Here is a 57671-nt window from a genome sequence, read left to right as displayed (position 1 = left end):
CATCGATCTCGCGCCGCATACGCTGGAATATCTGCGTGACGAGCATGCACATATGCGCCTCGGCTTTTCGCGCCAGACGATGGCAGACTGGCTGGAGAAGGCTGGCCTGACCGTCGAAGAGACCGTCGATCTGACGCCTGACACGGATCGTGACCGGCAACTGACGGTGACCATCTGGCTTGCCCGTGACCAGCGGCAGGCCGCCACCGCCGATACACCAGAGGGCAAGCGCGCTCTCACCTATGCCGGGAGGACATGACATGCCGATACACACTCTTTACCCGGCCGAGCGCGGAAACCTGCGGCTCTCGTTTGAGTATTTCCCGCCGAAGAACGACGAGATGGAAACGCAGCTGTTCCAGACCGTTGCGGACCTGTCAGCCTTCGACCCTGCTTTCGTGACGATGACCTATGGCGCGGGCGGCTCCACCAAGGCGCGTTCGCTGACCGCCGTGCGGCGGATGATCCATGACGAGCATATCGCCAATACGGCTGCGCACCTGACCTGCGTTGGCGCCACCAGGGCCGAGGTCGATGCAATCGTCGCCGAATTCATCGACAATGGCGTACACCATTTCGTGGCTCTGCGCGGCGATCCGCAGGGCGGCATCGGTGCGCGCTACGAGCCGTTTCCGGACGGGTATGAAAATGCGGCAGCGCTTGTCGCGGCAATCCGGGCCAAAGGCGATTTCGAGATTTCCGTGTCCGCCTATCCGGAAAAACACCCGGAAAGCCCGGATGTCGACGCCGATATCGACATGCTGAAGCGCAAGGTCGACAATGGCGCGACGCGGGCGCTGACCCAGTTCTTTTTCGACAACAATGATTTCGAGCGCTATCTTGAGCGTGTCCGCCGCGCGGGCATCAATATTCCTGTCGTTCCCGGAATCATGCCGATCAACAATCTGGCGTCGGTCAGCAGGTTCGCCGGGCTCTGCGGCGCAAAGGTTCCAGAGGCGATCGTCACGCGGCTGGTGCATCTCGACGAAAGTCCGGAAGAGCGCTTCAAGGAGGCGACGCATATCGCCGCCGAGCAGATCGTAGATCTGGCAAGGCGCGGTCTGCGCGATTTTCATATCTATACGATGAACCGGTCGCCACTGGTCGCGGCTGTCTGCGATCTGGTCGGCTTTGAACGGGCGGTGCCGGCTGCCGCTCAGTCCCTGTCGGCGGGTGCTGCGGCCTGAGCCGGGCCTGACGAGCGATTTCCAATAGAAAAGGCCCTTGAGACCGGATGGTTTCAAGGGCCTTTTATCTGGCAGCTTCAAGTTTTCGATGCTCTTCGGAGCGCTTCAACTTGGCTGGATTCGGCTGCAATTGGCTTGCGGTATTAAAGTCCTTCTTTCACCGACTGGACTGTTTGCCTAATGCTTTCAGATGAAAAGCATGGTGGCTACGAATACGAACGCTGCACTTATCATGAGGACATTCAACGAATGTGTAATTCCCATAACCGGCCCTCCTTGCGTTGACCTCGCAAAGATAGGGTGAAAATGTCACGCATGAAAGGAAAAGTTATGCTGCGGTGCGATAGACCGAGCCCGGAAAAGGGTTATACACAGGCTTAAGTCTATGAATAAAAACATCTTTGCCGGCTGCCACAATTTTTTCACAATGTCTTCTATCTGGTTAATGTAACGCACTGAAATGCACTGTGAGTGACCGATCGGACACAGCTGTGATGGTCAAAAGGCGTACGTGATTCCTCCCGTCAACCCTGCTTGTGCCGCGTCGGTAGCAATCGGCCATCAAGTACGACCAGGCCAGCGGCAATCAGCAGCATGCCGGCGATGTCCGTTGGCTCCAGAGTTTCGCCAAGAAACAGGAAGCCGAGGAGAATGGCGCTGGGCGGCACCAGCAGGGTGACCAGCGAGGTGTTGGTGGCGCCGGCGCGGCTCATGATGCGGAAGAACAGAATATAGCCGTAGGCGGTCGAAAGCAGTGCCAATGCTAGGATGGCAAGGACGGAGGTCATCGGCGGTACCGGCAATTCCCAGGGTGTGTCGACGGCGAGGGAAAGGGGCAGCATGATCAGCGTCGAGGCGGTCATCTGTCCGGCCGCGGTCACCGGCGCTGCCAGTCCCCGAAAGCGCTTGCCGTAGGTCGCGGCGAAACCGTAGCTGATTGCTGCGGCGACCGGAAGGAGCAGTGCCCAGAGCGGAATATTGCCGCCCGAATGTGTCAGTCCGGGCAGGGCGCTTGGGCCGATCAGCACGGCGGTCCCGGCAAGGCCGAGCAGGCAGCCGGCAATCTTGGGAAGGCTGAGCTTCTCGTCCTGCGTCAATGCATTGGCGATCAAAACGGTCCAGACCGGCGTTGTCGCGTTGAGAATGGCGGCGAGTCCCGCGCCGATCTGCGTCTGGCCGAGGAAGATGAAGGCGTGTGGTATGGCGTTGTTGATCAGGCCGAGCAACAGGAACTGCGGCCAGCGGGCCTTGAGTTCGCGGTAGATGTCGTAGCGGCCGAAGACATAGATATGCAGCGCGAGAGCTGCCAGCGCCACCCGAAGCAGAACGAGGGTAAAGGCCGGCACATGCTGGATGGCGATGCGCGCGAAAAAGAAAGAGCCGCCCCAGATCAGCCCGAGCAACACCAGAAGCCCCCAGGTGGCAAGCGTCATGCGGTTCTGCGAACCGTCCGTTTTTGCGTGCATGCGACTTGACCTTCCCCTGCCTCATTCGGAACATATCGAGGGTTAAGGCTTGAGGTGGAATTTATCCACCCGATTCTTGAGCACGCCACAGACATGAAGGATGAATTCCTGGAGCCTCTGACGACACAATCCATTGCCGCCGCGCATGAAGGTCAGGGGCTTATCCCCATCGCGATCGTCGTGGCGGTCGCAGCTCTTCTGGGGCTGGGGTTCCTGCGCTTGCGCCAGCCGCCGCTGGTCGGGTTCATTCTGGCGGGCGTTGCCCTGGGGCCAACGGGCTTCGGCTTCATTTCCTCAAGCGGCAATGTCACCCTGCTTGCCGAAATGGGTGTCGTCGTCCTGCTGTTCTTCATCGGCATGGAGCTGTCGATCAAGGCCTTTGTGCTCAGCCTGCGCCAGGCGCTGACGGTTGCGAGCGGCCAGGTGGTCGCGGCAATCGCAGCCGCCGGCCTGATCGCGCTGATCACCGGGGCAAGTCTGGCGGAAGGGCTGATCCTCGGCTTCGTCATCGCCATGTCGTCGACCGTCGTCGCCATGAAGATGCTCGAGGACATGGGGGAGCTGCGCAGCGAAACCGGACGGATCGCCGTCGGCGTGCTGATCGCCCAGGATATCGCCGTCGTGCCGATGCTGATCCTGGTTTCGAGCCTTGGCGGGCAGCAGGCGCATATCGCCATGATCGCGGTCAAGATGATCATCGCCATCACGATTCTCGCCGCACTGCTGTGGTGGTTCGGTCGTCACGGCAAGCTGAGAATTCCCTACAGCGAAGCGGTCGAGGACAAGGTCGAGATCCTGGCGCTGGGCGCGCTTGCCGTCTGTTTCGGCGCTGCTGCGATTTCCGGTCTCGCCGGCATGTCGCCCGCCTATGGGGCGTTTCTCTCCGGTATCGTGATCGGCAACTCCACCCTGCGCAGCCGCGTCATCCCGGTGATCGAACCGATCCAGAGCGTGCTGCTCGTCGTCTTCTTCCTGTCGATCGGACTTTTGATCGATCTCACTTTCATCGGCGAGAATTTCTGGTCGGTGCTGAGTGCGGCGCTGATTGTCATTGCCGCGAAGACGGTGCTGAACATCTTCCTGCTGCGCAGGACCGGCTCATCGCCGCAGATCGCGCTGATCGCCGGCCTGTCGATGGCGCAGATCGGCGAGTTTTCCTTCGTGCTGGCGGCAGCCGGGCTTAGTGCCGGCGTGCTGCAGTTCGATACCTACAAGGTGGCGATCGCCGTGACGGCCGTCTCGCTGCTGGTCTCGCCGCTCTGGGTCAGCATGATGCACAGGCTCGAAAATATCGCTTCCGAGCACCTCTCGACCTACCGCACGGCATTCGCGGTCGCCTATGCGCGCGAATTGAGCGAGCTCTCGAAGCGGGGAGCAGCTCTTGCCGGCGCGCGCTGGTCGCTGAAACTGCGCTACCGCGCCTTCCGGCTTGCCCGTCACCACCGGCGGCGGGCAAAGATGCGCGACAGGCGGGGGCCGGGCGGTTAAAGCGCGTCGAGAACCGCCTGGGTAGCCCAGCCGTCGGCGGGCAGGCCAAGCCGCTGCTGTTCCTTCTGCAGAGCCGCGCGGGTGCCTGAGCCGAGAATGCCGTCAATCTTGCCGACATCGTGGCCCATGCCTTGCAGCTTGATCTGCAGGGCCTTCATGCCTTCGTCGTTCAATCCCGGTTCCGGATGATGGGTGTCGTAAGGCGGAGCGCCTGCAAGCCGGGTGGCGAAGTAGGCGGCAGAGGTCGTGTAGATGAACGACTGGTTCCATTCGAGATAGACGTTGAAATTCGGATAGGTCAGGAAAGCCACGCCGTGGCGCCCCTGCGGAATGACGACCGAGGCAGCCAGCTGCGGAAAGGCGGTATTGCCATCGCGCGGCTTGACGCCGAGCGCGAACCAGTCACCGGCGGTCATGCCGGATTGCAGCCCGGTCTTCTCCCATGGCAGGTTTTCCGGCAGGCTCACTTCCTGGATCCAGGGCTGACCGGCGACAAAGCCGAGGCTCTTGATGAACTTGGCGGCCGTCAGGATGGCATCCGGCGCACTCTGCTTGAGGTTCACATGGCCGTCGCCGTCGCCATCCATGCCCTGTGCGATAATGTCTTCCGGCAGCATCTGCACCTGACCGATTTCTCCGGCCCAGGCACCGGTCGTCGTCGCCGGGTCGAGATCGCCGTGCTGGACCATCTCGATCGCCGAAATGAGCTGGGGGCGGAACATTTCCGGGCGGCGGCAATCATGGGCCAGCGTCACCAGGGCGTTGAGGGTGTTGAAATCGCCCTGGACCGCGCCGAAATCCGTTTCCATCGCCCAGAAGGCGGTGATCACCGGGGCGGGAACGCCGAACTCCTTCTCGGCACGCTCGAAGACCGCTGCGTATTCCTTCATCTTCTTGGCGCCGATATCCAGTCGCGCCTTGCTGACGGTGCGCTGCGAGAATTCGGTAAAGCTTTGCTTGAAGACGCCCTGGGCGCGGTCGCGGCTCAGCACCTTCTCTGAAATTGCGGCACCGGCCAGCGCGCGATCGGCGACCTCAGCCGGTATGCCCTTGGCGATTGCTTCGGCCTTGACGCCTTGCAGGAATGTCGCAAGGTCGCCTCCGCAAGGGGCTGCGGGCACCGCGGTTTGCTGCGCGAGGGCAGACGAGGTCAAAAGAGTGAGAATGCCAACCGAAAGAATGGAGCGCAGGGTGCCGCGTGTCATCGCAAGTCCTTGTTGTCAGGCCGGAACCGGCCGAATGCAGCCCGAGAAACCGGCCGCTGTTGTTTGCTGAAAATATGGCAGGGGCTGTCGCACGGCAATGGGGCAGAATGAAGAATTGCCGCCGCTGCGCCTCAGTTTTGCGGCGGTGTGCGCGGCTTTGAAACAGCCGCCACCCATTGCTTCCAGTTCTTCGGCGAGCCTGCAAAGACGTTGATGTCGGCATCGCCGTTGATGCCGGGGATGACGCCTGTGCTGGTATATTGCCAGAAGGCCCAGCGGCGCTCGGCATAGATTTCCGTCGGGTGCTTGGCCACCGAGCGGACCCAGAAGTGATAGTCCTTGAACTGGCCGACGAGGTTGTCGCGGTGGAAATCGACCGAGGTGTAGATGATCGGCCGCTTGCCATAATAGGCTTCCAGCCGGTCCATGAAGCGCTTCATCTCGGATTGTACGGTCAAGGGCGACGGCCGGTAGGTGCAGGTCTTGGATTCGCCGTTCCATTCGACGTCGAGAACCGGCGGCAGGTAGACCGCGCTCTTCGGCACATTGGCGATGAACCAGTCTGCCTGCTGGTCAGCCGTCGAGCAGAAATAGTAGAAATGGTAGGGTGCATAGGGCAAGCCGGCGGCGCGGGCCCGCTGCCAGTATTCGTTGAATTTCGTGTCGACCCTGTCCTTGCCTTCCGTCGCCTTGATGAAGGCGAAGGAGACACCGGAGGCCTTTACTTTGACCCAGTCGATGTCGCCCTGCCATTTCGAGACGTCGACACCATGGATATTGTGAAGTTGCGGCGTGCGCGCACCAAAATCCTGCGGATCCTTGTCCTGGAATTTTGGCGGAATGGATGCAGTGGAAACCAGATCGTAGTCTGTCGATGTACAGGCGGAAAGAAGCGTCACAATAGGCAGAAGAGCCAGGAATAGCCGGCGCATGAGGTTTCCGTTCTGAAGCGATCGACGATGCTGCCTCACACGATGATATCCGCTGATGTGAATCCCCCGGGAGGCGTGAACCTCATTTTCATCATATCATCGTAAAAATTGGGTTAGTTTCAAGCAGCAATTGCTGAAACTGCGCCGCAGGCCCGAAAAGTAGCGGTTCTACAGTCGATTGAGCTATAGCTCGGGATCGTTGTGCGGGGCTTGCCCGGCTTATCTCGCCAATCGGCGATAGGTGAAGAGCCAGGCATAACCACGGCCGATGGGCTGGAAATCGACTATGTCGCCACTTTTCGCGGCTTTTCCCTTGAGCGCGGCGACCAATGCCTTGCGCGGCGTGACATGGAACCGCTTCAACCAGGCCTGAAGCCCCCGTCGGAAAAGGCCGGGCAGGCGCTCCTGCTGACCGAAGTCTGCAATGTGCAGCGAACCGCCGGGATTGAGCGCCGCGATCGCCGCTTCGATCGCCTTTTCCCATTCCGGGATCATCGACAGGGCATAGGAGATGACGATGCGGTCGAAGCCGGTTTCGCCAAATTCAGAAGGCTGGAAATCGGTCGCATCGGCGACCCGCAGGACTGTGCTGGTTTGTCCGGGTCTACTCAGCTTGGCTTCCGCCGAGACAAGCATTTCCGCCGAAATATCGAGCCCGAACAGTCGCGCCTGCGGAAAACGCCGGCCGATCAGGGCCAGGTTGCGGCCGGTGCCACAGCCGACTTCCAACAGGCTGGCGCCGGCTGGAACATCCAATTCCCGGATCAGCGTATCGCGCCCGAACAGGTAATATTTGCGGGTCAGGTCGTAGAAATGCCGCTGGGTGCGGTACATCCGGTCCATACGATCCGCATGGCTGCCCGCAGCATTGGTCTCGACGGCCGTCATGCTGCCTTCCTGTAGATATGGAAACCGCCGTAGATGGCCGAACGATCCTTCAGGTTCAGGGCCTGTGACTGGTCGGCATCATACTGCCACTGGCCGAGCAAATTCTGCGAGACGCGGCCTTCCAGGATGCTGTCTTCGGCGGCGGTGCGGAAGATGACGACAGCGCCTTCGGCGGATGTCCGGGTGATTTCGCTCCACAGGTCGTTGAGCTGCCGGTCGTTCATCCAGTCCTGCGCGTCGAGCAGAACGTAGCGATCGACGGAGCCTGCCGGCTTCTTTGCCAGAAGTTCGGTGAAGCTGGCATGATGCACATGCACGCGCTCGGCGTTGTTCCGGATCGTCTCGTGGCGGCCGGCCTGCAGGTAGACCGGCAGTTCGCCCTCGTGCGGCAGCGGATAGCGACGGGCGAAGGCCTGCCAGGCGAAATAGTTTTCCTTCAGCGGGAAATGGCAGCAGAGTTTTTCGAGCCGCTGGCGCAGTACGCCGGCCAGCGACTTTTCTGCGCTGAGGCTTGCCAGTTCGTCGAACTGCTGCGGCGGAATGCCGAGGCCGAACAGCGAACTCTTGCGGCTGGTGATCCAGCGGATGACCGGGCGGTCGAACAGCGGGGCCAGTCGTTCGTCGAAGAACTGGCGCTGCTCGCGCATAGAGCGCGCATTGGCCAGTTCGCTTGGATCGACGCCGTGCAGCCGTGCCAGCAGATGGCCAAGGCCGATGAAGCGGCCGAGCAGGCCGGTGCGATAGATGTTCTTGCCGAATACCCGGATGCGGCGCTGGCCGGTCAGCCCGCGCCGGTTCCAGTATTTGCGTGTGTCGCTGTCGAGCTTCGGCGCGATGAAGAGATCATAGGCCTGGACGTTGCTGACCAGATCGTGCCGGGCGAGGAAGCGGACGATGTCGGCGTGACCGGGCAGGTGACGGAATGCGGCGAGCTTCAGCCGGTTGAGCGCCACGTGATGCGGATTGAGATCGACCACATCGATGCGCTCGGGCGCGGCGGACAGATAGGCAAGCATGTTACAGCCGCCGGAGCCGATGGTAACGATATGATGCTCGGGCCGGATCTGCATGGCCGCCATGTCGACGGCCGGATCTTCCCAGATCTGCGGATAGACGAGGCCGGTGAAGAGAAGTCCGAAAAGTCGCTCCGACAGACCTTCCAGGGTCAGCGCCTTGTGCTGGATCAGAGCGGTTTTCAGCTTGCGGTTTCTTTTGCCGTAGCCTGCATCGGGTGCGAGATCGGTCATGTCAGCCTGCCATCCGTTGAAGTTGGAGGAGCTTCTAAGACGAGTCCGCTACACTTTGATGACGGATGGCTTATACAAATTCTCATCCATAAGAATTGATTAAGTTTGTACATGTTAGATGAAGCTATTCTTTTTCGGGGCACTAACATGATGTTAAAGGCTTTTCTGCCGAAGTCGGAGCAGCGGTATGCTGCGGCCGGCGCGGTGATCGGGGCACTGTTCCCGGTCGTTTGCATTTTTTATGACAGATTGCATGACGGCGTTCATGGGCTTTGGGGCAGCAGCACGCCGACGTCCGCGTCCCTTTCCGTCATCCTGATGCCGCTGATCTGCGGCGCGCTTTTCTATCAGGGGGGACGTGCGCGAAGCCAGCTGATGCGGGAACTCGAATTGCGTCGGAAGACTGAGGAAGACCTGTCGCGCGCCTTGCATACCGACCAGTTGACCGGCATTGCCAATCGTTTTGCTCTCGAGTGCGATCTGCGCGAGCGGGTGTCCGCCGGATCGCCGCCGGCGGGTCGCACAGCACTTTTGATGCTCGATCTCGATCGCTTCAAGTTCGTCAACGATTCGATGGGGCATGATACCGGCGACGAATTGCTCGTCGCGCTGGGCCGAAGGCTGATCGAGGCCATGTCGGGCATTGCAACGGTCTATCGGCTGGGCGGCGACGAGTTCGTCATCGTGATTGCCGGTACGCCATCGGACGGCAAGATCGACGATATCTGCACCACCATCAAGAGCCTGCTTGCAGAACCCTTTCAACTGTCCGCCGCGCAATTCTGGACCGGCGGCAGCATCGGTGTTGCCTATATCGAGCCGGACGACCAGTCGATGTCGCCCGTACTCAAGCGTGCCGACCTCGCGCTCTACAAGGCCAAGGAAATTGCCGGTAATAGCCATGTAGTCTACGCGCCTGACATGGCCGCGGAGGCAACGCTGAAGGGTGAGATCGAGTATGACCTTTCCCGCGCTCTTGCTGCCGGCGAATTCTTTCTGGAATACCAGCCGATCGTCGGAATCGAAAGCCGGGCGATCCGTTCCTTCGAGGCGCTGATCCGCTGGCGTCATCCCGAAAAGGGGATCATTCCGCCGGACAGCTTCATCGGTGCCGCCGAAAAGACGGGCCTGATCCTGCCGATCGGCAATTGGGTTCTGAAAACCGCCTGCCTGGAGGCCGCGCGCTGGCCGGCGCCGACCGGTATCGCGGTCAATGTCGCGGGCGACCAGTTCAAGGACCGGGCTTTCGTTCCGCATGTGAAGGCGTGCCTGGCCGAAGCCGGGCTTGCCCCGGGCCGTCTGACCATCGAGGTAACCGAATCGATCTTCTACCTCGATGCGGCCATCATCAGGGACAGCCTGACGGAGCTTCGCGCCCATGGCGTGCGCATCGCGCTCGATGATTTCGGCATCGGCTTTTCGTCGATCAACAATCTGAGGCGATTTCCGCTGGACCAGCTCAAGGTCGATCGTTCCTTTACCAAGGCGATGCTCGGCAACCAGCGTGATGCGGAAATCGTCGACATTATTCTCCAGCTCGGAAACACCTTCCAGGTTTCGACCACCATCGAGGGCATCGAAACAGAGGGGCAGATGGAGTTCGTGCGGGCGCTGGGGGCTTCAGAAGCGCAAGGGTTCCTGATATCCAGGCCGGTCTCGGCGGAGGACGCATTGGCGATCCTTCAGCGAGAGCCGGAAAAGTTCGCAGTGCGATCAGCAGGCTAGAGCATCGTACGCCAAATGAGGCGCATTCTGTTGGCTCAAATCGGCCGATCCCACAAGGAGGATGGCGCGGAGCGATGCCTCACCATCGGTCAAGCCATCCGACGCAGTGGGCGGCCGATTTCAGTCAACCCGGAGGGCCGGATGCTTTTTTGCCAGGAAACGGGCTTTTGTCTCGAACGTACCGGTCTGGTATGCCCTTCGACAAAAGCCCGTTTCCTGACAAAAAATCCTTCCGGCAGAATGCGTCTCATTTGGCGTACGATGCTCTAGAAACATGTCTCGCACCAAAGTGATTGCCACAAAGCCTTCCTAAATGCGTGGAATCCTGTTTTTGTGGCGATAGCGAAGCAGGGGCGATGCGCATGCGCGGAAAATGGTTATGGCTTGCAGGCTCCGTGTCGGCCGCCGTAGCGGCTGTCGTCGGCTGGCTTGTCATTTTGCCGCCCGAATTGCTGCGGGTCGGCGACGGTTATGCTGCCAAGATCGTCTGCTCCAACGTCTTCATCGCCGGCAGGGATGCCAATGCGGTACTCGCCGATGACGTCCAGGCGCCCGGGCATCCGCTTTTGCGCCTCGTGCGCATATCGGTCGACGAATCCCGCAAGACGGTGACTGCCCGCATGTTCGGCTTTGCAGCCCCCGGTCGCGCCATCTACCGCGAAGGTCTCGGATGCACCAACGTCACCCAGGGCGAGTTCGCGGCCTTTCCCGGCAACCAGCAGCTTCGCCGCAGGCTGCCACAATCGGACGACGGCAAACCCTGGCCCGACGGCAGCGGCACCGCCGTCAATCCCGCCGTCCAGACACTGTTGACTGACCCGCAGCTTGCCGGTCCCGGCATGCGCGCAATCGTCGTCGTCAAGGATGGCAGGATCGTTGCAGAGAGCTATGGCGACGGGTTCAACAGCGCGACGCCGCTGCTCGGCTGGTCGATGACCAAATCGGTGACGGCCGCATTGATCGGTATACGCATCAGGGACGGGCAGATGGCGCTTGACCGCGCCGAGCTTCTGCCGCAATGGCGAAACGATCCGCGCAGCCAGATCAAGCTCGCCGACCTCATGGCGATGCAGAGCGGGCTTCAGTTCAACGAGGACTATGGCGACGTGACCGACGTCACCCGCATGCTCTTCCTCGAAGGCGACATGGCCGATTTCTCGGCCGCCAAGCCTCTCGAGGCAAAGCCCGGTGAACGCTTCAGCTATTCCAGCGGCACATCGACGATCCTGTCGCGGTTGTGGATGGACACGTTCGGCAGCGTGCGCGAGGCGTTGACTTTTCCGCGCGCTGCCTTGTTCCGGCCGCTTGGCATGACAAGCGCCGTACTGGAGCCGGATGCGCATGGCACGTTTGTCGGCTCGTCCTACATGTATGCGACGGCGCGGGACTGGGCCCGGTTCGGCCTTTTTCTGCTGCAGAACGGCAGCTGGAACGGCGAGCAGTTGCTGCCGGAGGATTTCGTCGGCTTCATGCGTACGCCGACCAAGGCCTCAAACGGCCGTTACGGGGCAGGGCAGGTCTGGACGAAGTTCGGCAATGATGGAGGTCCGCCGCTACCCGAAGATGCCTACTGGCTGCAGGGCCATGATGGACAGACCGTGATGCTCGTTCCGTCGCTGGGTCTTGCCGTCGTGCGCCTCGGGTTGACCCCGTCACGTATCGGTTACGACGTGCGTGTGCTGGAGGCCAAAATAATAGAGGCGGTCCACTGACCGCCTCGAAAATGGAACCGCGATGGAGAGGGCTGTCAGGCCTTATTTCATGCCCAGCGTTTCGAGCAGGCCTTTGCGCTTGGCGTGGTAATAGTAGCCGCTGGCATAGAGCTTGACGGCGCCGTCGTTCTGGTTGTCAGCCACCATCCAGGCGCCGGCCAGATATTTCGTCGCATATTTCAGATTGGTTTCGGCATCGAACAGGCCTTCGGCCGGGCCTTCGTAGCCAAGACCCTTGGCCGTGTTGTAGCGGATCTGCATCAGGCCGTAATTGCCGGCGTGATAGGCGCGCGGATTGTAGGTGCTCTCGCGCTTGACGACGCGATGGACCAGTTCTTCCGGAATATTGTTGAGCTTTGCATAGTAGGCAATCAGCCGGTCGAGTTCGGGACGCGAGCTGGTCGGCTTTTCGGTAATCCCCAAAGATGCCGGTATGGCTTTTGCCATGGCATAGGCCGTGGCGCCAATCGAGGGTTTCGGCATCGGCACGATCATATGATTGGCAACGAGCGTTTCGAGGCCGACGGGTTCGCCGGTGTCAAAATCCGATTCCATCGCGGCCATCACCATGCCTTCGGGAATCTCCGGAGAGCGGCTGGTCTTGGTCGATGCCAGCGCATCTGCCGTTTCCGGCAAGGCGATGGGCGCTGCTGCCTGAGCGGTCGTGGAGGCCTGGGGCGTTACAAGTGCATTGGCTGCAGAGACTGCCGCCGTCGCTGCCGTTCCGCCCTGATTGACAAAGGCGACCTGCGTCGCGGCGGTTTCGCCAGGCTTCATCATCGCTGTTTCAGTTGCAAGCGCCGATGCCGTGGCGGTTGCTGCGCCATCGGGAGTTGGCAGAGCGTAAGCCGTCATTTCCGTTCCGGGCTTGGGCAGCGGCGTCACCGTCTGCACCGCCATCAACTGTTCCATCGGCGTCCGCTCGACGCTCGAACAACCGCCAACAAGCGATGCCGAGATCAGAGCGCAGGCCGTAACAGTCGGTTTTGAAACGGAAAAACGGTAATTAGCCATGCTGTCGCTTTCGTGCTGTCAGGCCCCGTAGCCCCTGCAAATCAGCAGCCAGAAGCCGCCATATGCGAAACTTCATTAACCTATGGGGCAGGGAACCGCAAGCACGGGACGCCTTTTCAGGCGCCGGCGCGTCGCAGGCCCGCTGTCAGAAGGCCTGCGCCTATGAGCAAAGACCCACCGGTGCGGTTGACGATAGTCTGAACCTTCGGTTTTCGAATCGTCTTGCGCGCGGCCGATGCCATCAGCGCGTAGCTCGTCGCATTGAGGGTGGCGAGCACCAGGAACGTCGTTTCGAAGATCAGCATCTGGTTGAACAGCGGGCGGCTGAGATCAAGGAACTGCGGCAGGAAGGCAACGAAGAAGACGATGCTTTTCGGGTTCAGCGCCGTGACGATGTAGGTGTGCAGAAAAATCCGCAGCGGCCGCTCGGCCGGGACATCCATTGTACCTTCGGCCGTTTCCTTTGCGATCGGCGTGCGCCAAAGCTTGATGCCGAGCCAGATCAGATAGGCGGCACCCACCCATTTCAGAACGGTGAAGATCGCAGCCGAGGTCGCCAACAGCGCGCCGAGGCCGAGCATCGAGGCGGTCATCGCGGTGAAATCGCCCAGCGCCACGCCGGCGACTGTGGCGCTGGCAACCTTGCGTCCGTGCCCGAGCGCGTAGGAGATGACCAAAAGGATGGTCGGGCCGGGGATGGCAAGCAGGACGGTTGAAGCGGCGACGAAGGCCAGCCAGTGTTCGATCGACATAAAGAAGGCTCCGTTTGACGTGGCGTTCCATCGAGGAAGCCATGCGCAAACGGAGCCGTCAATAGGCTTCTATGAGCTCGAATCAGTTTGCCGGCGACCACTTCTGGCCGATCGCGTCCATCACGTCGCCGAACCATTTGACCGAGGTGTCGAAGTGCTTGCCGCCGCGGATGCGCGGGAACTCGATCGTCCTGAGCCGGCCGCCCTGATCCTCATCGTGACCGGTGACGCCGGAAACCTTGTTAAGCGCGCTTTCGACGGCGAGATCGACCATGCCCTGGATGAGACGCAGATCGTCGATGTTGGCCGGTGCAGAGCGGGCATAGTAGCCGGACTTCTGCACCATCGAGCGTTCGGCGCCGAGAAGGGCGGCGAACTGCTTGGAAAACCAGCCGCCGACATTGATCGTGTCGATCTTGACGTGGCCGAAGGCATCACGCTTGACGGCTTCGCCGGCCGCTTCGCGTTCGGCAACGACCGCATCGAGGCAGGCGCCTTCGCTGACGAACAGCGTGACGAAACCGGTCTTGTCCATCGTGGCGCGCAGCCGCTCGGCTTCGGCTTCGAGGTTGAAGGCGGTTTCGGGAAGGTAGAGGCCGTCAATGTTCTTCATCTGCCGGTTCATCATGAAACCGTCGACGAACTCCCTGTCGTCGATATGCTGGATGTAGGCGCGGGCAGTCGCGGCGGTAAGCCAGCCGCAGTGGCGGCCCATCACTTCGTGGACGACCAGCGTGCGCGGGGCGGCACTCTGCTCGTTGCTGACGTTGTCGAAGAACTTGGCGCCGTATTCGGCAGCCGTCCAGGCGCCGAGCGACTGGCGGATCGGTACGACGTCGTTGTCGACGGTCTTCGGCAGGCCGACCACGGTCAGGTCATAGCCATTGGCACCGAGATAGGCGGCAAGATCGGCCGCCGTCGTATTGGTATCGTCGCCGCCGATGGTGTGCAGGATAGTGATTCCATCCGAGGCGAGGCGCTCGGCTGCGACCCTGAGCGGGTTCTGGCCTTCCTTGACCAGGCCACGCTTGACGCAATCGGCGGTATTGGTGAGCTTGACGCGGCTGTTGCCGATCGGCGAGCCGCCATGACGGTGGAGGATATGGGCTTTCTCGCGCATATCGCGGGTGATTTCGATGCGGTCGGCGAGTAGAAGCCCCTGATAGCCCGAGCGATACGCAACCAGTTCGATATCCGGCGCGATATCGGTATAGCGTTCGATCAGGCCGCCGACAGCGGAAGACAGGCAGGGCGCAAGCCCGCCCGCGGTCAGCATTGCAACTTTCTGTTTGGCCATGGATTCCTCCTCGGGGATTTCGGCAAGATCGTTCGAGGTCTCTCTAGCGCAATTCCCATGGAAGTTAAATGACATGCTGCGCGCAAGGCACGGGATTGCTTAGGCGATGCGCGCCTTGCGTCCGCGCCAGACGATGAGTGCGACTGCGACCGCAAAGCCAAGGGTTAAAGGACTGAGGATTTCGTCGGGAAGCGCCGCTATGTCGTGCCGAAAAGGATGGCGCCGATCAGGCCAATGACCATGTCCATGGCCTGCGGAATGGGTTGAAATACGCATGAGAATTCCAGCAGACCGATATTTACCCGCTGTCAGTGGCAACCGTTTCAAGTCAAATTCATTTGCCTTATTGGGCAATCACTGGCATGAATGCAGTGATACTGAGGGGCCATCACAAATTCGTCATTGGCCCCGAATGTTTCGGATTGTTGCCTTGCAATAAATCCGGAACTCTGGTCATGCTGAAGGCGAACAGGTACATTCAGATGACGACGGGCTCCTGTCGGGGCCATACTGGCATACCGCGTGGACATCCGGCCCCTGCGGTTCACCCCAACGCTTTAGTTTGTGAAGAGACCATGGGAAAGCATGTAGCCATATCGTTCTGGGATAGCATTCTCAGCATGGTCAACGCGACGGGCAATGCGCTTGCCGGCGTCGTCGAGGCGATCCGGACGTTGTTCGAAGGTGATCCGGAGACACGCCGCAAGGTGGCTTTTTCCGTCGCTATGATTGCGCTGTCCGCCAAAATGGCCAAAGCCGACGGTGTCGTCACCGAAGCCGAGGTCTCCGCTTTCCGCGATATCTTCAAGTTTCCCGATGACCAGGCGCAGAACGTCGCCCGGCTCTACAATCTCGCCCGCCAGGATGTCGCGGGTTACGAGGCCTATGCCGAAAGGCTGGCGTCGCTGTGCATTTCCTGCGAGCAGAATTGCCCGGTGCTGGAAGACATCATCGACGGCCTCTTCCATATCGCCAAGTCGGACGGCGCCATCCATGAGAAGGAACTGAATTTTTTGGCGCGCGTCGCCGAAATCTTCCGCATGAAGGAAGGGCGGTTCCAGGAAATCATGGCGCGTCACGTGCGCACCGAAGCCGATCCGTACAAGGTGCTTGGCGTTTCGCCGAAAGACGATTTCTCGATCATCCGCAAGCGCTACCGTGTGCTGGTGTCGGAGAATCATCCTGACCTGCTTGTCGCCCGGGGCGTGCCGCAGGAACTTCAGGCCAGCGCCAATGATCGTATGGCGGCGCTCAATGCTGCCTACGAGGCGATCGAGAAAGAACGCCGCGCCGCATGACGGACTTCGCCTGCGACTATCCGGCCGCGCGTGCCGTGCCATCCCCGAACCATGGGGAGCGGGCAGGCGGGCAGAAGCCGGACATGATCATCCTGCATTATACCGGCATGGAAACAGCCGCCGCTGCCCTCGACTGGCTCTGTCGCGAAGAGAGTCAGGTTTCCAGCCATTATTTCGTCCATGAGGACGGCAGGGTCGATCAACTCGTCAATGAAGACCGCCGTGCCTGGCATGCGGGCAAGAGCATCTGGAAGGGCGAGACGGACATCAATTCCCGCTCGATCGGCATAGAAATCGCCAATGCGGGCCACCCCGGCGGACTGCCGGATTTCCCGTCCGAACAGATCGAAGCAGTCGTCCAACTGTGTCGAAACTGTGGCGAACGGTGGTCTATCGCTCCTGAAAGAGTGTTGGCGCATAGCGATGTGGCCCCCATTCGCAAGGTCGATCCGGGAGAAAAGTTTCCTTGGGAACGGCTGCATTCCGCAGGCATCGGGCATTGGGTTCCGGCAGCCCCGATCGGCGGCGGACGATTTTTCCAGCGGGGCGATCAGGGGCAGCCTGTCGAGGCGGTGCAGACGATGCTGTCGCTCTATGGCTACGGAATTGAAGTGACAGGCATTTTCTGCGAGAAGACCGAAGGTGTGGTTGCCGCATTCCAGCGTCACTTTCGCCAGTCCCAGGTCGATGGTATCGCCGATATTTCGACCCTCGATACGCTCCACAGGCTGCTGTCCGGACTGCCCAATTTCAGTCGCTGATCGATCGTCGCCGAGGCGCTTGTGGACTGTCGTTTCCGGCCTTCATCTCATTAATTTTGTGCACTGCCACATCATCACCATGATGCCGGGGTCTTTTGCGGCGGTACCGAACCGCAGGTAATCCAGGCCTCCAGCCCTTCCTGTTGATGACGAAAATCGGGATGCGAGACGGCAGGGCGGGGTGCGCCCTCAAGGCCGCGGCACCCGAAAGTGGAGACTTCAAGCTACATGAGAATATCGCATCTTGCTGCGGCCGCGGCATGCTTCTGCATGCTGATTTCCGGGGTTGAAACGTCGTATGCCGGGGGCATTGACAAGACCATTACATCCTCCATCAAGCCTGTTTCGAGAACGACGGGTTATCCGACACCCGGCGCTTCCTTCCAATCCTCCGCGTATAGCGGTTTGATCCAGACCTATGCCAAACAGTACGGTGTGCCCGTCGATCTGGCGCATGCCGTGATCAAGGTCGAAAGCAACTTCAATCCCAAGGCACGCGGCAGCGCCGGCGAAGTCGGGTTGATGCAGATCAAGCCGGCCACGGCCCGGATGATGGGCTATTCCGGCGGCAAGCGCGGCCTGTTCGATCCCGAAACCAACATCAAGTTCGGCATGAAATATCTCGCCATGGCGCATGAACTGTCCGGCGGTTTCACCTGCGGCACGATCCTGCGCTACAACGCCGGGCACGGCGCCACGAAGATGAACCCGGTGTCGCGTCGTTATTGCGGCAAGGTGCAGGCGATCATCGACTGAGAGATAAAAGTCGCCGGATAGGTTCCGAGTTCCGGCATTTTTCAAGTTCGCAGATGCCAGCTGGCAAATGTCATGCTATCTCCGCCAGGATCGTTTCTTGAGGGCGCAGCATGGCAGGCACATTCGATTTCATCATTGTTGGCAAGGGCATGATGGGAGCGGCGGCGGCCCGGTACCTGGCACTGAGCGGTGCAAAAATCGCGCTGATCGGCCCGGACGAGCCGGAAGACTGGGCCAGCCACGGCGGCGTCTTCAGCAGCCATTACGACAACGGCCGCATTACCCGCACGATCGATCCGGACCCCGTCTGGGCACTGCTCGCCCGGCGCTCCATCGAACGTTACGATGATATTGCGACATCGAGCGGCATCGACTTCTATAGCGAAGCCGGTTGCCTGATCGCCGCGCCCTTGCCGGGTGGCGAGGACGGCTATCTCGAAAACGTTATCGCCGCGCGTGACCGTCTCGGCGTCGAAGCTCCCTTCATCAACAATGAGGAGCTCGCAGATCAATTTCCTTGGTTCCGTTTTGCGGCCGGCTATGGCGGCGTGTTCGAACCGCGCGACGCGGGCCACATCAACCCGCGTGCGCTGGTCGCGGCGCAGGTCATCCTGGCGGAAAGAGCCGGTGTCACGGTCATTCGCTCGGAAGTCTCGGCGGTCGTGCGCGTCGGAAGCGTGGTGAATGTCAAAACGGTGGATGGGGCCTCCTTTGCCTGTGGCCGCGTCCTCATTGCCGCCGGCGGGTTTTCCATCGCCAAACAATTGCTGGCTCGGCCGCTGGATCTCGTCGTCAAGGCACGGACCGTGCTTTTCGCCGAGGTGGCGGAAGACGATCTTCCACGTTTTGCGGAGATGCCGTCGCTGATCGGGGCTGCGCCAGAGCAGGATGAGAGCTATTATCTGCTGCCGCCGATCCGATATCCCGACGGCAAATGCTATATCAAGATCGGCGGCGATCCGAGCGACATCAATATCGGGACCGAGAGCGATGTCCGCGCCTGGTTCCGTGGTGACGCCAACCGGGCCGCGGCCGATCACATGGCTGGACTGTTGTCCCGGGCCATGCCGTCTTTCGTCCCCGTAGCGCTCAAATGGAGCCCCTGCGTCACGACGTTCACCCGTCACGGCTATCCCTATATCGGCTTTGCCGATTCGGATCGCGTCGCCGTGCTGACGGGCGGCAATGGTGCGGCTGCCAAGAGTTCGGACGAAATCGGGCGGCTTGGCGCGCTGCTGCTTCAGAACGGCCGGCTGGATGCGCCCGAGTATGACACCGATTTTGCGGTGTGCTTCCAGTAGAAGCGTCCTCTAAGCCAACTTTTTGTTTTTGCCGCTGGCAATTGACGGGTGGCTCGGTTATGCACCGCCTGCCAGTTGGCCGGGCAGCCGCGCTCCGCTAGGACCGAAAGGTTGCGGGGGGAGGAAAGTCCGGGCTCCACGGAAAAACGGTGCCGGATAACGTCCGGCGGGGGCGACCCCAGGGAAAGTGCCACAGAGAGAATACCGCCTGCTTTGGCAGGTAAGGGTGAAAGGGTGGGGTAAGAGCCCACCGCGCGCATGGCAACATGGGTGGCAAGGCAAACCCCACCGGGAGCAAGACCGAATAGGGATGACGTGGTTCGCGCAAGCGTTCCGGCCTTTTCCGGGCCAGTCATCCGGGTGGGTTGCAGGAGGCAGCGCGCAAGCGTTGTCCCAGATGAATGGCTGCCACGTTCCGGCTTTCGGGCCGGAGCCATACAGAACCCGGCTTACAGGCCAACTGGCACATTCCCTCTTTTCCGATCGAGACGAAACGGGTTTCAAAAATCGTCTATCCGTTTGAATGTCCGTCGTTTTTCGTCTCTTTTAAATATTTGATGCGGCCACTTTATGGGGGAGGATTCCGCTGTGAATCCAAAGTCTTGAGGGTAGGTTCGTAACCATTTGTTAAACTTAACGGACTATCAATATTTGCTGACGAAGCGTGCTGAAACAGAGCAAATCCCATTGACGCCCATATGGTCCCATGTTATCCCATTCATGCACTGCAAACGGGCTGAATAAGGCCTATTCATCGCAAGCTTCGGGGCCGCCCTGCGAAGGGTTTTCGAACGGGCATGTCGCCCGGCGGCTGGGTGCTGTGCGTCTTTTTGATGGTGCGCGCGGGCTGTTGGGGCTGGCATGTCCACCAGGAACGGCTGTATCGTGTCATGAACCGCTTCCTATCGCATGCGACAAACCGGATCGATTCCAAGGGGCGGGTTTCTGTTCCTTCGATGTTTCGTACCGTTTTGACGGCGCTCGATATTCGGGAGCTTTATTGCTTTCAGGATTTCGTTTTTCCGGCTATCAGCGCCGGCGGTCCGGAGTTGCTGGATCGCTTCGAGAGGCAAATCGGCGGCGAAGACCCGTTTTCGCCGCAGGCCAATCAGATGTCGCTCCTCATTCATGGGGGCGGGGTCTTCATGAAGCTCGACCAGGAAGGCCGGTTGATGGTCACGGATTTCATCCGGGATTTCACTGGCATCACCACGGAGGTCACCTTCGTGGGGCGGGCGGATCATTTTCAGTTGTGGGCGCCGCATGTGTTTATCGAACGCCAGGCGGCGGCACGGGAAGAGCGCAGGTTGCGAGGTCTGCGTTCGGACTAGAGTGGAGAAGCGGAATGATGGCGGATCAAGGCGAGGGTTTATCCGATGCCGATGGCGGACCGGTCCGCCACATTCCGGTTCTTCTCCCCGAGGTTCTTGCGAGCCTCGATCTTCAGCCCGGCAAAATCATCCTTGACGGCACGTTTGGCGCCGGCGGCTACACATCGGCCATTCTGGCCGCTGGTGCCGACGTCATCGCGCTCGACCGCGATCCGGCGGCCATCCTCGGCGGCCAGTCGATGGTGGCTGCGAGCGGCGGCCATCTCACCCTTGTCCATTCGCGGTTTTCCGACCTTGCGACACATGCCCCGGACGATGGCCTGGATGGTGTCGTGCTCGATATCGGCGTTTCCTCCATGCAGATCGACGAGGCCGATCGCGGCTTTTCCTTTCAGCGCAGGGGACCGCTCGACATGCGCATGTCGTCGGACGGTGTTTCCGCCGCGGATGTCGTCAATCGCGCCAAGGTCACGGATCTGACGCGAATCTTCGGTTTTCTCGGCGAGGAACCGCAGTCCGGCCGCATTGCGCGCGCGATTGAAAAACGTCGCCTCGAAGAGCCCTTCGTTACGACCCGCGACCTTGCAGGCCTCATCGAGATCGTCACGCCGCGCAAGGCCAAGGACAAGATCCATCCAGCCACCCGCGTCTTCCAGGCGCTGCGCATCTTCGTCAATGACGAACTCGGCGAGCTTGCCCGGGCGCTGTTTGCCGCCGAGCGCGTGCTGAAACCCGGTGGCAGGCTCACTGTCGTCACCTTTCACTCGCTGGAAGACCGGATCGTCAAGAAATTCTTCCAGGATCGCGCCGGCAAGGCGTCCGGCTCCCGGCACCTGCCAATCGCGCACGAACGCGCGGCAACTTTCGCACCAGTTGGGAAGTCTATGGTGGCGGCAAGCGAAGAAGAAGCGTCCCGCAATCCGCGCGCCCGATCTGCAAAAATGCGGGTTGGTGCGCGCACCGATGCCCCGCCCGAGGCAGATGATCTGTCCATTTTCGATTTGCCGAACCTTGCAAGCCTTGGAAAGATTGGGGGCTGAGACATGTTGCGTAGTTTTGACATCGTCCTGATCGTCGTCATGACGGCGGCCGCCACGGTCACCTACACGATCAAGCATCAAGCCGAGAACAAGCTTGAGGAAGTCCGCAAGCTGGACGCTGAAATCAAGCTCGAGGAAGACACGATCGATCTCCTGCGTGCCGACTGGGCGCTGCTGACGCAGCCGAACCGGCTGGAAAAGCTTGTTGGCGTCTATCAGCAGGATTTGCAGCTTGTGCCGACAGCCTCGACCCAGATTGCCCGCCCGGAAGAATTGCCGATGCTGAAAGCCGATCTGCCGCCGCCGGCGGATGTTCTGGAGGCCATGGGAATGGCCAAGGGCAAGGCAAAGAAGCCAACGGCCAAGGCCGATGATATCACAACGGGTTCGGTGGCGCGCTGATGTCCTTTCTGTCCCGCATCATGGTCGTCAAGAGCAAGGCGCATTTCTCTGCCGGCGGCAACAACCACCCCGGCGACCTCGGCATGCCGTTCGAAGGCACGCGCAAGAGGAGCAGCAATCAGGCGAAGAGTCGCGTTGCCATCGTCATTGCCAGCTTCACGGCGGTCTATTGCATCATCGGCGGTCGCCTGGTTCAGTATGGCCTGGCCCAGCCCGAAACGGTCTCCAGCATCGGTCGTGCTGACAACCTGATGGCGTCGCGCCCGGATATTCTCGACCGCAACGGCGAAATTCTGGCAACGGACATCCGCACGGTCTCGCTCTACGCCGAGCCGCACAAGATCGTCGATGCCGACGAGGCGGTCGAGCAACTTTCAACAGTGTTGCCCAATCTCAATGTTGCTGACATCTACAACAAGCTGAAGTCCCAATCGCGATTCCAATGGCTGCGCCGTCAGCTTACTCCCAAGCAGCAGAGCGAAATCCTGGCTCTTGGTATTCCGGGTATAGGCTTTCGCCCGGAAAAGCGGCGGTTCTATCCAGGCGGCGCCACCGCGTCGCATATCGTCGGTCACGTCAACGTCGACAACCGCGGCATTGCCGGTATGGAGCGCTGGATCGACAATCAGGGACTGGCCGACCTTGCTGCCATCGGCATGACGAGCGATGCGAAACTGGAGCCGGTCAAGCTCTCGATCGACCTGCGTGTACAGAATATCCTGCGCGATGTCGTCGTCGACGCCATGGGGAAGTTCCGGTCCCTTGCCGCAGGCGGTGTGGTGATGGACGTCAAGACCGGCGAAATTCTCGCCATGGTGTCCTATCCAGACTATGATCCAAACAAGCCCGCCGATGGCGCCAAGGAAGGGTGGATGAACCGCATGTCGAACGGCACGTTCGAGATGGGGTCGACCTTCAAGTCGTTCACGACGGCGATGGCGATCGATTCGGGCAAGGTGAAGCTCACCGACAGCTTCGACGCGCGCTTTCCGATCCGCATTGGCGGCTTCACCATCAAGGATTTCCACGGAAAGAACAGGGTTCTGACCGTTCCGGAAATCTTCCAATATTCCTCCAACATCGGCACGGCCAAGATGGCCGATCTCGTCGGTATTGCAGGGCATAAGGAATTTCTGACCCGCATGGGCCTTCTGACCAAGATGCAGACGGAATTGCCGGAAGTGAAGATGCCGAGCCAGCCGCGCGAGTGGAAGAAGATCAACTCGATCACCATCTCTTTCGGTCACGGTGTTTCCACGACACCTTTGCAGACAGCGGTAGCGGGTGCGGCCCTGTTGAATGGCGGGCATCTGATCGAGCCGACCTTTCTGCCGCGCACAGTGGACGAGGCAGCGGCTGCCTCGACGACGGTCATCAAGAAATCGACCAGCGATGACATGCGTTTCCTGTTCCGCTGGAATGCCATCAATGGCTCCGGTAAAAATGCCCGTGTTCCGGGCTACAATGTCGGCGGCAAGACCGGGACCGCGGATAAGGTCGTGAACGGCCGTTATTCGAGTGACGCCAATTTCAACGCCTTTCTGGCCGGCTTCCCGATCGATGATCCGCGCTATGTCGTCCTGACCTTCATAGACGAGCCGAAAACCGACAAGGGCAATGGTGCAGCACTTGCCGGCAATACGGCAGCGCCGATGGTGCGCGATATCATCAGCCGCTCGGCGCCGTTACTCGGTGTGGAGCCGAAGTTTGGTGAAGACGGTTCTGCCTTGCTTGTGTCTTATTGACCGTGGAATGACAATCAGGAGGATTCGCCGCCCGGCGCATCGGTTCGTTTTTGAAAAGTGCATCCATGAAGATCAAAGACCTGATCGGGAAGGATTTCCCGGAAATTGCCTCGCAACTGAGCCCGGCCGCTGGCGAGACGGAGATCGCCGCGATCACCGCCGATAGCCGGCAGGTCGTTCCCGGCTCGTTGTTCGTGGCGCTTTCTGGAAGCAAAACCGATGGCAAGGTCTTCATCGACGATGCCATTGCGCGTGGCGCTTCCGTGGTGATTACAGGCTCAAAGCCGGAGGGCGTGGTCTCCGTTCCCATTCTTTCTGCCGCAGCCCCCCGCAGGGTACTCGCCATCGCGGCGGCTCATTTTTACGGACGCCAGCCGCAGACGATGGTGGCTGTGACCGGCACGGCCGGCAAGACCTCGGTTGCCTCCTTTGCCCGGCAGATCTGGGCCCATGCGGGTTTTGCAGCAGCGATGATCGGCACGACGGGCGTTATTGCTCCCGGCCGCAACGACTATGGTTCGCTGACGACGCCGGATCCGGTGTCGTTGCACAAGCTTCTTGCCGAACTGGCCGATGCCGGCGTCACCCATGCGGCCATGGAAGCCTCAAGCCACGGGCTGGATCAGAACCGGCTTGACGGCGTCCGCCTTGCCGCCGCCGGTTTCACCAATCTCGGCCGCGACCATATGGACTACCATCCGACAGTCGAGGACTACATGGCCGCCAAGATGCGGCTGTTCGACGGTGTCTTGCCGAAGGGCTCGCCGGCGGTGATCTTTTCCGATGACGCCTGGTCGGCGCAGGCGATTGCTGCCGCCAAGGCCGGGGGGCAGGAGGTTCTGACTGTCGGGCGCAAGGGCGATTACCTGAGCCTGAAGCGCGTCGAGCATTTTCGCCACAAGCAGATCGCCGAAATTCATGTCGGTGACGAGATTTTCGAGGTGCATGTGCCGCTGGCAGGAGACTTCCAGATTTCCAATGCGCTGGTTGCGGCCGGTCTTGCCATATCGACCGGCGTCAGCGCCAAGGCGACGATGGCAGCGCTCGAAAAGCTCCAGGGCGCCTCCGGCCGTCTCGAACTGGTCGGGCATACGAAAGATGGCGCTCTCGCCTATGTCGACTACGCCCACAAGCCGGATGCGCTGGAAAATGTGTTGGCTTCCGTTCGGCCTTTCACCACCGGCCGCATCATCGTGGTCTTTGGCTGTGGCGGTGATCGCGACAAGGGCAAGCGTCCGATCATGGGCGAAATCGCCACACGGCTCGCCGATATCGTGATTGTGACCGACGACAATCCGCGCTCGGAAGTGCCTGACGTCATTCGCAGCGAGATCATGGCCGCCGCCAAGGGTGCCACCGAGATCGGCGATCGCGCCGAGGCGATCAAGGCCGCCGTCGATATGCTGAAATCGGGCGATACGCTGATCGTCGCCGGCAAGGGACACGAGGAAGGCCAGACCGTTGGCTCCGTCACCCTGCCGTTTTCCGATCATGCCGAGCTGCGCAAAGCATTGGGAGGTCAATGATTTGAGCTTTCTATGGACCACCAGCGACCTGATCGCGGCCATGCACGGCCGGCCGATGGGAAATCTGCCCGAGGGTATTACGGGCATTTCCATCGACAGCCGCTCTCTTGACAAGGGCGAGGCGTTTTTTGCCATCAAGGGCGACCGCGTTGATGGTCATGACTATGCCGGCATTGCGGTTGCCAACGGCGCGGCATTGCTTGTCGTCAGCGAGACGAAGCTGCCGGCACTCGGGCGGGTGATCGCCCCAATGATCGTCGTCGATGATGTGCTGGAGGCGATGGTGCGGCTCGGCTGTGCCGCGCGCGACCGGAGCGCGGCGAAGATCATCGCTGTGACCGGGTCTGTCGGCAAGACCACCACCAAGGAGATGTTGCGGCACGTGCTTGAGCCGTCCGGCCGGGTGCACGCCTCCGTCGCCTCGTTCAACAATCACTGGGGCGTGCCTCTGACGTTGTCGCGCATGCCGGAAAATACCGATTTCGGCATCTTCGAGATCGGCATGAATCATGCCGATGAAATCCGGCCGCTGGTCAGGATGGTGCGCCCGCACGTGGCGATCATCACCACGATCGCCGCCGCTCATCTCGGCAACTTCAAGGACCTCGAGGAAATCGCGGCTGCCAAGGCGGAGATCATGGAAGGCCTCGTCGACGACGGTCACGTGATCCTCAACCGCGACAACGAGCAGTTCGAGACACTGGAAAAAACCGCCAACGCGCTGGCCGTCGCGCATATCCACAGCTTCGGCAGCAGCGCCAAGGCCGATTTCCGCATGGTCGAATTCACGGGCGGGTCTGAAGGCGCCGTCCTCTGGGCTGCACTCGACGGCAAGACGCTGGAAATCCAGATGGGAGCGCCCGGGCGGCATATCGCCGAGAATGCACTGGCCGTAATCGGTGCTGCCAGCCTGGTTGGCGCCGACATGGATGCGGCCCTTGCCGCGCTTGCAACGCTACAGCCCGAGAAGGGGCGCGGCGCACGGCATCGTCTGGCGATCGGTTCTGCGTCCTTCGTGCTGATCGATGAGAGCTACAATGCCAATCCGGCCTCTATGCGGGCCGCGATCTCGCTCCTGAAGGATACGGAACTGCCGGAAGGCGGGCGCCGGATCGCCATTCTCGGCGATATGCTTGAGATGGGCGAATTCGCAGGCAAGGTCCATGCGGAGCTTGCCGCGCCTCTGGTCGAGGCCGGCATCAACGAAGTCTGGCTTGCCGGACCGGAGATGGCGCATCTGCGCGATGCTCTGCCCGAGGATGCCCACGTCGAATATCGCCAGACGGTCGATGAGCTGAAGGAATTTGCGCTTGGATCCATCGCCGCCGGGGATGGGGTGATGATCAAATCGTCGAAGGGAACCGGTTGCGGCAGGATCGTTTCGGCGTTGCTTGATACATATCCGCCCTATTCGGGCACGGAGCGCGTTGAATAAAGGCGGGACAAGGCACTCTTGGCCGATGTTCGATGCTGACACTTTTGATACCACGCAGTTATTCTTCCATTCGGTGATTCTGATGGATGACGCCTGCAACGAACCTTTGGGGAAAGGTCCCTCATGCTTATCTGGCTTGTCGAACTGGCGGACCATTTTCAATTCTTCAACCTCTTTCGGTACATCACCTTCCGTACCGGCGCCGCCTTGTTCACATCGGCATTAATCGTTTTCCTGTTCGGACCGCGGATGATTTCATCCCTGCGGGTACGGCAGGGTCGCGGCCAGCCGATCCGTGCCGACGGGCCGCAGACCCATTTCAAGAAGGCGGGTACGCCGACCATGGGCGGCCTGATGATCCTGGCCGGCATTGTCGGCAGTTCGCTGCTCTGGGCCGATCTTTCCAGCGTCTATGTCGTCTCCACGCTGCTGGTGACGCTGGGTTTCGGCGCCATCGGTTTCTACGACGACTATCTCAAGGTGACGAAGCAGTCGGACAAGGGCTTTTCCGGCAAGGCCCGTCTCGGGATCGAATTTCTCGTCGCCGGCATCGCCGTGTTCTTCATGATGCGGACGGCTCTGTCCGCGGGTGTGGCCGGCTCGACCTTCGGGTCGTCGTTGACCTTCCCGTTCCTCAAGGATTTCACCCTCAATCTCGGCTATTTCTTCATCCTGTTCGGCGGCTTCGTCATCGTCGGCGCCGGCAATGCGGTCAACCTGACCGACGGTCTCGACGGACTTGCCATCGTGCCGGTGATGATCGCGGCCGCATCCTTCGGTGTCATCGCATACCTTGCCGGTAACGCCGTTTTTGCGAACTACCTGCAGATCCATTTCGTGCCCGGCACCGGCGAGCTTGCCGTCATTCTCGGCGCGGTGATTGGAGCCGGGCTCGGCTTTCTCTGGTTCAACGCTCCACCAGCGGCGATCTTCATGGGCGACACCGGGTCGCTGGCGCTCGGCGGCCTTATCGGCACGGTGGCCGTTGCCACCAAGCACGAGATCGTCATGGTGATCATCGGCGGCCTGTTCGTCATGGAAACCCTGTCGGTGATCATCCAGGTCTTCTGGTTCAAGCGCACCGGCAAGCGCGTCTTCCTGATGGCACCGATCCATCACCATTTCGAAAAGCTGGGCTGGACCGAAAGCCAGGTCGTTATCCGCTTCTGGATCATCGCCGTCATCCTCGCCATGGTCGGCCTCTCGACCCTGAAGCTGCGGTAAACCGATGATTCCCGTCTCCACATTCAGCGGCAAGCAGGTCGCGCTCTTCGGTCTCGGCGGTTCCGGGCTGGCGACCGCGCAGGCGCTGGTCGCCGGTGGTGCCAAGGTGACGGCCTGGGACGACAATCCCGATAGTGTCGCCAAGGCCGCCGCCGCGGGCATCGGCACCGGCGATCTCCATCAAGCCGACTGGATGTCCTTTTCCGCCTTCGTGCTGTCGCCCGGCGTGCCGCTGACGCATCCGAAACCCCATTGGACCGTCGATCTCGCCCACGCCGCCGGCGTCGAGATCATCGGCGATGTCGAGCTGTTCGTGCGCGAGCGGCGCGCGCACGCGCCGGATTGCCCGTTCATTGCCATCACCGGCACCAACGGCAAATCGACGACTACGGCACTGATCGCCCACATCCTGACCGCAAGCGGCCGGGACACACAGCTTGGCGGCAATATCGGCACGGCCGTGATGACGCTCGATCCGCCGGCGCCCGGCCGGTTTTATGTCGTCGAATGCTCGTCCTACCAGATCGACCTGGCCCCGACGATCAATCCGTCCGCCGGCATCCTGCTCAACCTGACGCCCGATCATCTCGACCGGCACGGCAGCATGGACCATTATGCCGCTATCAAGGAACGGCTCATTGCCGGAAGCGATATGGCCATCGTCGGCGTCGATGACATCTACACCGAAGCGATTGCCGACCGCGCAACCCTGGCCGGGCACCGCGTCATCCGCATCGCCCGCCATCGCCCGCTCGGCGAGGGGCTTTTTGCAGACGGCACACGCGTCATGCGCGCCGAAGGTGGAATAGCCTCGGTCCTTGCCGATCTGGATGGCATCGCGACGTTGCGCGGCAACCACAATGCCCAGAACGCAGCAGCGGCGATTGCCGCCTGCCTCTCGGTCGGCGTTTCGGAAAGCGACATCCTTGCCGGCCTTTCGTCCTTTCCGGGCCTGAAGCACCGCATGCAGCCGGTCGGCCGTAAGGGCAACGTGATCTTCGTCAACGACAGCAAGGCGACCAATGCCGATGCGGCGGCGCCCGCCTTGTCGAGTTATGACCGGATCTACTGGATCGCCGGGGGGCTGCCCAAGGAGGGCGGCATCACTAGCTTGGCACCGTTTTTCCCGAAGATCGCCAAGGCCTATCTGATCGGCGAGGCAGCGCCGGCCTTTGCCGCGACCCTTGGAGAGATGGTTCCGTTCGAGATTTCCGGAACGCTGGAGCGGGCAGTGGTCCATGCGGCGGCGGATGCTGCGAAAGACAAAGCGGCACAATCCGCCGTCATGCTCTCACCGGCTTGCGCAAGCTTCGACCAGTACAAGAATTTTGAGGTTCGCGGCGATGCCTTCGTCAACCATGTCGGCGCGATCGACGGCGTGACGATGCTGATATGAGGGCCGATGGCTCTGATGACTAAGAGATCGGCGCCGGACGCGCCGTTGAAGGGGACGAAGAAATGGTAAGCCGTGCCGAACGTGGCCCCGTGGCCGACTGGTTCTGGACGATCGACAGGTTCTTCCTGGCGACCTTCATTCTGTTGATGGGCATCGGCTTCATGCTGTCCTTCGCCGCAAGCCCGGCTGTCGCCGAGCGCCTCAACCTCGACAGCTTCCATTTCGTCAAGCGGCATGCGGCTTTCCTGCTGCCGTCGCTGGCGGTGATGATCGGCATTTCCTTCCTGACGCCGCGGCAGGTGCGCCGCACCGCGATAATCCTGCTCATCGTCTCACTCGCCATGATGGTCCTGGCACTGTTCTTCGGCGCGGAGGTCAAGGGATCGCGGCGCTGGATTTCGCTTGCCGGATTGTCGATTCAGCCGTCCGAATTCATGAAGCCGGCCTTTGTGGTTGTCTGCGCCTGGCTGTTTTCCGAGCATGCCCGCCAGCCTGAAATTCCCGGCAACCTGTTTGCAATCCTTCTTTTCGGCATCGTCATTACGCTGCTGATCGCCCAGCCCGATCTTGGCCAGACCATCCTGACGACCGCCGTCTGGGGTGGCATGTTCTTCATGGCCGGCATGCCGTGGCTGTGGATCATCGTGCTCGGCGGCTCCGCTGTCGGCGGCCTCGTGGTCGCCTATACGCTGTTGCCGCACGTGGCAGGCCGTATCGACCGGTTCATGACCGGCGAGGGCGATACGTTCCAGGTGGATACGGCGCTTCAGGCAATCATCCGCGGCGACTGGTTCGGGCAGGGGCCGGGCGAAGGCGTCATCAAGCGGATTATCCCAGACAGTCACACCGACTTCATCTTTTCGGTGGCAGCTGAAGAATTCGGCATCGTCTTCTGCATGGTCATCGTGCTGATTTTTGCCTTCCTCGTCATGCGGGGTTTGAGCCACGCCTTCCGGGAGCGCAACGATTTCACGCGCTTTGCTGTCGCAGGCCTGGTGCTGCAGATCGGCATCCAGTCGATGATCAATATCGGGGTCAATCTGCAACTGTTGCCGGCCAAGGGCATGACACTGCCGTTGATCTCCTACGGCGGTTCGTCCATGCTGGCGATCTGCGTGACGGCCGGCTTCATCCTGGCGCTGACGCGCCATCGTCCGGAAAAGCGCGCCGTCGAGCGCAGCCTGTTCCGCTCAGGCATGGGCGTACCAGCGGAGTAAGGCTGGCCGAGTAAGGACCTATCATGACCAAAGGCATCATCATGCTTGCCGCCGGCGGTACCGGCGGTCATCTGTTTCCGGCGGAAGCGTTGGCGCACGAATTGAAGGCGCTCGGCTATTCCATCCATCTGGTGACGGACAGCCGGGCGGAGCGCTTCGCCGGCAAGTTTCCGGCCGACGAGATCCATGTTGTGCCTTCGGCGACGATCGGCTCGAAAAACCCGTTGAAGGTCGCATCATCGTTGTGGACGCTCTGGTCGGGCATCCGCATAGCCCGCCGCCTGATGGCAAAGGTTCGGCCGAAGGTCGTCGTCGGCTTCGGCGGTTATCCGACCATTCCGCCGTTGCTGGCTGCAACCGGCATGGGCATTCCATCGATGATCCATGAGCAGAACGCCGTCATGGGCCGCGCCAACAAGGCGCTGGCCAAGCGCGTCAAGGCGATCGCCGGTGGCTTCCTGCCCGAGGCGGACGGGCCTTATGCCGCAAAGACGGTGACCACCGGCAATCCCGTCCGGCCTGCGGTGCTGGAGGCTGCCAAGGTTCCCTACCAGCCGTCGGGCGAGGGTGAGGAATTCCGGCTCGTGGTGTTCGGCGGCAGCCAGGGCGCCCAGTATTTTTCGAAAAGCGTGCCGACGGCGATCAGCCTGCTTGACGACGGTTTGAGGCGGCGTTTGAAGGTGACGCAGCAGGCGCGCGCCGAAGACATGCCCATGGTCGAGGGTTGCGTCGCCAAGCTCGAGATGAATGCGGACATCGCGCCGTTCTTCACCGACATGGCCGACCGGATCGCCAAGGCGCATCTGGTCATCTGCCGTTCCGGCGCCTCAACGGTATCGGAGATCGCGGTGATCGGCCGCCCGGCCATCCTGGTGCCTTATCCTTACGCGCTTGATCACGATCAGGCGGCGAATGCCGCGGCGCTGGCTGCGACCGGCGGCGCCAAGGTGATCGCCCAGGCGGAGCTTTCCTCCGAGAAGCTGAGCAAGATCCTGACCGGCGCCATGACCAATCCCGGTAAGCTGGCTGACATGGCGGCAAGTGCCAAACAGGCGGGCAAACCCGATGCGGCCCGCTTGCTTGCCGCGATGGTTGAAGCTATTGCCAGCGGTTCGACGATTGCACAGTTCAAGGAAACACGCTCATGAAAATGCCGCAGACGATCGGCCTGGTTCATTTCATCGGTATCGGTGGTATCGGCATGAGCGGTATTGCCGAGGTGCTGCACAATCTTGGCCACAAGGTCCAGGGCTCCGACCAGTCCGACAGCGCCAATGTCCAGCGCCTGCGTGACAAGGGCATCGAGGTTTTCGTCGGCCACAAGGCCGAGAATATCGGCGAGGCCGAAGTCGTCGTCGTCTCGACCGCCATCAAGAAGAGCAACCCGGAACTGATCGCCGCGCGTGAAAAACTGCTGCCGGTGGTACGCCGCGCCGAAATGCTCGCTGAACTCATGCGCTTCCGCAATGCGATTGCTATCGGCGGTACGCACGGCAAGACCACGACGACCTCGATGGTGGCGACATTGCTTGAAGCCGGCGGGCTGGACCCGACCGTCATCAACGGCGGCATCATCAACGCCTACGGCACCAATGCCCGCATGGGTGAGGGCGAGTGGATGGTGGTCGAGGCCGACGAATCGGACGGCACCTTCCTCAGACTGCCCGCCGACGTGGCCGTCGTCACCAATATCGACCCGGAACATCTCGACCACTACGGCAATTTTGATGCCGTGCGGGCTGCCTTCCGCCAGTTCGTCGAGAACGTGCCGTTCTACGGCTTCGGCGTCATGTGCCTCGATCATCCCGAAGTGCAGACCATGGTCTCGAAGATCGAGGACCGCAAGGTCATCACCTACGGCGAAAACCCGCAGGCCGACGTGCGCTATTCCAATATCCGCATGGACGGCGCCACTTCGGTGTTCGACGTCGAGATCCGCCGCCGCCGCACGGGGCAGGTGATCCAGATGCAGGATCTGCGCCTGCCAATGCCCGGCCGTCACAATGTTTCCAACGCCACCGCGGCGATTGCCGTCGCCCAGCGTCTTGGCATTTCGCCCGAGGACATCGCCAAGGGGCTGGCATCCTTTGCCGGCGTCAAGCGCCGCTTCACCTTCACCGGCGAATGGAACAATGTCCGCGTCTATGACGATTACGGCCACCACCCGGTCGAGATCAAGGCTGTACTCAGAGCCGCACGCGAAGCCTGCCAGGGCCGCGTCATCGCCGTGCACCAGCCGCACCGCTTTTCCCGCCTGCACAGCCTGTTCGAAGATTTTTCCGCCTGCTTCAACGATGCCGATACGATCCTTCTGGCGCCGGTCTATTCGGCCGGCGAGGATCCGATCGAGGGCATCAGTTCGCAGGAGCTGGTCTTGCGCATCAAGGCTGGCGGCCACCGGGATGCACGCTTTATCGAAGGCCCGGAAGCGATTGCGCCGATCGTCTCCGCCATTGCGCAACCGGGTGACTTTGTGGTTCTCTTGGGGGCTGGCAGCATCACATACTGGGCCGCCGCACTCCCGAAGGAACTCGCTGGCATTTCAGGAAATTCCGCATGAAACAGGTACACGGAGAAAAATTGCTGGCCTCTCTCGGGGATGGCGTCAAGGAGTTGCGTGGACGTCTGACGCCGGATGCGCCGATGGACCGCGTCACCTGGTTCCGCGCCGGCGGCCTTGCCGAGCTGATGTTCCAGCCGCATGACGCCGACGATCTCGTCGCGTTCCTGAAGATGCTGCCGGGCGAAGTGCCCGTCATGGTCGCGGGTGTCGGTTCGAACCTGCTCGTGCGCGACGGCGGTATTCCCGGTGTCGTCATCCGGCTGTCCGCCAAGGGATTTGGCGATGTCGAGCTTGTCTCCGAGACCCGGGTCAAGGCCGGTGCGATCTGCCCGGACAAGAACCTGGCTGCTATGACGCTCGATCACGGCATCGGCGGTTTCGCGTTCTATTACGGCATTCCCGGCACGATCGGCGGAGCGCTGCGCATGAACGCCGGCGCCAATGGCGGCGAGACGCGCGAGCGCGTGGTCGAGGTTCACGCGGTCGATCGCAAGGGCAATACGCACGTGCTCTCCAATGCCGACATGGGCTACAGTTACCGCCATTCATCGGCATCGAAGGACCTGATCTTCACCCATGCCGTTTTCGAAGGCTATCCGGAAGACAAGGCGAAAATCCGCGCCGACATGGATGCCGTGCGCCAGCATCGCGAGACGGTACAGCCGATTCGCGAAAAGACCGGCGGCTCGACCTTCAAGAATCCGGAAGGTCATTCCGCCTGGAAACTCATCGATGAGGCAGGTTGCCGTGGTATGATGATCGGCGGCGCGCAGATGTCGCCTATGCACTGCAATTTCATGATCAATACCGGACAGGCGAGCGGCTACGAACTGGAATATCTCGGCGAGACCGTTCGCCAGCGCGTGTTTGAAACCTCGGGCATTTCGCTCGAATGGGAAATCAAGCGTATCGGCACCTTCATGCCGGGCTACGAGGTCAAGGAATTCCTGGGCGAACTAACGGCCTGAGTGATCGATCCGTGATTGAGGGGCATGATCATGCAGCAAGTGGCTGCACGATCAGCGGGATTTCAGTTGCCGGCGTTTGCTGACAACATTGTGATGAGGCTATGAGCGTAACAGCTGCACACACCGCGAGATTCTTTGATGAAACCATCGCACATGGCACGGTTTGGTCCATACGAGACGACGGTGGTTTCCCGACCTCGACAAGTCCGTTTGGCGAGACGGCAATGCCATTCTGGTCTTCGGATAGCCGGGCTCAGAAGGTCATCGACAACGTTTCCGCATATGGTGGCTTTCAAACCTCTCGGCTTGAGTTGTCGGAGTTCGTGGACCGCTGGCTTCCGGGACTTGAAAGAGATGGTCTTTTCGTTGGTATCAATTGGTCGGGCGATCGCGCGACGGGATACGATATGACGCCGGAGACTGTCAGAAACCGTATTGCAATGAAGCAGAAAGCCGCCGCTGCCGAACACTAATCGCCATCGTCTCTTTGCTATGATGCCATCGAGCATTGAAAAAGCCGCCGCAGAGTGATCCGCGGCGGCTTTTTGGTGCTTGACGCCTGCTGAAGCTCAGACTTCGTCCTTGCCCGAAAGCAGGATGCAGGCCAGCGTGATCAGGGCGGCGACGCCGAGATAGTAGCCGACATAGGTCATGCCGTAGTTCGCCTGCAGCCATGTCGCGATATAGGGCGCCAGCGAGGCGCCGAAGATGCCTGCGAAGTTGAAGGTGATCGACGAGCCTGTATAGCGCACGTTGGTCGGGAAGGGAGCGGCGAGCGCCGTGCCGATCAGCCCGTAGGTCATGCCCATCAGTGCCATCGCGAAGATCACGAAGATGAAGATCGAGCCTTCACCCGATGTCATCAGGCCGGGCAGGAAGAACGAGAAGATGCCGATCAGTACGGTCGTGGCAATCAGTACCTCGCGGCGGCCGAAGCGTTCGGCAAGCTTGCCGGCGATCGGGATGAAGAGGCCGAACAGAACGGAGCCGACGATCTGGATTTCCAGCGCGTCGATGAAGGGGATCTTCAGCACCTTGACGTTGTAGGAGAGCAGGTAGGCCGAGCCGATGTAGAACAGCACGAAGGTCGCCAACGCCACAAAGGTGCCGAGCACCAGGCTGCGCTTGTGGTTGCGGAACAGTTCCATGACAGGCACTTCGACGCGTTCTTGGCTGTCGATGGCCTTCTGGAAGGCGGGTGTTTCGGTGATCGAGAGACGGACCCAGAGACCGACGGCGATCAGGATGATCGAGGCGATGAAGGGCACGCGCCAGCCCCAGGAGAGCAGGGCTTCCTGCGAGATGACATGCAGCAGCAGCCAGAAGACGCCGGAGGACAGGAACAGGCCGACGGGCGCGCCGAGCTGCGGGAACATGCCGTACCAGCTGCGCTTGCCTTCCGGCGCGTTTTCCGTGGCGAGCAGGACGGCACCGCCCCATTCGCCGCCGAGACCAAAACCCTGGCCGAAGCGGCACAGCGCCAGCAGAAGCGGCGCGATCACGCCGATCTGCTCATACGTGGGGAGCAGGCCGATGATGACTGTCGAGATTCCCATGGTGAGCAGTGCCGCCACCAGCGTCGTCTTGCGCCCGACCCGGTCGCCGAAATGGCCGAAGACCACCGCACCCAAAGGGCGAGCGAAAAAGGCGATCGAGAAGGTCGCGAAGGAAGCAAGCAGTGCCGTGGTCGGATCGGTGTTCGGGAAGAACAGAGCCGGAAAGACCAGCACGGCGGCTGTGGCGTAAACATAGAAGTCGAAGAATTCGATGGTTGTGCCGACCAGGCTCGCGAGCAGAACGCGGGCAGGCGAATTGAGCAGGCCCTTGTTCAACGGCTTTGCCGTCGGCGACAACGTGGATACTGTGTCACTCATTGTCATTATGTCCGTATTGGGAATGTGAATGCCGTCTTGGGAGGCAGCTGCCCGGCTCTTAACGCAGACGCACCGGCAGTAAAACCCTTCAAACGCAACTATTGGCAAGATTTCGGGACGCATTCGTCGCAAAAGTATCGTCGAAGCCACTGTCGGGCCGCCTTGCTTTTCACCGGACTGATCAAAAATGCCTCTCTGGCGGTGCTCTTCGTGCACAATCCTTGACCAGAATCGAATTGTCGCAAATCTTAGGTTGTGCGTTCGGGAGCGTACCGTCGCAAAACTGGCCTAAGTGTGCACGCGCTCGATTCAGGGGGCCTGAAAAACGAGTGCGTCCAGTGCGCATCGAGGCCCTTTGGAGCATTTTGCTCCGGTTGAAGGGGAAATCATGTTCAAGAAGCTTTCTGCGGAATTTTTGGGAACATTCTGGCTCGTTTTCGGCGGCTGCGGCAGCGCGGTGCTGGCAGCGGCCTTTCCGGAGGTCGGTATCGGCCTGCTCGGTGTATCGTTTGCCTTCGGTCTGACCGTGCTGACGATGGCCTATGCGGTCGGCGGCATCTCGGGTGGACACTTCAATCCGGCTGTGTCGGTCGGCCTCACGGTTGCAGGCAAGTTTCCGGCCTCCTCGCTTGTCGGCTATATCATTGCGCAGGTGGCGGGCGCGATCGTCGCCGCGGCGGCGCTCTATCTGGTCGCCAGCGGCAAGGCTGATTTCCAGCTCGGCGGCTTTGCCGCCAACGGCTATGGTGAACATTCGCCGGGCGGCTATTCGCTGACCTCGGCACTGGTCATCGAGGTGCTTTTGACCGGGTTCTTCATCTTCATCATCCTCGGCGCGACAAGCGGGCGCGTGCCGGCCGGCTTTGCCCCGATCGCGATCGGCCTCGCCCTGACGCTGATCCATCTGATCTCGATCCCGGTGACCAATACGTCGGTCAATCCGGCCCGTTCGACAGGTCAGGCGCTGTTTGTCGGCGGCTGGGCCTTGCAGCAGCTGTGGCTGTTCTGGCTGGCACCGATCGTTGGTGCCGTGCTTGGCGGCATTGTCTGGAAGGTTGTCGGCGAAGACGACTGAGACATCTTCATTCGACGGCAACCCGATTGAAGAAAGGCCCCGCGCGAAAGCTGCGGGGCCTTTCCATTTCATCCGCAGCGGTCCTCGGCTTTTCTCTTGCGCTACGATTAACACTCTGATTCTAAGCGATGAATCAAAGCTCTTGCTTGATTCTCCATGAAATATTTCATCGATGTCTTGGGTAGGGTTAACCAAAGTAAACCGTTCGTTAACCATAATGCCGTTCTAGTGGGCCTGTGCCTGATGGTTGCGACTCGTGTGGGTGAACAAGCTAGGCGCAAGCGGAAATTTGTAAGACTGGCGTAATGTCGGGGGTTTTTATGAGCGGTAAGCATGTGGCTGTCCTGATGGGCGGATTTTCCTCGGAGCGGCCTGTCAGCCTGTCGTCCGGGACTGCGTGCGCCGATACCCTCGAAGGCGAGGGCTACCGCGTCACCCGTATCGACGTCGATCGCAACGTCGCGTCCGTGCTGGCGGAACTGCGCCCCGACGTCGTCTTCAATGCTCTGCACGGCCCGTTCGGCGAAGACGGCACCATCCAGGGTATCCTCGAGTATCTCGAAATTCCCTACACCCATTCCGGTGTACTGGCCTCGGCGCTCGCCATGGACAAGGCGCAGGCAAAGCTTGTCGCGAGTGCTGCCGGCGTTCCCGTTGCCGAGGCGCGCGTCATGGATCGTCACGATTTCGGTTCCGATCACCCGATGAAGCCGCCCTATGTGGTCAAGCCGGTGCGTGAAGGCTCCAGTTTCGGCGTGGTGATGGTCAAGGAAGATCAATCGCATCCGCCGCAGATCGTCACCTCCAGCGAATGGCGCTACGGTGATCGGGTGATGGTCGAGCGCTACGTCTATGGGCGCGAATTCACCTGCGGGGTGATGGGCGACACGGCGCTTGGCGTCACCGAAGTGATACCCCAGGGACACGCCTTCTACGATTACGATTCAAAGTATGTAAAAGGCGGCTCAAAACACGTCATTCCGGCGGATATTTTACCGAATATTTACCAAAAAATACAAACACTCTCAGTCATGGCGCATCAGGCGATTGGATGCCGCGGCGTAAGCCGCTCCGACTTCCGCTTTGACGACCGTTTCTCTGAAGACGGAGAGCTCATCTGGCTGGAGGTCAACACTCAGCCCGGAATGACTCCAACCTCTCTGGTGCCCGAAATGGCCGTACATGCCGGCCATACGTTTGGTGAATTCCTCAAGTGGATCGTGGAGGACGCGTCGTGTTTGCGTTGAGAGGCAGGAAGGCAGGAAGGTCGCGTGCTCCGCTGGAGGCGGCTGATCTCGATGGTCAGCGCGTTTTGCCGCGGCCGTTGCGCCGTGCCGTGCGGTTCCTTGTCAGTCTCGGAACCGGCCGTTTCCACTTTGCGCCGCATACCGGTACCGTGTCGGCAGTCGCCTTTTTCGCGGCCACCGGCTTTTACGGCATGTCGCTCGGCGGGCACAGCCAGGACTTTGCGCAGACGACAACAACGGCGGTCGGTTTCGCGATCGAAGACGTCAAGGTCTCGGGCAACGATCAGACCTCCGAAATCGATATCCTGCAGCAACTGGGCCTTGATGGTGCCACCTCGCTCGTCGCCCTCGATATTGGTGTGGCGCGCAAGCTGATCAGCGAAATGCCCTGGGTCGAGGACGTTGCGGTGCGCAAGGTCTATCCCGGCACGATCGAGGTGAACCTCAAGGAGCGCAAGGCGTTCGGCATCTGGCAGCATGGTACAGATCTCTCGCTGATCGAGGCAAGCGGCAGCGTGATTGCGCCGTTGCGCGACAACAAGTTCTCGGAACTGCCGCTGTTCGTCGGTCGCGACGCGGAAACGGCTGCCGCCGCATTCTACGAGCGGTTCTCCCAGTGGCCGGAAATCAGCAAGCGCGTGAAGGCCTATGTGCGCGTTGCCGGCCGTCGCTGGGACCTGATGCTCGACAATGGCATCACCATCAAGCTGCCTGAGCACGATCTGGATCGCGCCATGCAGGTGCTCTCGACGATGGAAGAGGGGCAGCAGCTTTTGGAGCGCGACATTGCCGCGGTCGACCTGCGGCTCGAGGACCGCACAACGATCCAGCTGACCCCGGAAGCCGCCGCCCGGCGCCAGGTCGTGGTGGATGCCCGCTCGAAGCAATTGAAGAAGCAGGAACAGGATAGCCAGATATGAGCATTTTCGGTTCCTCGCATTTTGGCCTGCCGCGTTTGAAGCCGCTTTCTTCCAAGCGGTCTCATGTCGTTTCGGTACTCGACATCGGCTCGACCAAGGTGGTCTGCATGATCGGCCGGCTGACGCCGAAGGCCGAAAGCCAGATCCTGCCGGGCCGCACCCATTCGATCGAGATCATCGGTATCGGCCATCACAAGTCGCGCGGCATGAAGAATGGCGTGATCGCCGATCTGGATGCCGCCGAAAGCGTTGTCCGTCTCGCGGTCGATGCTGCCGAGCGCATGGCGGGGCTGACGATCGACAGCCTGATCGTCAACATCTCCGCCGGCCGGTTGCAGAGCGATATCTACACTGCCTCCATTGATCTCGGCGGCCAGGAAGTGGACGCTGCGGATCTCAAGAAGGTTCTCGCCGCTGCCGGCCAGCAGTCGCTGCGCCAGGACCGCGTCATCCTGCATTCGCTGCCGACGGGCTTCTCGCTCGACGGCGAGCGCGGCATCCGCGATCCCTTGGCGATGTTCGGCGATTCGCTTGGTGTCGACATGCACGTGCTGACGGCCGAGCGCGCCGCGCTGAAGAACCTCGAACTCTGCATCAACCGCGCCCATCTGTCGGTCGAAGGCATTGTCGCTACGCCCTATGCAAGCGGTCTCGCGGCTCTGGTCGATGACGAAGTCGAACTTGGCTGCGCGGCCATCGACATGGGCGGCGGCACCACGACGATCTCGGTCTTTGCCGAAGGCAAGCTGGTTCATGCCGATGCGATCAGCCTTGGCGGCCATCACGTCACCACCGATCTGGCGCGCGGCCTCTCGACGCGCATCGAGGATGCGGAGCGCCTGAAGGTGGTTCACGGCTCGGCTCTGCCCAACAGCGCCGACGAGCGCGACATCGTCTCCGTCCCACCGATCGGCGAGGACGACCGCGACCAGCCGACGCATGTGCCACGTGCTCTTGTCTCGCGCATCGTGCGGGCTCGCATCGAGGAAACGCTCGAACTCATTCGCGACCGGATCCAGCGCTCGGGCTTTTCGCCGATCGTCGGCAAGCGGGTCGTCTTGACCGGCGGTGCCGCCCAGCTGACCGGTCTGCCGGAATCGGCACGGCGGATTCTCGCCCGCAATGTCCGCATCGGCCGTCCGCTCGGCGTCTCCGGACTGCCGGCAGCGGCCAAGGGCCCGGCCTTTTCGACGGCCGTCGGCCTGATGATCTATCCGCAGGTCGCGGACATGGAAACACACGCGGCGCAGGGCGGTCTGCTCTCGTCGCTTGCAGGAAACAACAGCCGTATCGTCCGCATGGGCCAATGGCTGAAGGAAAGCTTTTGAGCCTTTCGGCCGCGGCCGACGGGATGCATACGGAATTTAGTGATTTGGCCGGCTCGGCAAGGCGGCCAGAAACCAGGAAGGAACGGGTACAATGACGATCAACTTGCAAAAGCCGGATATCACCGAGCTGAAGCCCCGCATCACCGTGTTCGGTGTCGGCGGCGGCGGCGGCAACGCTGTCAACAACATGATCACCGCGGGTCTCGAAGGCGTCGATTTCGTCGTCGCCAACACCGATGCCCAGGCGCTGACCATGACCAAGGCCGACCGCATCATCCAGATGGGTGTTGCTGTGACCGAAGGCCTCGGTGCCGGCTCGCAACCGGAAGTCGGCCGCGCGGCTGCCGAAGAATGCATCGATGAGATCATCGATCACCTGAACGGCACGCATATGTGCTTCGTGACCGCCGGCATGGGTGGCGGTACCGGTACCGGTGCTGCTCCGGTCGTCGCACAGGCTGCCCGCAACAAGGGCATCCTGACGGTCGGCGTAGTCACCAAGCCGTTCCACTTCGAAGGCCAGCGCCGCATGCGTCTCGCCGACATGGGCATCCAGGAACTGCAGAAGTCGGTCGACACCCTTATCGTCATTCCGAACCAGAACCTGTTCCGGATCGCCAATGACAAAACCACGTTTGCCGATGCGTTTGCGATGGCCGACCAGGTTCTCTATTCCGGTGTTGCCTGCATTACCGACCTGATGGTCAAGGAAGGCCTGATCAACCTCGACTTCGCGGACGTTCGCTCCGTGATGCGCGAAATGGGCCGCGCCATGATGGGCACCGGCGAAGCATCCGGCGAAGGCCGCGCAATGGCCGCAGCCGAAGCCGCGATTGCCAACCCGCTGCTCGACGAAACCTCGATGAAGGGCGCCCAAGGCCTGCTGATCTCGATCACCGGCGGCCGTGACCTCACCCTGTTCGAAGTCGACGAAGCGGCAACCCGCATCCGCGAAGAAGTGGATCCGGACGCCAACATCATCCTCGGCGCAACGTTCGACGAAGAACTCGAAGGCCTCATCCGCGTTTCGGTCGTGGCAACGGGTATCGATCGGACGGCCGCGGAGGTGGCCGGTCGTTCCGCTGACTTTCGTTCGGTAGCAGCCAGGCCGATCATCCGCCCATCGATCGCCATCCCGGCCGCTCCGGTCCAGCAGACGGTTGCCGTTCAGCAGCAGCCGGCACCTGTTGCGGCCCAGCAGCCTGTCGTTCAGCAGCAGCCTGCCGCCCAGCCGGTCCAGCAGACCAGCGATTCGATTGCCGAAGCCATTCGTGCAGCCGAACTGGAACGCGAACTGTTCCTGTCCATGCCGCGTGGCGGTGCAACGGCTCCGGTCCAGCAGGCCCAGGACGAGTTTCGCCCGCAGAGCAAGCTTTTCGCCGGCGCAGCACCGATCGAGCAACCTGTCGCCCAGGCTGCCGCCCCCGTTCAGCGAACCGTCGAAACGGTGGCCTACCAGCCGCAGCCGGCAGCCCAGGCCCCGGTTCGCCATGAGCCGGTTGCTCCGGTGATCCGCCAGCAGGCCGAGCAGGTCCGCATGCCGAGAGTGGAAGATTTTCCGCCGATGGTGAAGGCCGAAGCAGAGCATCGGTCGCAGCCGGTGCCGCAGGAAGAACGCGGCCCGATGGGTCTGTTGAAGCGGATCACCAATTCGCTCGGCCGCCGCGACGAGGAGGATCACAGCGTGTCCGCGGACATGACCGCCGGCGCGCCGGCCGCCGCCTCGCAGCAGCGTCGCCCCCTGTCTCCCGAGGCCAGCGTTTACGCGCCGCGCCGGGCGGCCCTTGACGATCGTGCCCGCGCTGCATCGCAGCCGCGTGCGCATGAAGACGATCAGCTCGAAATCCCGGCTTTCCTGCGCCGTCAGTCGAACTGATTTTCTACCCACCTTCCTCCTTGCCGAAATGCCCGGGTTCACACCCGGGCATTTTTTATGGATTGTTTTTTGTTTTCAATATCTAATCGTCCTTATGCTGCAGCGTAACAAAGCGAAAGAAACAGTGATTTGGAATGACGGCCCACTGCAATTATCTTCACGATCAGGACTGATGGGGCTGAATTGCGATTCGATACTTCGCTGGCTTGCATGTTGGACCGGTTGGCGATGCTTGGCATTGCTTTCCGATGGAGTGTCTTGCGGCGTTTTAAAACGTGCGGCTTCGGTCCCAGAATGAATTCGGCGGCAACGCCACGTAGCACTTGAAGGCGAGAAGCATGAGACTGGGAATTGGACTGCTAGGGTTTCAGACAACGATTGCACATTCTGTAACCCTGAGCGGCACCGGCGTACATTCTGGCGCCGAGGTATCAATCACGTTCCATCCGGCGGAAGCCGATAGCGGCATCGTTTTCCAGCGTGTTGTCGGCGAACAGACCATCAGCGAATTCAAGGCGGTTTCGTCACAGGTCGGCAATACCGATCTCTGCACCATTCTCGGCTTTTCGCCTGCCACCTCGATTGCCACGATCGAGCATGTGATGGCGGCGATCTACGCGCTTGGTCTCGACAATCTTCTGGTTGAAGTGCACGGCGCCGAAATGCCGATCATGGATGGCAGCTCGGCTCCGTTCATCGACGCCATCGAGCAGACGGGCATCAAGGCGCTTGCCGTCAAGCGCCGCTACATCCGCATCCTCAAGCCTGTTCGCATCGAATCGGGTGCCTCCTGGTCGGAATTCACACCTTATGACGGCATGCGTTTCGAAGTGGAGATCGATTTCGATTGCCCGCTGATCGGCCGTCAGGCCTGGAAGGGCGACATCACGCCTTCGGTTTTCAAGACGGAACTGTCGCGGGCCCGCACCTTCGGCTTCATGCGCGATGTCGAACGCATGTGGGCTGCCGGCCGCGGACTTGGCTCCTCGCTCGAAAACTCGGTCGTCATTTCCGACGACAACACGGTCATCAACATGGAAGGCCTGCGCTACAAGGACGAATTCGTTCGTCACAAGACGCTGGACGCCGTTGGCGACCTGGCTCTGGCCGGCGCGCCGTTCATCGGCTGCTACCGTTCCTATCGCGGTGGCCACAAGATGAACGCCAACGCGCTGAAGGCGCTGATGAGCGATCCGACGGCCTACGAAATTGTCGAGACCGCAACGCAGCGGCAGCGTTCGGCGCCGCGCGAAGTGATTGCCGTCAATGCGCCGTAATGCGCAGCCAGTTGTTCCCAGATGGGAAAATCTGGTCCGATCTTTGATAAGAGCCGGTCTTTTGACCGGCTTTTTCATGATAAGGCCGCCACAAAATTGCGTTAATCAATCATCATGACATTGCGGTCTTGTTGCATCTTGATCTAAAACGCGGTTCATAGGCGGCGGTATTCTTACTGCCGCGCGAGTTGGGATTTACGAATGGTATTTGCAGGCCAGTTTGATTTGAAGAAGATGGCACGTGTTGCTGTCATTGCGCTTGCGGCTTCCGCGACCAGCGTGCTGGTAACCGCCTGCCAGAACGATCCCGACATCGACATCACCAAGCTGGCCGCCGAAACGGATCCGCCGGAAGTGCTCTACAATCAGGGCCTTGCCAACCTGAATGCAGGCAAGACCACGGAAGCGGCGCGCAAGTTCGACGCCATCGACCAGCAGCATCCGTTCTCCGAATATGCCCGCAAGGCGCTGGTCATGCGGTCGTTCATCAATTACCGCAACGGCCAGTATCAGGACGCCATCAACGGTGCGAGCCGTTATCTGAACCTTTATCCTGAATCCGAAGACGCGGCCTATGCGCAGTACATCGTCGGCCTGGCCTATTCCAAGCAGATCCCCTCGGTGACGCAGGACCAGAAACCCGCCTTCAAGACGATCGAGGCGATGCAGGCGGTCGTGACCAAATATCCCGATTCGGACTATGTCGAGGACGCGCAGGCCAAGATCCGCTATGCCAAGGACCAGTTGGCCGGCAAGGAAATGCAGGTCGGCCGCTATTATCTCGAGCGCAAGGAATACCTGGCCGCGATCACCCGCTTCCGCACAGTGGTCGAATCCTATCCGAATACAAATCAGGTCGAGGAGGCGTTGTCGCGTCTGGTCGAGACCTATTTCGCCATGGGCATCACCACCGAAGCGCAGACGGCGGCGGCAGTTCTCGGACACAACTATCCGGACAGCCAGTGGTATGCCGACAGCTACAAGCTCCTGCAGACCGGTGGTCTGGAACCGCGCGAAAACGGCAATTCGTGGATTTCGCGCGCAGGCAAGCAGCTTTTGGGCGCCTAGGGCAGGACCCACGACGAAGAGATTTGAACCGGGATGCTCTCACAGATTTCGATCCGCGATATCGTCCTGATCGAACGGCTTGATCTGTCCTTCGATGCCGGTCTTTCCGTGTTGACCGGGGAAACCGGGGCTGGAAAATCCATCCTTCTCGATAGCCTGTCGCTGGCGCTTGGCGGGCGAGGGGACGGATCGCTCGTTCGCCATGGCGGCGACAAGGGGCAGGTGACGGCGGTCTTCGATGTCGGCATGGACCATCCGGCCCGGCTTATCATCCGCGAAAACGGCATTGACGACGATGGCGATCTGATCTTCCGCCGGGTGCAATCGGCCGACGGGCGGACCAAGGCCTATGTCAACGACCAGCCGGTTTCCGTGCAGCTGATGCGCCAGGCGGGACAGCTTCTCGTCGAGATCCACGGCCAGCACGACGACCGCGCCCTGGTCGACACCGACGCTCATCGCACGCTTCTCGATGCCTTCGGCGGCCTGGCCGAGGAGGCGCAGGCTGTCGCCGGCCTCTACCGCGTCTGGAAGGATGCGGAGCGCACGCTGAAGAAACACCGCGACAAGGTCGAGGCCGCTGCCCGCGAGGCCGATTATCTGCGCTCGTCCGTGGAGGAACTGGAAGCCTTGTCGCCGCAGGACGGCGAGGAGGACGATCTCGCCGAGCGCCGCTCGCGGATGATGAAGGCCGAGCGCATCGCCGTCGATATCAACGAGGCGAGCGAGTTTCTCAACGGCAATGCTTCGCCCGTGCCGCTGATCGCCTCGCTGGTGCGCCGGCTGGAGCGCAAGAGCCATGAGGCGCCGGGGCTTCTCGAAGAGACGGTGGAGCTTCTCGATGCCGCGCTCAACCAGCTTTCCGACGCGCAAATGTCGATCGAGGCGGCGTTGCGCAAGACCGAATATGACCCGAAGGAACTGGAGCGGGTCGAGGAACGCTTGTTTGCGCTGAGGGCCGCCGCCCGCAAATATTCGGTGCCGGTCACGTCGCTGCCAGCCCTTGCGGTCCGTATGATTTCCGATCTCGCCGATCTCGATGCCGGCGAGGAGAAGCTGAAGCAGCTGGAGCTGCAACTGGGCCTGACCAAGGGCGCGTTCGACGTTGCCGCTACCGCGCTTTCGACCAAGCGCCACAACACGGCGACGGCCCTGTCCGAGGCTGTTATGGCCGAACTGCCGGCGCTGAAGCTCGAGCGGGCCCGGTTCATGGCCGAAGTGACCTCAAACCCGGATGCCGCCGCTGCCGAGGGCATCGACGTGGTCGAATTCCACGTCCAGACCAATCCGGGCACGCGGCCCGGCCCGATCATGAAGGTAGCATCCGGCGGCGAACTCTCGCGCTTCCTGCTGGCGCTGAAGGTGGCGCTTGCCGATCGCGGCTCGGCGCCGACCCTTGTCTTCGACGAGATCGATACCGGCGTCGGCGGCGCCGTGGCGGATGCCATCGGCCAGCGGCTGAAGCGGCTGTCGAAGACCGTCCAGGTTCTCTCCGTCACCCACGCCCCGCAGGTGGCGGCGCGCGCTGCAACGCATCTGCTGATTTCCAAGGGGCCTTCGGCGGAAAAATCCGAAACCATCGCCACCCGCGTCGCCCGCATGGACGACAGAGCCCGCACCGAGGAAATCGCCCGCATGCTCGCCGGCGCTTCGGTGACCGACGAGGCGAGGGCGGCGGCGGTGCGGTTGCTGGCGGGCAACGTGTAGCCTTTACCCTCCCCTTGAGGGGGAGGGTCGGCGCAAAGCGCCGGGGTGGGGTTACTTTTCGCGAAATCCAATGGATCATCCCACACGCGCGTTCCGCGCGACCTCACCCTCAAGGGGAGGTGTGGCAGCGTCTTCCCATTCTTCGAAATTTCTCTAAAACGACTCCCGAAACGTGGAGTCTCCCAGCATGTCGATCGAAACCGTCGCCGTTGAAACCCTCACCCTCGAAGAGGCCGCCGCCGAGCTCGAACGGCTGGCCGGTGAACTCGCGCATCACGACGCGCTCTACCACGGCAAGGATGCGCCGGAGATTTCGGATGCGGACTATGACGCGCTGAAGCGGCGCAATGAGGAGATCGAGGCGCGGTTTCCCGAGCTTGTCCGCGCCGACAGTCCGTCGCGCAAGGTCGGCGCGGCGCCGTCGGGCATCTTCCAGCAGATCACTCATGCCCGGCCGATGCTGTCGCTCGACAACGTCTTTTCGGACGGGGACGTCAGCGATTTCATTTCCAGCGTCTACCGCTTCCTCGGCCTGCTTCCGGACAACTCCATCGCCTTTACCGCCGAGCCGAAGATCGACGGGCTCTCCATGTCCCTGCGCTATGAAAATGGCAAGCTCGTCAGCGCCGCGACGCGCGGCGACGGCACGACGGGCGAAAACGTCACGGCCAATATCCGTACCATCAGGGAAATCCCGCAGACCCTCCCGCCGGACGCCCCGGCCGTCGTCGAGGTGCGTGGCGAGGTCTATATGGCCAAGAGCGATTTCCTGGCGCTGAACGAGCAGATGGTAGCCGAGGGCAAGCAGACCTATGTCAATCCGCGCAATACGGCGGCCGGATCGCTGCGCCAGCTCGATCCGGCGATTACGGCGAGCCGCAAGCTGAAATTCTTCGCCTATGCCTGGGGCGAGATTTCGCAGATGCCCGATGATACCCAGTTCGGCATGGTCGAGGTGTTCAAGCGCTGGGGTTTTCCGGTCAACCCGCTGATGCAGCGCCTGTCGTCGATTGAGGCCATCCTCGATCATTACAATGACATCGGCCTCAAACGCCCCGACCTCGACTACGATATTGACGGCGTCGTCTACAAGGTCGACCGATTGGACCTGCAGCAACGCCTCGGCTTCCGCTCACGCTCGCCGCGCTGGGCGACGGCGCACAAGTTTCCGGCCGAACAGGCGTTCACAATCGTCGAGAAAATCGAAATCCAGGTCGGCCGTACCGGGGCGCTGACGCCCGTCGCGCGGCTGACGCCGGTCACTGTCGGCGGCGTCGTCGTCACCAATGCGACACTGCACAATGCCGACTATATCGAGGGCATCGGCAATGGAGGTGAACGCATCCGCGAGGAAGAGCACGACATCCGCGTTGGCGATACCGTCATTGTCCAGCGGGCAGGGGATGTCATCCCGCAGGTTCTTGATGTGGTGATGGAAAAGCGTCCCGAAAATTCGGAGCGCTATCAGTTTCCGAGGGTCTGCCCGGTCTGCGGCAGCCATGCCGTGCGCGAGCGCAATGAGAAGACCGGCAAGCTCGATTCGGTCACGCGCTGCACCGGCGGTTTCGTCTGCCGGGCGCAGGCGGTCGAGCATCTCAAGCATTTCGTCTCGCGCAACGCTTTCGATATCGAGGGACTGGGTGCCAAGCAGATCGATTTCTTCTTCGAGGCAGAAGATCCCGCGTTGTCGATCAAGACCGCCCCCGATATTTTCACGCTCGAAAAGCGCCAGAGCGAATCTGTCCTGACCAAGCTCGAAAATATCGACGGCTTCGGCAAGGTCAGTGTCCGCAAGCTCTATGATGCGATCAACGATCGCCGGCAGATCGCGCTGCATCGGCTGATTTATGCGCTGGGCATTCGCCATGTCGGCGAAACGACGGCAAAGCTTCTGGCGCGCTCCTACGGCAGCTATGCCGCCTTTGCGGACGCCATGAAGGCTGCCAGCGACGTCACGTCCGAGGCCTGGAGCGATCTCAACGTGATCGATGGTATCGGCGAAGTCGTCGCCCGGGCAATCGTCGAGTTTTACAAGGAGCCGCGCAACATGGATGTCGTGTCGCGCCTCCTCGATCAGGTGACGCCGCAGGATGCCGAAGCGCCGGTGGCAAGCTCAAGCCCGGTCGCCGGCAAGACCGTCGTCTTCACCGGCTCCCTTGAAAAGATGACCCGCGACGAGGCCAAGGCGATGGCCGAACGGCTGGGGGCGAAGGTCGCCGGTTCCGTGTCGAAGAAGACCGATCTGCTCGTTGCCGGTCCGGGCGCCGGCTCAAAACTCGAAAAAGCCCGCGAACTCGGCGTCGAAACCACCGACGAGGACGGCTGGTTTACCATGATCGGTGGGTAGACGCCGCCGGTTGCCGAGGCAGTCGCCTCGTCGCTATGCGGATCGCTTTGCCCGTTGATCGTCGGCCGCGGTGGCCAAAAGCGCCGCGGCTTGCTCTGCGGGCAGCGCCTTGCCGTAGCGATAGCCCTGGCCGGCCTTGCAGCCGAGCAGCCGAAGCGCGATTTCCTGTTCTTCCGTCTCGATGCCTTCGGCGATCGTTTCCAGCCCGAGCTCGTTGCCCATCGTCAGCATCGCCCGGGTGATGGCGGCGTCATGCGGATTGTCCAGCATGTCGCTGATGAAACTCCGGTCTATCTTCAGCGTCGTCAGCGGAAAGCGCTGCAGCGAACTCAGCGATGCATAACCGGTCCCGAAATCATCAAATGCAATGCCGACGCCGAGATCGCGCAAGGTGCGCACCGCTGCAAAGGCATGGTCGTCATCGAGAAGCGCAATGGTTTCCGTCACCTCGAGGCCGAGCGTGGAAGGGGCAAGCCCGTGTTTTTCCAGTGAGTCGACGACATGCTGGACAAGCGTGCTGGCGCGGTACTGGGCCGCAAAAAGATTGACGCTGACCTTGATCGGGGGAAGGCCTTCCGCCAGCCATTCGGCCGCCTGGCGGCAAGCCTCGTTCAAAACCCACCAGCCGACGGGCAAAGCAAGGGAACTCGATTCCAGTGCCGGCAGGAATGCGCCCGGAAATACCATTCCATGCTGAGGGTGCTGCCAGCGGATCAGCGCTTCCATGCCGAACACGTGTCCGTCCGCGAGCGAAACCTGCGGCTGATAATGCAGCACCAGTTCGCCATTTTGCAATGCGCGCAGCAATTCGTCCTGGATGGCCCGGCGGGCAAGCGAATCGTTTCGCATCTCCGGGTCGAACATCAGCATCGCGCTGCCGCCCGCCTGTTTTGCCCGGTAGAGCGCGAAATCGGCGCTGGCGAGCAGTTCCTCCGCGTCCGCGCCATGTTCTGGAGCGAGCGCAAAGCCAATGGTTGCCGCGACCTGGAATACATGTCCGCCCACATCGAAAGGCGCTTCGAAGGCCGAAAGAGCCGCGCCGACGGATATCAAAGCCTCGTCGAGGGTCCCGGCTTCGGGCAACAGGATCGCAAATTCGTCGCCTCCGAAACGGGCAACGGTGACATCGGCGGCGAGAACCGACGGCAGCCGAACCGCGACGGCCTGCAGCAGCGCATCGCCGACGGTATGGCCGAGGCTGTCGTTGACATCCTTGAAACCATCGAGATCGAGCACGGCGACCGTCGCCGCACGGTTCGCCGACAGCACTTCCTGCAAAAGGTTTTCAAACCGGTGGCGGTTGCTGAGGCCCGTCAGCGTATCCTGGTTGGCCATTCTGAGCAGCCGCGCATCCCGGTCCCGGCGATCGGAGATGTCCCGGATGATGGCGCCCATGCCGACACCGCGTTCATCGTTCCAGATCGACAGCGAAATCTCGATCGGCACCTCGGTCTGGTCTTTCTTGCGCGCCACGACCTCGACGGTCTTGCCGATCAGTTTGGTGCTGCCGCCGGCCAGAACCCGGGCGAGGCCTGCATGGTGCGCACCGCGAAACCGGTCGGGAATGATGATGTCGATCGGCCTGCCGATCATCTCATCGTGACTGTAGCCAAACAGGCAGAGCGCCGCGCGGTTGACGAATTCGATCAGGCCTGCCGCATTGATCGAGAAGAGGGCAAGTCCGGTGGCGTCGGAAAAATTCATCGCCGTCGAACGGACGATCTCCTTCTGGCGCAAACGCATCTGTTCCATGGCCTGAGATGCGAGCAGCTTCAGCGTCCGCTGCTGCCGCTCGTCGAATTGGCGTGGCACGGTGTCGGCGATGCAGAGCGCGCCAATGCGAAAGCCGTCTTCGGTCGTCAAGGGGGCACCGGCATAAAAGCGGACGAAAGGTGCGGCCACGACCAGGGGATTGTTGGCAAAGCGGGGGTCTTCCCGCATGTCCGGAACAACGAGGACGTCTGCGCCCTCTATCGTATGGGTGCAGACCGACATGGAACGGGCGGTATCAGAGATATCGACGCCGTGGGCCGCCTTGAACCGCTGGATATCCTTTTCAACCAGCGTGATGAAAGCCATCGGGGTTTCGAACAAATGGGCGGCAAGCTGCGTGATCGCGTCGAACCGTGGCTCCGGTGCCGTGCCGGCGATCCACAAGCCGGCAAGCGCTTCCAGTCGACCGCGCTCGATGCCGCAATCCTCATCCCCAACAACTGCGTCTTTGTGCATGCCCATTCCAAATCCCGGCGTTAGGGTTCAACGGCGGAGCCGGCGCAACCGGTGGTGTTCCGTTTGTCCTCCTCGCACAGCTCAGTCTTCGCCTCAGAGTAGTGAAGATCGGTTATCAACTGCTAAAGAATTTCTACCGGATTTCAGGGGGTGAACACGCAAAGCGTGCGTGATTGTGCTTCAATCGCGCACATCTCAGCCAAGGGTGCCTGCGCCGGTGACGCCGCCGGGTTCACTGCCTGACTCAACGATCTGGTCGAAGCTGCCATAGGCGCTGAAGAGCTAGCCGGGCTGGAAGGGTCGGACCGTCATCGATGCCGAAAATCCGATCGCGGCGCCGCTCCGCGCGCCCGTTTCAAATTCGGCGCGACACCTGCCGTCAAATAGTGTCCTATGGGTCCAGGCGGTCGAAGAACTGCCGGTGTCAACCAGAACCCGAGGAACACGCAAGAGATGAAACTGGCTACTCTCAAAGACAGTACCCGCGACGGCAAGCTCGTCGTGGTCTCCAAGGATCTGACCCGCTGCTCGGAAGTCGGGCATATCGCCCGCACGCTCCAGGCAGCCCTTGACGACTGGGCTCATGTAGGGCCGCGGCTGGCACGCGTTGCCATTGGCGTGGAGACCGGCTCGCAGCCGACCATGCGTTTTCACGAGCATGATGCCGCTTCGCCGTTGCCGCGCGCCTTCTTCTGGACCGGCGGCTCGGGTGGTTTTTCCGGCCCGCGTGATCCCGTTCTGATCGCGGACGGTGCCTCCGACATTTCCATGACCACCCAGCTTGCCGTGATCGTCGATGATGTCGATGCGCAGGCAGGTGCCGACGAGGCGAAGCAGGCCATCCTGCTCGTTCTACTCGCCGCCGATATTTCAACGGATGGAACCGGTGCCGGTTCATCCTTCTCGCCGGTCGCGGTGACACCCGACGAACTGGGCGAGGGGGCGGATCTTTCGCTGCTCGTCCGCCGCAACGGCAAGCCGCTCGAGAGTGGCAAAGGCAGCTCGAAGGACAGCGCCGGTGTTGTTGCGGCTGCGGCCAGGAGCCGCTCGCTGGTCGCAGGCAGCATCGTCGCCACCGGCGCATGCCTTGCCACTTCGTCGTTGTCCGTCGGTGACACGGTCCGTATCGAGATGAACGACCGCACCGGACACTCCATCTTCGGAGCCATTGAACAGACGGTCGAAACACGCGGCAAATGACGGTGTCGGGTTCCGGCCTGCCCGGAACCCGATGTCCGGACTGACAATTCCTGCCTTCGATTCTTGAATTGTCTTTTTGCACCGCACACGTTAGGAAACCGCGCCGGGTTTCGTGCGGACACTTTCTCATGAAAAACCGGCAGGGCCAGCCGTCGTGGACAAGGCGGCAAGCTTGCGGATTGGAGGATCCCGAGATGGAAACGATCACCACCATTGCAGAGCTGCGCGCGCGTCTGGCCGAATACCGCCGTGCCGGCAAGACCATCGGCCTGGTGCCGACCATGGGTTACCTGCATGTCGGCCACATGGAACTGGTTGCCCGGGCGCGCGCCGCTAACGACATCGTCGTCGTTAGCCTGTTCGTCAATCCCTTGCAGTTCGGCGCCCATGAGGACCTGACGAAATATCCGCGCGATCTTGCCCGCGACCAGGCGATGCTGATCGAAGGCGGGGCCGATTTCCTCTTCGCTCCCGGGGTTTCGGACATGTATCCGCATCCTATGCAAACCGTGGTCGACGTGCCGACGCTCGGCAGCGAGCTTGAAGGCTCGGTTCGTCCCGGTCATTTCGCCGGCGTCGCCACCGTCGTCACCAAACTCTTCAATATCGTCCAGCCGGACCGCGCCTATTTCGGCGAGAAGGACTTCCAGCAATTGCAGATCATCCGCCGCATGGTGGGGGATCTGGCGCAGCCGGTCGAGGTGGTCGGCGTTGCGACGGTGCGCGAGGCTGACGGCCTCGCCTGTTCCTCGCGCAACGTCTACCTGACACCGGCGGAGCGGGCTGCCGCAGCGATTGTGCCCAGGGCGCTCGATGAGGCTGAACGCTTGATTGCCGGCGGCCTGACGAATGTGGTGGAGCTTGAAAAAGCGATCATTGACTTCATCGCTTCCGAGCCGCTGGCAAAGCCCGAAGTGGTCGCGCTGCGCGATCCGGAAACACTGCATGAATTGACGGAAATCGGCGAAAAACCGGTTCTTCTGTTGCTTTTTATCCGCTTCGGGAGCACGAAGCTGCTCGATAACAGGGTTTTCAGCCCAAAAACCGCAAAATTTTCAAAGGTGGCGTGAGCATGAGTGTACAGGCAGTAAAGCGGCGCCTGAGCCCCGGCAATATCGAGGCGCTGAAGGGCGAGCGTCCGATCGTCAGCCTGACGGCCTACACCACGCCGATTGCCCGCCTTCTCGACCCGCATGTCGATTTCATGCTGGTCGGAGATTCGCTCGGCATGGTGCTCTACGGTCTGGATTCGACCGTCGGCGTCACGCTTGACATGATGATCGCCCACGGACAGGCGGTCATGCGCGGCTCGGAAAAGGCCTGCGTCGTTGTCGACCTGCCGTTCGGCTCCTACCAGGAATCGAAGGAGCAGGCTTTTAACAGCGCCGCCCGCATCCTGAAGGAAACCGGCTGCAGCGCGGTCAAGCTCGAAGGCGGAGCCGAGATGGCCGAGACGGTCGATTTTCTCACCCAGCGCGGCATTCCGGTGCTTGGCCATGTCGGCCTGATGCCGCAGCTCGTCAATACGCTGGGTGGTTATCGTTCGCTCGGCCGCAGCGAGAAGGAAGCCGCCAAGATCAGGCGCGACGCCAAGGCGATCGATGATGCCGGCGCCTTTGCCATTGTCATCGAAGGCACGATCGAGCCGCTGGCGCGCGAAATTTCCGAAACGCTGCGCGCGCCCACCATCGGCATCGGCGCGTCGCCGGCCTGTGATGGCCAGATCCTGGTGTCGGACGATATTCTTGGGCTCTTCAGCGATTTCAAGCCACGCTTCGTCAAGCATTTCGCCGAACTCGCACCGCAGATCTCGGCCGCTTTCGAAGCCTATGCCAACGAAGTCAAGGCCCGGACCTTCCCCGGCATCGAGCATACGTTTCAGGTGAAGCCCAAGGCTTGACCTCAGATTACGCAGCGATCCGGAGTTCGATCAGAAATTCGGATCGCTGCATCAATCTTATTGAATTGTTCGCGTGCCGGTCGCGGCCTATCTGTGCGTTCCATGTCTCGCACAATCTGGGGAAGCGTTGTTTGGCCTTTGGCCCTCGCTCCGGAAAGTTTCCTTCATGACAAAAGACGATTTCTGGCAGGGCATTCGCGGCGGTTTTCCCGTCATGGTGTCGGCTTCACCGTTCGGGGCGCTGTTCGGTGCGCTGGCGGTCGATAACGGATTTTCGGTTTTCGACGCGGTCTTCATGAGCGCCACGGTCTATGCCGGCGCCAGCCAGATGGTCGGCATCGAGCTGTTCGGCCACAACGTCCAGCCGTGGCTGATCGTGCTGTCGGTCTTCGCTGTGAACTTTCGCCATATCCTCTATTCGGCATCGATCGCCCGACATATCCGCCATTTCTCCGCCGTACAGAAGTTCTTCACCTTCTTCCTGCTGGTCGACCCGCAATATGCCGAAACCGAGAAGCGGGCCGAACGCGGCGAGCCCGTGACGTTCGCCTGGTATCTCGGCTTTGCAATGATCATCTATCTGCCCTGGCAGTTCATGACCATGCTTGGGGCGATCTTCGGCCAGATGATCGGCGATCCGCGTGCCATCGGGCTCGATGTACTGTTGCCGATCTACTTCATGGGGCTCGTTCTCGGTTTCCGCCAGCGCGACAACTGGCTGCCAGTCGTTGCCGTCAGTTCGCTGGCCTCGATCGCGGCCCTGCATGTCGTCGGGTCGCCCTGGCACGTGAGCATCGGCGCCATTGCCGGCATCCTGCTTGCCGCCTGCCTGCCGCTGTCGAAACGGCACGAGGAACCGGTCACTCTGGAACACGAGGTCTGATCATGGACAGCGCGGAACACATGCACCTGATCTACATCATCCTCGCCGCGGCGCTTGCGACATTCCTCACCCGCATCGGCGGTTACGTGATGATCACGCAGATGAAGCGCATCCCGCCGCGCATGAAAGCGGCGCTGAACGCGGTGCCCGCCGCCGTGCTCTCGACACTGGTCGCGCCCGCCTTCATCTCCGGCGGCTGGGACGTGGCAGCGGCCATGCTCGTTGCGCTGGCGGTGGGCCTGCGCTTCTCGTCACTCTGGATGTTGCTCGTCGGCTGGCTCGTCGTCATGGCGATCCGCCATGTTGTGATATAGGCTATTGCCCGCTCCGTTAGGAGCGGGCATCACCTCAGCGCCCCAGCGGTTCCGTCGCCGTTTTCAACCACTCCAGCACCGTCTCATCCGAAATCAAGGGCAGCAGCTTCTCCTGCGTCGCTGCATGATAGGCGTTCAGCCAATCCAGCTCCTCATCCGTCAGCAGGCTGGTGATCACCAGACGCCGGTCGATCGGGCAGAATGTCAGCGTTTCGAAACCGAGCATCGGCAGATCGCCGCCTGCGATCTCGCTCGCCTCCAGCACATGCACGAGGTTCTCGATACGGATGCCGAAAGCGCCGGGGCGGTAGTAGCCGGGCTCGTTCGAGAGGATCATGCCGGGCAAAAGTTCCTGCATCGAGGCGCGCGATATGCGCTGCGGTCCCTCATGCACCGACAGGTAGGAGCCGACGCCGTGACCGGTGCCGTGGGCGAAATCGGCGCCGGCCTTCCAGAGCGCGATGCGGGCCAGCGGATCGAGATCGACACCGCGCGAGCCTTTCGGGAAGCGAGCGACGCTGATGGCGATCATGCCCTTCAGCACCAGCGTGAAGAAACGCCGCTGTTCCTCCGGCACTGTGCCGATCGCGACGGTGCGGGTGATATCCGTTGTGCCGTTGATGTACTGGCCGCCGGAATCGATCAGGAACATCGTGCCGTCGGCAATGGTCAGGTCGCTTTCGCTCGTCACACGGTAATGCATGATCGCCGCGTGTTCGCCGGCGCCGGAAATCGTGTCGAAGGAAATGTCCTTGAGCGGATTCTGCATGCGTTGGCCGACATTGGCCCGGCAGGCCTCGAGTTTTTCGACGGCGGCAATTTCGGTGACCGTTTCAGGTTGCGTGCTGTCGAGCCAGGCGAGGAACTCGACCATCGCCACGCCGTCCTGCAGATGGGCGCGGGCGGAGCCTTCCAGCTCCGCCGCGTTCTTGCGGGCGCGGGGCAGGCGGGCCGGATCGATCGCCTCGATCACGGTGCCGCCGCTCAAGCGGATGCGCTCGGCCAGCGCGAAGGGCGCATGATCCGGATCGATCATGATCTTCGCCCCGGTTGCGCCGAGGGCCGCGATCCGGTCCTCGAAGGAGGCGGGCGCTTCGAGACTGGAAAGCTGGGTGAGATAGGCTTCCTCCTCGATGCCGGCCTTGCGCTTGTCGAGAAACAGCTCGGCCTTGCCGTCGGCATGGACGACGGCGCGGGCGAGCGGATGCGGCGTATGCGGCACATCGCTGCCGCGGATGTTGAACGTCCAGGCAATCGACGAGGGATCGGTCAGGACAACGGCATCGGCGCCCGCTTTGGCGATCTCTTCTGCCATGGTCGCGATCTTGTCCCTGGCAAGAAGACCGGAATGATCGAGCGGCTGGATCTTGACCCGGCCGAGCGGGGCCGCCGGTCTGTTTTCCCACAGGCGGTCGAGCGGATTGTGGTCGAGGAAGACCAGCGCGCCGCCCAGCCCTTGCAGGGCTTTCTCCAGCTTGCGGACTTCCGCGCCCGTATGCAGCCAGGGATCGATGCCGAGGCGGAAGCCCTTTTTACCATTGTGTTCCAGCCAGAGATGCGGCGGTTCTCCGACGAGGTCGCCTCCGGTGAATACGGTGCCGTCGACCTGCTCTTTGAGCTGGGTGACGTAGCGGCCATCCACAAAGACAATCGCCTGACTCTGCGTCACCAGAGCAATGCCGGCCGAGCCGGTAAAGCCGGAAAGCCAGGACAGCCGCTCGGCCGACGCGGGCACGTATTCGCCCTGGTATTCATCGGCGCGGGGCACGAGAAAGCCATCGACATCGAGTGCTTGAAGGGCGGCGCGCAACGCATCGACGCGTTCCTTGCCGAACTGCGGAGTGGAGGTGACTTCAAAGGACTGGAACATCTGATTTTCCTGCGATGGGAAGGAGCCGGTGGCCGGGGTCGCGCTGTGCGAAGGAGACCGATTCCTGAACGGATGCGTGCACTCTAGCGGAAACAGCGAGCGCTGCGAAAGCCCGTCTTTCTGACTTAAACCTGCTTGCTCAGCCTTTGACGAATTTCCGGATGACATCCCGGGTCAGCCGCTGGTTGTTCTGCGCCCATTGGTCGTCGGTAAAGAACACCGGCTCGTTCGGGTCCCAGCCGCTGCAGGTGAAATCCGATTGCCGCGCGAAGAAGGCGACGAAGTCTGCTTCTTTCTCCCAGTTGGCGATGGGGTCGCCGACATTGTGGCCACCGTCGTAGATCTCGCGCAGCGTGATTGCATTGCCGGTGCGGATCAGTCCATGTCCGCAATAGTCCCGGTGGAATTCATGGATCAGCCCAGAACCCTGTTCGCAGGTCATCAGCTTCCGATAGAGGTCGCGCGCCAGCTTCGTGCCGAATGTCGCGTGACTGAGGCGGTCCCGGCATTCGAGGTGCCGCCGCCGCATTTCTTCTTCCGAGGCGTTAACCAGCGGGTAGGGCGGCCATTCTGGCTGGCTTTGCTTTTTGTCGCCGCGCATCGACCAGAGAACGGTGCCCAGCACCCAGACGATCAGCCCGAGGCAGATGAGAGGTATGATTATCGCCAGCATCTCGCCT

The 57671-nt window shown here is 61.2% G+C and carries 48 protein-coding genes and 1 other RNA gene (1 of these 49 only partly in view); 37 read left to right on the top strand and 12 right to left on the bottom strand.

What is annotated here, in order from left to right:
• A protein-coding gene (locus tag J2Z75_RS04700) for an ArsR/SmtB family transcription factor (protein WP_209848326.1) crosses the window boundary here: on the top strand, positions 1–259 show its 3' end. The gene continues 770 nt to the left of window position 1, outside the view; the window shows 259 of its 1029 coding nt (coding positions 771–1029); its start codon lies off the left edge, out of view; its stop codon occupies positions 257–259.
• A gap of 1 nt (position 260) precedes the next feature.
• On the top strand, positions 261–1187 hold the full coding sequence (gene metF / locus J2Z75_RS04695; protein WP_209848323.1) for a methylenetetrahydrofolate reductase [NAD(P)H]: 927 nt from the start codon (positions 261–263) through the stop codon (positions 1185–1187).
• A 524-nt stretch (positions 1188–1711) separates the two neighbouring features.
• Here metF and J2Z75_RS04690 read toward each other — a convergent pair.
• A complete protein-coding gene (locus tag J2Z75_RS04690) occupies positions 1712–2653 on the bottom strand; it encodes a DMT family transporter (protein WP_209848320.1) in 942 nt (313 codons plus the stop codon).
• A gap of 93 nt (positions 2654–2746) precedes the next feature.
• On the opposite strand from J2Z75_RS04690, the gene J2Z75_RS04685 reads away from it, so the two are divergent.
• Positions 2747–4141, top strand: coding sequence for a cation:proton antiporter (locus J2Z75_RS04685; protein ID WP_234937118.1), 1395 nt, complete (start codon positions 2747–2749; stop codon positions 4139–4141).
• Here J2Z75_RS04685 and J2Z75_RS04680 read toward each other — a convergent pair.
• The 4 genes from J2Z75_RS04680 to J2Z75_RS04665 all read right to left on the bottom strand — a co-directional run bounded on the left by J2Z75_RS04680 (position 4138) and on the right by J2Z75_RS04665 (position 8413).
• Positions 4138–5346 (bottom strand): lytic murein transglycosylase, encoded by a 1209-nt coding sequence (locus J2Z75_RS04680; protein WP_209848318.1) that lies wholly within the window; start codon positions 5344–5346, stop codon positions 4138–4140. The genes J2Z75_RS04685 and J2Z75_RS04680 overlap by 4 nt on opposite strands.
• Positions 5347–5477: 131 nt before the next feature.
• Entirely contained in the window at positions 5478–6278 is an 801-nt protein-coding gene (locus tag J2Z75_RS04675) for a glycoside hydrolase family 25 protein (RefSeq protein WP_209848315.1), read from the bottom strand.
• Between the two features lie 219 nt (positions 6279–6497).
• Positions 6498–7166 carry a class I SAM-dependent methyltransferase gene (locus J2Z75_RS04670; RefSeq protein ID WP_209848313.1) on the bottom strand — a complete coding sequence of 223 codons (669 nt, stop codon included), beginning with the start codon at positions 7164–7166 and terminating at the stop codon, positions 6498–6500.
• Complete coding sequence (locus tag J2Z75_RS04665) at positions 7163–8413, bottom strand: DUF3419 family protein (protein WP_209848310.1); 1251 nt, start codon at positions 8411–8413, stop codon at positions 7163–7165. Before J2Z75_RS04665 ends, J2Z75_RS04670 begins: the two co-directional genes overlap by 4 nt.
• A gap of 147 nt (positions 8414–8560) precedes the next feature.
• Between J2Z75_RS04665 and J2Z75_RS04660 the strand changes: the two genes are divergently transcribed.
• Complete coding sequence (locus J2Z75_RS04660; RefSeq protein ID WP_209848307.1) at positions 8561–10138, top strand: putative bifunctional diguanylate cyclase/phosphodiesterase; 1578 nt, start codon at positions 8561–8563, stop codon at positions 10136–10138.
• A gap of 362 nt (positions 10139–10500) precedes the next feature.
• A complete protein-coding gene (locus J2Z75_RS04655) occupies positions 10501–11850 on the top strand; it encodes a serine hydrolase domain-containing protein (RefSeq protein ID WP_209848304.1) in 1350 nt (449 codons plus the stop codon).
• Positions 11851–11892: 42 nt separating this feature from the next.
• Here J2Z75_RS04655 and J2Z75_RS04650 read toward each other — a convergent pair whose 3' ends face one another.
• From J2Z75_RS04650 to J2Z75_RS04640, 3 genes are all read right to left on the bottom strand, one after another.
• Positions 11893–12864, bottom strand: a complete 972-nt coding sequence (locus J2Z75_RS04650) for a lytic transglycosylase domain-containing protein (protein ID WP_209848301.1) — start codon at positions 12862–12864, stop codon at positions 11893–11895.
• A gap of 116 nt (positions 12865–12980) precedes the next feature.
• Complete coding sequence (locus J2Z75_RS04645) at positions 12981–13616, bottom strand: LysE family translocator (RefSeq protein WP_209848297.1); 636 nt, start codon at positions 13614–13616, stop codon at positions 12981–12983.
• An 82-nt stretch (positions 13617–13698) separates the two neighbouring features.
• Positions 13699–14913 (bottom strand): pyrophosphate--fructose-6-phosphate 1-phosphotransferase, encoded by a 1215-nt coding sequence (locus J2Z75_RS04640; RefSeq protein WP_209848294.1) that lies wholly within the window; start codon positions 14911–14913, stop codon positions 13699–13701.
• A gap of 593 nt (positions 14914–15506) precedes the next feature.
• Here J2Z75_RS04640 and J2Z75_RS04635 point away from each other — a divergent pair.
• The 18 genes from J2Z75_RS04635 (at position 15507) to J2Z75_RS04550 (ending at position 34349) form a co-directional block, all read left to right on the top strand.
• A complete protein-coding gene (locus J2Z75_RS04635) occupies positions 15507–16211 on the top strand; it encodes a TerB family tellurite resistance protein (RefSeq protein WP_209848830.1) in 705 nt (234 codons plus the stop codon).
• Entirely contained in the window at positions 16208–16972 is a 765-nt protein-coding gene (locus tag J2Z75_RS04630) for an N-acetylmuramoyl-L-alanine amidase (RefSeq protein ID WP_209848291.1), read from the top strand. Before J2Z75_RS04635 ends, J2Z75_RS04630 begins: the two co-directional genes overlap by 4 nt.
• A 228-nt stretch (positions 16973–17200) precedes the next feature.
• Positions 17201–17728 carry a lytic transglycosylase domain-containing protein gene (locus J2Z75_RS04625; protein ID WP_209848288.1) on the top strand — a complete coding sequence of 176 codons (528 nt, stop codon included), beginning with the start codon at positions 17201–17203 and terminating at the stop codon, positions 17726–17728.
• A 110-nt stretch (positions 17729–17838) separates the two neighbouring features.
• A complete protein-coding gene (locus tag J2Z75_RS04620; protein ID WP_209848285.1) occupies positions 17839–19029 on the top strand; it encodes an NAD(P)/FAD-dependent oxidoreductase in 1191 nt (396 codons plus the stop codon).
• 71 nt (positions 19030–19100) lie between these two features.
• Positions 19101–19497, top strand: an RNA gene (rnpB, locus tag J2Z75_RS04615) — RNase P RNA component class A.
• Positions 19498–19919: 422 nt separating this feature from the next.
• The gene (gene mraZ, locus J2Z75_RS04610; RefSeq protein WP_234937179.1) at positions 19920–20360 is read left to right on the top strand and encodes a division/cell wall cluster transcriptional repressor MraZ; all 441 of its coding nucleotides are present in this window, start codon (positions 19920–19922) and stop codon (positions 20358–20360) included.
• Positions 20361–20374: 14 nt separating this feature from the next.
• Positions 20375–21400 carry a 16S rRNA (cytosine(1402)-N(4))-methyltransferase RsmH gene (gene rsmH / locus J2Z75_RS04605; RefSeq protein WP_209848282.1) on the top strand — a complete coding sequence of 342 codons (1026 nt, stop codon included), beginning with the start codon at positions 20375–20377 and terminating at the stop codon, positions 21398–21400.
• A 3-nt stretch (positions 21401–21403) separates the two neighbouring features.
• Positions 21404–21802 (top strand): cell division protein FtsL, encoded by a 399-nt coding sequence (gene ftsL, locus J2Z75_RS04600; protein WP_209848279.1) that lies wholly within the window; start codon positions 21404–21406, stop codon positions 21800–21802.
• Positions 21802–23547, top strand: coding sequence for a peptidoglycan D,D-transpeptidase FtsI family protein (locus J2Z75_RS04595; protein WP_209848276.1), 1746 nt, complete (start codon positions 21802–21804; stop codon positions 23545–23547). The genes ftsL and J2Z75_RS04595 overlap by 1 nt, the downstream gene beginning before the upstream one ends.
• Before the next feature lie 65 nt (positions 23548–23612).
• Positions 23613–25073 carry a UDP-N-acetylmuramoyl-L-alanyl-D-glutamate--2,6-diaminopimelate ligase gene (locus tag J2Z75_RS04590; RefSeq protein WP_209848273.1) on the top strand — a complete coding sequence of 487 codons (1461 nt, stop codon included), beginning with the start codon at positions 23613–23615 and terminating at the stop codon, positions 25071–25073.
• Position 25074: 1 nt separating this feature from the next.
• Positions 25075–26508: a UDP-N-acetylmuramoylalanyl-D-glutamyl-2,6-diaminopimelate--D-alanyl-D-alanine ligase gene (locus J2Z75_RS04585; RefSeq protein ID WP_209848270.1), complete on the top strand. Its 1434-nt coding sequence runs from the start codon at positions 25075–25077 to the stop codon at positions 26506–26508.
• Between the two features lie 123 nt (positions 26509–26631).
• Positions 26632–27732: a phospho-N-acetylmuramoyl-pentapeptide-transferase gene (mraY, locus tag J2Z75_RS04580; protein WP_068957048.1), complete on the top strand. Its 1101-nt coding sequence runs from the start codon at positions 26632–26634 to the stop codon at positions 27730–27732.
• Between the two features lie 4 nt (positions 27733–27736).
• Positions 27737–29128: a UDP-N-acetylmuramoyl-L-alanine--D-glutamate ligase gene (gene murD, locus J2Z75_RS04575; RefSeq protein ID WP_209848267.1), complete on the top strand. Its 1392-nt coding sequence runs from the start codon at positions 27737–27739 to the stop codon at positions 29126–29128.
• A 62-nt stretch (positions 29129–29190) separates the two neighbouring features.
• On the top strand, positions 29191–30345 hold the full coding sequence (gene ftsW, locus J2Z75_RS04570; RefSeq protein WP_209848264.1) for a putative lipid II flippase FtsW: 1155 nt from the start codon (positions 29191–29193) through the stop codon (positions 30343–30345).
• Between the two features lie 23 nt (positions 30346–30368).
• Positions 30369–31493: an undecaprenyldiphospho-muramoylpentapeptide beta-N-acetylglucosaminyltransferase gene (gene murG, locus J2Z75_RS04565; RefSeq protein WP_209848262.1), complete on the top strand. Its 1125-nt coding sequence runs from the start codon at positions 30369–30371 to the stop codon at positions 31491–31493.
• Positions 31490–32905: a UDP-N-acetylmuramate--L-alanine ligase gene (murC, locus tag J2Z75_RS04560; RefSeq protein WP_209848259.1), complete on the top strand. Its 1416-nt coding sequence runs from the start codon at positions 31490–31492 to the stop codon at positions 32903–32905. The genes murG and murC overlap by 4 nt, the downstream gene beginning before the upstream one ends.
• A complete protein-coding gene (murB, locus tag J2Z75_RS04555) occupies positions 32902–33876 on the top strand; it encodes a UDP-N-acetylmuramate dehydrogenase (RefSeq protein WP_209848256.1) in 975 nt (324 codons plus the stop codon). The genes murC and murB overlap by 4 nt, the downstream gene beginning before the upstream one ends.
• A gap of 101 nt (positions 33877–33977) precedes the next feature.
• Complete coding sequence (locus tag J2Z75_RS04550; protein ID WP_209848253.1) at positions 33978–34349, top strand: DUF2750 domain-containing protein; 372 nt, start codon at positions 33978–33980, stop codon at positions 34347–34349.
• 96 nt (positions 34350–34445) lie between these two features.
• Here the strand turns inward: J2Z75_RS04550 and J2Z75_RS04545 are convergent, their stop codons facing one another.
• On the bottom strand, positions 34446–35750 hold the full coding sequence (locus tag J2Z75_RS04545) for an MFS transporter (protein ID WP_209848250.1): 1305 nt from the start codon (positions 35748–35750) through the stop codon (positions 34446–34448).
• Between the two features lie 388 nt (positions 35751–36138).
• On the opposite strand from J2Z75_RS04545, the gene aqpZ reads away from it, so the two are divergent.
• The 9 genes from aqpZ to ligA all read left to right on the top strand — a co-directional run bounded on the left by aqpZ (position 36139) and on the right by ligA (position 48595).
• Positions 36139–36825 (top strand): aquaporin Z, encoded by a 687-nt coding sequence (gene aqpZ / locus J2Z75_RS04540; RefSeq protein WP_209848248.1) that lies wholly within the window; start codon positions 36139–36141, stop codon positions 36823–36825.
• Between the two features lie 320 nt (positions 36826–37145).
• The gene (locus tag J2Z75_RS04535) at positions 37146–38072 is read left to right on the top strand and encodes a D-alanine--D-alanine ligase (RefSeq protein ID WP_209848245.1); all 927 of its coding nucleotides are present in this window, start codon (positions 37146–37148) and stop codon (positions 38070–38072) included.
• Positions 38060–38992: a cell division protein FtsQ/DivIB gene (locus J2Z75_RS04530; RefSeq protein WP_209848243.1), complete on the top strand. Its 933-nt coding sequence runs from the start codon at positions 38060–38062 to the stop codon at positions 38990–38992. The genes J2Z75_RS04535 and J2Z75_RS04530 overlap by 13 nt, the downstream gene beginning before the upstream one ends.
• Positions 38989–40320: a cell division protein FtsA gene (ftsA, locus tag J2Z75_RS04525; RefSeq protein WP_209848240.1), complete on the top strand. Its 1332-nt coding sequence runs from the start codon at positions 38989–38991 to the stop codon at positions 40318–40320. The genes J2Z75_RS04530 and ftsA overlap by 4 nt, the downstream gene beginning before the upstream one ends.
• Positions 40321–40411: 91 nt before the next feature.
• On the top strand, positions 40412–42196 hold the full coding sequence (ftsZ, locus tag J2Z75_RS04520; protein ID WP_209848238.1) for a cell division protein FtsZ: 1785 nt from the start codon (positions 40412–40414) through the stop codon (positions 42194–42196).
• A gap of 344 nt (positions 42197–42540) precedes the next feature.
• On the top strand, positions 42541–43473 hold the full coding sequence (gene lpxC / locus J2Z75_RS04515; protein ID WP_209848823.1) for a UDP-3-O-acyl-N-acetylglucosamine deacetylase: 933 nt from the start codon (positions 42541–42543) through the stop codon (positions 43471–43473).
• Positions 43474–43707: 234 nt separating this feature from the next.
• Positions 43708–44541, top strand: coding sequence for an outer membrane protein assembly factor BamD (locus J2Z75_RS04510; RefSeq protein ID WP_209848820.1), 834 nt, complete (start codon positions 43708–43710; stop codon positions 44539–44541).
• 33 nt (positions 44542–44574) lie between these two features.
• A complete protein-coding gene (gene recN, locus J2Z75_RS04505) occupies positions 44575–46248 on the top strand; it encodes a DNA repair protein RecN (protein ID WP_209848232.1) in 1674 nt (557 codons plus the stop codon).
• 187 nt (positions 46249–46435) lie between these two features.
• Complete coding sequence (gene ligA, locus J2Z75_RS04500) at positions 46436–48595, top strand: NAD-dependent DNA ligase LigA (protein WP_209848230.1); 2160 nt, start codon at positions 46436–46438, stop codon at positions 48593–48595.
• A 33-nt stretch (positions 48596–48628) separates the two neighbouring features.
• Here ligA and J2Z75_RS04495 read toward each other — a convergent pair whose 3' ends face one another.
• The gene (locus tag J2Z75_RS04495; protein ID WP_209848229.1) at positions 48629–50824 is read right to left on the bottom strand and encodes a putative bifunctional diguanylate cyclase/phosphodiesterase; all 2196 of its coding nucleotides are present in this window, start codon (positions 50822–50824) and stop codon (positions 48629–48631) included.
• 453 nt (positions 50825–51277) lie between these two features.
• Between J2Z75_RS04495 and J2Z75_RS04490 the strand changes: the two genes are divergently transcribed.
• The 5 genes from J2Z75_RS04490 (at position 51278) to J2Z75_RS04470 (ending at position 55121) form a co-directional block, all read left to right on the top strand.
• Positions 51278–52024 (top strand): fumarylacetoacetate hydrolase family protein, encoded by a 747-nt coding sequence (locus tag J2Z75_RS04490; protein WP_209848226.1) that lies wholly within the window; start codon positions 51278–51280, stop codon positions 52022–52024.
• A 194-nt stretch (positions 52025–52218) separates the two neighbouring features.
• Positions 52219–53094 (top strand): pantoate--beta-alanine ligase, encoded by an 876-nt coding sequence (gene panC / locus J2Z75_RS04485; RefSeq protein ID WP_209848211.1) that lies wholly within the window; start codon positions 52219–52221, stop codon positions 53092–53094.
• Between the two features lie 2 nt (positions 53095–53096).
• Positions 53097–53924: a 3-methyl-2-oxobutanoate hydroxymethyltransferase gene (panB, locus tag J2Z75_RS04480; RefSeq protein ID WP_209848207.1), complete on the top strand. Its 828-nt coding sequence runs from the start codon at positions 53097–53099 to the stop codon at positions 53922–53924.
• Between the two features lie 166 nt (positions 53925–54090).
• Entirely contained in the window at positions 54091–54807 is a 717-nt protein-coding gene (locus tag J2Z75_RS04475; RefSeq protein WP_209848203.1) for an AzlC family ABC transporter permease, read from the top strand.
• A 2-nt stretch (positions 54808–54809) separates the two neighbouring features.
• On the top strand, positions 54810–55121 hold the full coding sequence (locus J2Z75_RS04470) for an AzlD family protein (RefSeq protein ID WP_209848200.1): 312 nt from the start codon (positions 54810–54812) through the stop codon (positions 55119–55121).
• Positions 55122–55155: 34 nt separating this feature from the next.
• On the opposite strand, the gene J2Z75_RS04465 is transcribed toward J2Z75_RS04470, so the two are convergent.
• Both J2Z75_RS04465 and J2Z75_RS04460 read right to left on the bottom strand, forming a co-directional pair.
• Positions 55156–56991 (bottom strand): aminopeptidase P family protein, encoded by a 1836-nt coding sequence (locus J2Z75_RS04465; RefSeq protein WP_209848196.1) that lies wholly within the window; start codon positions 56989–56991, stop codon positions 55156–55158.
• A gap of 139 nt (positions 56992–57130) precedes the next feature.
• Positions 57131–57664: a hypothetical protein gene (locus J2Z75_RS04460; protein ID WP_209848192.1), complete on the bottom strand. Its 534-nt coding sequence runs from the start codon at positions 57662–57664 to the stop codon at positions 57131–57133.
• Positions 57665–57671: the final 7 nt, after the last annotated feature.

Origin of the sequence: Rhizobium herbae (assembly GCF_017873135.1) — a bacterium.
GTDB classification, from domain to species: Bacteria; Pseudomonadota; Alphaproteobacteria; order Rhizobiales; family Rhizobiaceae; genus Pararhizobium; species Pararhizobium herbae.
The sequence above is the reverse complement of the archived record's forward strand: the minus strand, read 5'-3'. Positions and strand labels throughout refer to the sequence as shown.

Bases quoted from the DNA above. Each gene is read 5' to 3' on its own strand.
- metF (WP_209848323.1), top strand. From the start codon at position 261: ATGCCGATACACACTCTTTACCCGGCCGAGCGCGGAAACCTGCGGCTC.
- J2Z75_RS04690 (WP_209848320.1), bottom strand. From the start codon at position 2,653: ATGCACGCAAAAACGGACGGTTCGCAGAACCGCATGACGCTTGCCACC.
- J2Z75_RS04685 (WP_234937118.1), top strand. From the start codon at position 2,747: ATGAAGGATGAATTCCTGGAGCCTCTGACGACACAATCCATTGCCGCC.
- J2Z75_RS04680 (WP_209848318.1), bottom strand. From the start codon at position 5,346: ATGACACGCGGCACCCTGCGCTCCATTCTTTCGGTTGGCATTCTCACT.
- J2Z75_RS04675 (WP_209848315.1), bottom strand. From the start codon at position 6,278: ATGCGCCGGCTATTCCTGGCTCTTCTGCCTATTGTGACGCTTCTTTCC.
- J2Z75_RS04670 (WP_209848313.1), bottom strand. From the start codon at position 7,166: ATGACGGCCGTCGAGACCAATGCTGCGGGCAGCCATGCGGATCGTATG.
- J2Z75_RS04665 (WP_209848310.1), bottom strand. From the start codon at position 8,413: ATGACCGATCTCGCACCCGATGCAGGCTACGGCAAAAGAAACCGCAAG.
- J2Z75_RS04660 (WP_209848307.1), top strand. From the start codon at position 8,561: ATGATGTTAAAGGCTTTTCTGCCGAAGTCGGAGCAGCGGTATGCTGCG.
- J2Z75_RS04655 (WP_209848304.1), top strand. From the start codon at position 10,501: ATGCGCGGAAAATGGTTATGGCTTGCAGGCTCCGTGTCGGCCGCCGTA.
- J2Z75_RS04650 (WP_209848301.1), bottom strand. From the start codon at position 12,864: ATGGCTAATTACCGTTTTTCCGTTTCAAAACCGACTGTTACGGCCTGC.
- J2Z75_RS04645 (WP_209848297.1), bottom strand. From the start codon at position 13,616: ATGTCGATCGAACACTGGCTGGCCTTCGTCGCCGCTTCAACCGTCCTG.
- J2Z75_RS04640 (WP_209848294.1), bottom strand. From the start codon at position 14,913: ATGGCCAAACAGAAAGTTGCAATGCTGACCGCGGGCGGGCTTGCGCCC.
- J2Z75_RS04630 (WP_209848291.1), top strand. From the start codon at position 16,208: ATGACGGACTTCGCCTGCGACTATCCGGCCGCGCGTGCCGTGCCATCC.
- J2Z75_RS04625 (WP_209848288.1), top strand. From the start codon at position 17,201: ATGAGAATATCGCATCTTGCTGCGGCCGCGGCATGCTTCTGCATGCTG.
- J2Z75_RS04620 (WP_209848285.1), top strand. From the start codon at position 17,839: ATGGCAGGCACATTCGATTTCATCATTGTTGGCAAGGGCATGATGGGA.
- mraZ (WP_234937179.1), top strand. From the start codon at position 19,920: ATGAACCGCTTCCTATCGCATGCGACAAACCGGATCGATTCCAAGGGG.
- rsmH (WP_209848282.1), top strand. From the start codon at position 20,375: ATGATGGCGGATCAAGGCGAGGGTTTATCCGATGCCGATGGCGGACCG.
- ftsL (WP_209848279.1), top strand. From the start codon at position 21,404: ATGTTGCGTAGTTTTGACATCGTCCTGATCGTCGTCATGACGGCGGCC.
- J2Z75_RS04595 (WP_209848276.1), top strand. From the start codon at position 21,802: ATGTCCTTTCTGTCCCGCATCATGGTCGTCAAGAGCAAGGCGCATTTC.
- J2Z75_RS04590 (WP_209848273.1), top strand. From the start codon at position 23,613: ATGAAGATCAAAGACCTGATCGGGAAGGATTTCCCGGAAATTGCCTCG.
- mraY (WP_068957048.1), top strand. From the start codon at position 26,632: ATGCTTATCTGGCTTGTCGAACTGGCGGACCATTTTCAATTCTTCAAC.
- murD (WP_209848267.1), top strand. From the start codon at position 27,737: ATGATTCCCGTCTCCACATTCAGCGGCAAGCAGGTCGCGCTCTTCGGT.
- ftsW (WP_209848264.1), top strand. From the start codon at position 29,191: ATGGTAAGCCGTGCCGAACGTGGCCCCGTGGCCGACTGGTTCTGGACG.
- murG (WP_209848262.1), top strand. From the start codon at position 30,369: ATGACCAAAGGCATCATCATGCTTGCCGCCGGCGGTACCGGCGGTCAT.
- murC (WP_209848259.1), top strand. From the start codon at position 31,490: ATGAAAATGCCGCAGACGATCGGCCTGGTTCATTTCATCGGTATCGGT.
- murB (WP_209848256.1), top strand. From the start codon at position 32,902: ATGAAACAGGTACACGGAGAAAAATTGCTGGCCTCTCTCGGGGATGGC.
- J2Z75_RS04550 (WP_209848253.1), top strand. From the start codon at position 33,978: ATGAGCGTAACAGCTGCACACACCGCGAGATTCTTTGATGAAACCATC.
- J2Z75_RS04545 (WP_209848250.1), bottom strand. From the start codon at position 35,750: ATGAGTGACACAGTATCCACGTTGTCGCCGACGGCAAAGCCGTTGAAC.
- aqpZ (WP_209848248.1), top strand. From the start codon at position 36,139: ATGTTCAAGAAGCTTTCTGCGGAATTTTTGGGAACATTCTGGCTCGTT.
- J2Z75_RS04535 (WP_209848245.1), top strand. From the start codon at position 37,146: ATGAGCGGTAAGCATGTGGCTGTCCTGATGGGCGGATTTTCCTCGGAG.
- ftsA (WP_209848240.1), top strand. From the start codon at position 38,989: ATGAGCATTTTCGGTTCCTCGCATTTTGGCCTGCCGCGTTTGAAGCCG.
- ftsZ (WP_209848238.1), top strand. From the start codon at position 40,412: ATGACGATCAACTTGCAAAAGCCGGATATCACCGAGCTGAAGCCCCGC.
- J2Z75_RS04510 (WP_209848820.1), top strand. From the start codon at position 43,708: ATGGCACGTGTTGCTGTCATTGCGCTTGCGGCTTCCGCGACCAGCGTG.
- recN (WP_209848232.1), top strand. From the start codon at position 44,575: ATGCTCTCACAGATTTCGATCCGCGATATCGTCCTGATCGAACGGCTT.
- ligA (WP_209848230.1), top strand. From the start codon at position 46,436: ATGTCGATCGAAACCGTCGCCGTTGAAACCCTCACCCTCGAAGAGGCC.
- J2Z75_RS04495 (WP_209848229.1), bottom strand. From the start codon at position 50,824: ATGCACAAAGACGCAGTTGTTGGGGATGAGGATTGCGGCATCGAGCGC.
- J2Z75_RS04490 (WP_209848226.1), top strand. From the start codon at position 51,278: ATGAAACTGGCTACTCTCAAAGACAGTACCCGCGACGGCAAGCTCGTC.
- panC (WP_209848211.1), top strand. From the start codon at position 52,219: ATGGAAACGATCACCACCATTGCAGAGCTGCGCGCGCGTCTGGCCGAA.
- panB (WP_209848207.1), top strand. From the start codon at position 53,097: ATGAGTGTACAGGCAGTAAAGCGGCGCCTGAGCCCCGGCAATATCGAG.
- J2Z75_RS04475 (WP_209848203.1), top strand. From the start codon at position 54,091: ATGACAAAAGACGATTTCTGGCAGGGCATTCGCGGCGGTTTTCCCGTC.
- J2Z75_RS04470 (WP_209848200.1), top strand. From the start codon at position 54,810: ATGGACAGCGCGGAACACATGCACCTGATCTACATCATCCTCGCCGCG.
- J2Z75_RS04465 (WP_209848196.1), bottom strand. From the start codon at position 56,991: ATGTTCCAGTCCTTTGAAGTCACCTCCACTCCGCAGTTCGGCAAGGAA.
- J2Z75_RS04460 (WP_209848192.1), bottom strand. From the start codon at position 57,664: ATGCTGGCGATAATCATACCTCTCATCTGCCTCGGGCTGATCGTCTGG.